Origin of the sequence: Arthrobacter sp. 18067 (genome assembly GCF_902706295.1) — a bacterium.
Classification (GTDB): domain Bacteria; phylum Actinomycetota; class Actinomycetes; order Actinomycetales; family Micrococcaceae; genus Arthrobacter.
This window is the reverse complement of sequence record NZ_CACSJJ010000006.1, coordinates 1-57,671: the sequence shown is the minus strand read 5'-3', so window position 1 is coordinate 57,671 and position 57,671 is coordinate 1. Positions and strand designations below refer to the sequence as shown.

54 protein-coding genes and 1 tRNA gene (1 of these 55 running past the window's edge) are annotated in these 57,671 nt (G+C 62.4%); 15 read left to right on the top strand and 40 right to left on the bottom strand.

The features are described 5' to 3' along the window. Both GVL04_RS07590 and clpS read right to left on the bottom strand, forming a co-directional pair. A protein-coding gene (locus GVL04_RS07590) for a DUF2017 domain-containing protein (protein WP_159702033.1) crosses the window boundary here: on the bottom strand, positions 1-530 show its 5' portion. 37 nt of this gene lie to the left of the window's left edge; the window shows 530 of its 567 coding nt (coding positions 1-530); its start codon is at positions 528-530; its stop codon lies beyond the left edge, outside the window. Beyond that, positions 523-885, bottom strand: coding sequence for an ATP-dependent Clp protease adapter ClpS (gene clpS, locus GVL04_RS07585; protein WP_024817261.1), 363 nt, complete (start codon positions 883-885; stop codon positions 523-525). The genes GVL04_RS07590 and clpS overlap by 8 nt, the downstream gene beginning before the upstream one ends. 37 nt (positions 886-922) lie before the next feature. On the opposite strand from clpS, the gene GVL04_RS07580 reads away from it, so the two are divergent. After that, positions 923-2,251 carry a nicotinate phosphoribosyltransferase gene (locus tag GVL04_RS07580; protein WP_159702030.1) on the top strand — a complete coding sequence of 443 codons (1,329 nt, stop codon included), beginning with the start codon at positions 923-925 and terminating at the stop codon, positions 2,249-2,251. Then, positions 2,251-2,877 carry an isochorismatase family protein gene (locus GVL04_RS07575; RefSeq protein WP_159702027.1) on the top strand — a complete coding sequence of 209 codons (627 nt, stop codon included), beginning with the start codon at positions 2,251-2,253 and terminating at the stop codon, positions 2,875-2,877. Before GVL04_RS07580 ends, GVL04_RS07575 begins: the two co-directional genes overlap by 1 nt. Before the next feature lie 71 nt (positions 2,878-2,948). Here the strand turns inward: GVL04_RS07575 and GVL04_RS07570 are convergent, their stop codons facing one another. From GVL04_RS07570 to GVL04_RS07535, 8 genes are all read right to left on the bottom strand, one after another. After that, on the bottom strand, positions 2,949-4,724 hold the full coding sequence (locus GVL04_RS07570; protein ID WP_159702024.1) for a DEAD/DEAH box helicase: 1,776 nt from the start codon (positions 4,722-4,724) through the stop codon (positions 2,949-2,951). A 112-nt stretch (positions 4,725-4,836) separates the two neighbouring features. Next, on the bottom strand, positions 4,837-5,175 hold the full coding sequence (locus GVL04_RS07565) for a DUF3039 domain-containing protein (protein WP_089595519.1): 339 nt from the start codon (positions 5,173-5,175) through the stop codon (positions 4,837-4,839). 8 nt (positions 5,176-5,183) lie between these two features. Continuing rightward, the gene (gene nagB, locus GVL04_RS07560) at positions 5,184-5,966 is read right to left on the bottom strand and encodes a glucosamine-6-phosphate deaminase (protein ID WP_159702380.1); all 783 of its coding nucleotides are present in this window, start codon (positions 5,964-5,966) and stop codon (positions 5,184-5,186) included. A gap of 86 nt (positions 5,967-6,052) precedes the next feature. Then, entirely contained in the window at positions 6,053-7,624 is a 1,572-nt protein-coding gene (locus tag GVL04_RS07555; protein ID WP_159702021.1) for a transporter, read from the bottom strand. After that, on the bottom strand, positions 7,606-8,496 hold the full coding sequence (locus GVL04_RS07550) for an ABC transporter ATP-binding protein (RefSeq protein WP_159702018.1): 891 nt from the start codon (positions 8,494-8,496) through the stop codon (positions 7,606-7,608). The genes GVL04_RS07555 and GVL04_RS07550 overlap by 19 nt, the downstream gene beginning before the upstream one ends. A gap of 40 nt (positions 8,497-8,536) precedes the next feature. Continuing rightward, on the bottom strand, positions 8,537-9,637 hold the full coding sequence (locus tag GVL04_RS07545; protein WP_159702015.1) for an NADH:flavin oxidoreductase/NADH oxidase: 1,101 nt from the start codon (positions 9,635-9,637) through the stop codon (positions 8,537-8,539). Then, positions 9,637-10,638: a tetratricopeptide repeat protein gene (locus tag GVL04_RS07540; protein ID WP_159702012.1), complete on the bottom strand. Its 1,002-nt coding sequence runs from the start codon at positions 10,636-10,638 to the stop codon at positions 9,637-9,639. Before GVL04_RS07540 ends, GVL04_RS07545 begins: the two co-directional genes overlap by 1 nt. 37 nt (positions 10,639-10,675) lie before the next feature. Next, positions 10,676-12,433 (bottom strand): hypothetical protein, encoded by a 1,758-nt coding sequence (locus GVL04_RS07535; protein ID WP_159702009.1) that lies wholly within the window; start codon positions 12,431-12,433, stop codon positions 10,676-10,678. Positions 12,434-12,635: 202 nt separating this feature from the next. On the opposite strand from GVL04_RS07535, the gene GVL04_RS07530 reads away from it, so the two are divergent. Further along, positions 12,636-13,928, top strand: a complete 1,293-nt coding sequence (locus GVL04_RS07530; RefSeq protein ID WP_159702006.1) for an AI-2E family transporter — start codon at positions 12,636-12,638, stop codon at positions 13,926-13,928. 51 nt (positions 13,929-13,979) lie between these two features. Here GVL04_RS07530 and GVL04_RS07525 read toward each other — a convergent pair whose 3' ends face one another. Then, positions 13,980-14,774 carry an alpha/beta hydrolase gene (locus GVL04_RS07525; RefSeq protein WP_159702003.1) on the bottom strand — a complete coding sequence of 265 codons (795 nt, stop codon included), beginning with the start codon at positions 14,772-14,774 and terminating at the stop codon, positions 13,980-13,982. Positions 14,775-14,791: 17 nt separating this feature from the next. After that, positions 14,792-15,136, bottom strand: a complete 345-nt coding sequence (locus GVL04_RS07520; protein ID WP_159702000.1) for an ATP/GTP-binding protein — start codon at positions 15,134-15,136, stop codon at positions 14,792-14,794. A gap of 57 nt (positions 15,137-15,193) precedes the next feature. Between GVL04_RS07520 and nucS the strand changes: the two genes are divergently transcribed. From nucS to GVL04_RS07505, 3 genes are all read left to right on the top strand, one after another. After that, positions 15,194-15,889, top strand: coding sequence for an endonuclease NucS (gene nucS / locus GVL04_RS07515; protein WP_159701997.1), 696 nt, complete (start codon positions 15,194-15,196; stop codon positions 15,887-15,889). A 45-nt stretch (positions 15,890-15,934) separates the two neighbouring features. Further along, complete coding sequence (nagA, locus tag GVL04_RS07510; RefSeq protein WP_159701994.1) at positions 15,935-17,182, top strand: N-acetylglucosamine-6-phosphate deacetylase; 1,248 nt, start codon at positions 15,935-15,937, stop codon at positions 17,180-17,182. Positions 17,183-17,448: 266 nt separating this feature from the next. Beyond that, a complete protein-coding gene (locus GVL04_RS07505) occupies positions 17,449-17,652 on the top strand; it encodes a cold-shock protein (protein WP_018776337.1) in 204 nt (67 codons plus the stop codon). A 164-nt stretch (positions 17,653-17,816) separates the two neighbouring features. Here GVL04_RS07505 and GVL04_RS07500 read toward each other — a convergent pair whose 3' ends face one another. From GVL04_RS07500 to argS, 25 genes are all read right to left on the bottom strand, one after another. Further along, complete coding sequence (locus tag GVL04_RS07500; RefSeq protein WP_159701991.1) at positions 17,817-20,333, bottom strand: DUF2156 domain-containing protein; 2,517 nt, start codon at positions 20,331-20,333, stop codon at positions 17,817-17,819. Then, on the bottom strand, positions 20,315-21,613 hold the full coding sequence (locus tag GVL04_RS07495; protein ID WP_159701988.1) for an alpha/beta hydrolase family protein: 1,299 nt from the start codon (positions 21,611-21,613) through the stop codon (positions 20,315-20,317). The genes GVL04_RS07500 and GVL04_RS07495 overlap by 19 nt, the downstream gene beginning before the upstream one ends. Before the next feature lie 5 nt (positions 21,614-21,618). Then, positions 21,619-22,050: a DUF2550 domain-containing protein gene (locus GVL04_RS07490; protein WP_159701985.1), complete on the bottom strand. Its 432-nt coding sequence runs from the start codon at positions 22,048-22,050 to the stop codon at positions 21,619-21,621. 10 nt (positions 22,051-22,060) lie between these two features. Further along, positions 22,061-22,345 carry a F0F1 ATP synthase subunit epsilon gene (locus GVL04_RS07485; RefSeq protein WP_014922172.1) on the bottom strand — a complete coding sequence of 95 codons (285 nt, stop codon included), beginning with the start codon at positions 22,343-22,345 and terminating at the stop codon, positions 22,061-22,063. Position 22,346: 1 nt separating this feature from the next. Then, the gene (gene atpD, locus GVL04_RS07480) at positions 22,347-23,798 is read right to left on the bottom strand and encodes a F0F1 ATP synthase subunit beta (RefSeq protein WP_159701982.1); all 1,452 of its coding nucleotides are present in this window, start codon (positions 23,796-23,798) and stop codon (positions 22,347-22,349) included. An 84-nt stretch (positions 23,799-23,882) separates the two neighbouring features. Beyond that, entirely contained in the window at positions 23,883-24,773 is an 891-nt protein-coding gene (locus GVL04_RS07475) for a F0F1 ATP synthase subunit gamma (protein WP_159701979.1), read from the bottom strand. Positions 24,774-24,849: 76 nt separating this feature from the next. Then, the gene (gene atpA, locus GVL04_RS07470) at positions 24,850-26,487 is read right to left on the bottom strand and encodes a F0F1 ATP synthase subunit alpha (RefSeq protein ID WP_159702377.1); all 1,638 of its coding nucleotides are present in this window, start codon (positions 26,485-26,487) and stop codon (positions 24,850-24,852) included. Between the two features lie 88 nt (positions 26,488-26,575). Beyond that, on the bottom strand, positions 26,576-27,403 hold the full coding sequence (locus tag GVL04_RS07465) for a F0F1 ATP synthase subunit delta (RefSeq protein WP_159701976.1): 828 nt from the start codon (positions 27,401-27,403) through the stop codon (positions 26,576-26,578). Continuing rightward, positions 27,403-27,960, bottom strand: a complete 558-nt coding sequence (locus GVL04_RS07460) for a F0F1 ATP synthase subunit B (protein ID WP_159701973.1) — start codon at positions 27,958-27,960, stop codon at positions 27,403-27,405. Before GVL04_RS07460 ends, GVL04_RS07465 begins: the two co-directional genes overlap by 1 nt. Before the next feature lie 56 nt (positions 27,961-28,016). Continuing rightward, entirely contained in the window at positions 28,017-28,220 is a 204-nt protein-coding gene (gene atpE, locus GVL04_RS07455; protein ID WP_009356484.1) for an ATP synthase F0 subunit C, read from the bottom strand. Between the two features lie 77 nt (positions 28,221-28,297). Next, positions 28,298-29,098: a F0F1 ATP synthase subunit A gene (gene atpB / locus GVL04_RS07450; protein WP_159701970.1), complete on the bottom strand. Its 801-nt coding sequence runs from the start codon at positions 29,096-29,098 to the stop codon at positions 28,298-28,300. A gap of 81 nt (positions 29,099-29,179) precedes the next feature. Then, on the bottom strand, positions 29,180-29,515 hold the full coding sequence (locus GVL04_RS07445) for a hypothetical protein (RefSeq protein ID WP_159701967.1): 336 nt from the start codon (positions 29,513-29,515) through the stop codon (positions 29,180-29,182). Further along, positions 29,502-29,993, bottom strand: a complete 492-nt coding sequence (locus tag GVL04_RS07440) for a hypothetical protein (RefSeq protein WP_159701964.1) — start codon at positions 29,991-29,993, stop codon at positions 29,502-29,504. The genes GVL04_RS07445 and GVL04_RS07440 overlap by 14 nt, the downstream gene beginning before the upstream one ends. 119 nt (positions 29,994-30,112) lie before the next feature. Further along, the gene (locus tag GVL04_RS07435; protein WP_159701961.1) at positions 30,113-31,225 is read right to left on the bottom strand and encodes an MraY family glycosyltransferase; all 1,113 of its coding nucleotides are present in this window, start codon (positions 31,223-31,225) and stop codon (positions 30,113-30,115) included. Positions 31,226-31,506: 281 nt separating this feature from the next. Next, positions 31,507-32,463 (bottom strand): glycosyltransferase, encoded by a 957-nt coding sequence (locus GVL04_RS07430; RefSeq protein ID WP_159701958.1) that lies wholly within the window; start codon positions 32,461-32,463, stop codon positions 31,507-31,509. After that, entirely contained in the window at positions 32,464-33,249 is a 786-nt protein-coding gene (locus GVL04_RS07425; RefSeq protein ID WP_159701955.1) for a WecB/TagA/CpsF family glycosyltransferase, read from the bottom strand. Next, positions 33,246-34,184: an L-threonylcarbamoyladenylate synthase gene (locus GVL04_RS07420; RefSeq protein ID WP_159701952.1), complete on the bottom strand. Its 939-nt coding sequence runs from the start codon at positions 34,182-34,184 to the stop codon at positions 33,246-33,248. Before GVL04_RS07420 ends, GVL04_RS07425 begins: the two co-directional genes overlap by 4 nt. Positions 34,185-34,196: 12 nt before the next feature. After that, positions 34,197-35,069, bottom strand: coding sequence for a peptide chain release factor N(5)-glutamine methyltransferase (prmC, locus tag GVL04_RS07415; protein ID WP_159701949.1), 873 nt, complete (start codon positions 35,067-35,069; stop codon positions 34,197-34,199). 32 nt (positions 35,070-35,101) lie between these two features. After that, positions 35,102-36,175, bottom strand: a complete 1,074-nt coding sequence (gene prfA / locus GVL04_RS07410) for a peptide chain release factor 1 (protein ID WP_014922181.1) — start codon at positions 36,173-36,175, stop codon at positions 35,102-35,104. 253 nt (positions 36,176-36,428) lie between these two features. Next, entirely contained in the window at positions 36,429-38,597 is a 2,169-nt protein-coding gene (gene rho / locus GVL04_RS07405) for a transcription termination factor Rho (protein ID WP_159701946.1), read from the bottom strand. 305 nt (positions 38,598-38,902) lie between these two features. Beyond that, positions 38,903-39,877: a homoserine kinase gene (gene thrB / locus GVL04_RS07400; protein ID WP_159701943.1), complete on the bottom strand. Its 975-nt coding sequence runs from the start codon at positions 39,875-39,877 to the stop codon at positions 38,903-38,905. 2 nt (positions 39,878-39,879) lie between these two features. Beyond that, positions 39,880-40,983 carry a threonine synthase gene (thrC, locus tag GVL04_RS07395; RefSeq protein ID WP_159701940.1) on the bottom strand — a complete coding sequence of 368 codons (1,104 nt, stop codon included), beginning with the start codon at positions 40,981-40,983 and terminating at the stop codon, positions 39,880-39,882. Continuing rightward, complete coding sequence (locus GVL04_RS07390; RefSeq protein ID WP_159701937.1) at positions 40,984-42,300, bottom strand: homoserine dehydrogenase; 1,317 nt, start codon at positions 42,298-42,300, stop codon at positions 40,984-40,986. It lies immediately after the preceding gene. Next, positions 42,293-43,765, bottom strand: a complete 1,473-nt coding sequence (lysA, locus tag GVL04_RS07385; RefSeq protein ID WP_159701934.1) for a diaminopimelate decarboxylase — start codon at positions 43,763-43,765, stop codon at positions 42,293-42,295. Before lysA ends, GVL04_RS07390 begins: the two co-directional genes overlap by 8 nt. Before the next feature lie 4 nt (positions 43,766-43,769). Further along, on the bottom strand, positions 43,770-45,434 hold the full coding sequence (argS, locus tag GVL04_RS07380; RefSeq protein WP_159701931.1) for an arginine--tRNA ligase: 1,665 nt from the start codon (positions 45,432-45,434) through the stop codon (positions 43,770-43,772). A 217-nt stretch (positions 45,435-45,651) separates the two neighbouring features. Between argS and GVL04_RS07375 the strand changes: the two genes are divergently transcribed. The 6 genes from GVL04_RS07375 to GVL04_RS07350 all read left to right on the top strand — a co-directional run bounded on the left by GVL04_RS07375 (position 45,652) and on the right by GVL04_RS07350 (position 50,295). Further along, entirely contained in the window at positions 45,652-46,143 is a 492-nt protein-coding gene (locus GVL04_RS07375; protein WP_159701928.1) for a hypothetical protein, read from the top strand. 4 nt (positions 46,144-46,147) lie between these two features. After that, entirely contained in the window at positions 46,148-47,020 is an 873-nt protein-coding gene (locus tag GVL04_RS07370) for an FAD:protein FMN transferase (protein WP_159701925.1), read from the top strand. Further along, positions 47,017-48,519, top strand: coding sequence for an FAD-dependent oxidoreductase (locus GVL04_RS07365; protein WP_159701922.1), 1,503 nt, complete (start codon positions 47,017-47,019; stop codon positions 48,517-48,519). The genes GVL04_RS07370 and GVL04_RS07365 overlap by 4 nt, the downstream gene beginning before the upstream one ends. A 120-nt stretch (positions 48,520-48,639) precedes the next feature. Continuing rightward, a tRNA-Arg gene (locus tag GVL04_RS07360) sits at positions 48,640-48,712 on the top strand. Between the two features lie 157 nt (positions 48,713-48,869). After that, a complete protein-coding gene (locus tag GVL04_RS07355) occupies positions 48,870-49,910 on the top strand; it encodes a M4 family metallopeptidase (RefSeq protein ID WP_235036211.1) in 1,041 nt (346 codons plus the stop codon). Between the two features lie 82 nt (positions 49,911-49,992). Next, positions 49,993-50,295, top strand: a complete 303-nt coding sequence (locus GVL04_RS07350) for a protealysin inhibitor emfourin (RefSeq protein WP_159701919.1) — start codon at positions 49,993-49,995, stop codon at positions 50,293-50,295. Between the two features lie 14 nt (positions 50,296-50,309). On the opposite strand, the gene GVL04_RS07345 is transcribed toward GVL04_RS07350, so the two are convergent. Then, a complete protein-coding gene (locus GVL04_RS07345) occupies positions 50,310-51,278 on the bottom strand; it encodes a GlxA family transcriptional regulator (protein ID WP_159701916.1) in 969 nt (322 codons plus the stop codon). 81 nt (positions 51,279-51,359) lie between these two features. Between GVL04_RS07345 and GVL04_RS24500 the strand changes: the two genes are divergently transcribed. From GVL04_RS24500 to hrpA, 3 genes are all read left to right on the top strand, one after another. Continuing rightward, the gene (locus GVL04_RS24500; protein ID WP_200846779.1) at positions 51,360-51,530 is read left to right on the top strand and encodes a hypothetical protein; all 171 of its coding nucleotides are present in this window, start codon (positions 51,360-51,362) and stop codon (positions 51,528-51,530) included. Positions 51,531-51,714: 184 nt separating this feature from the next. Then, the gene (locus GVL04_RS07340; protein WP_159701913.1) at positions 51,715-52,707 is read left to right on the top strand and encodes a YafY family protein; all 993 of its coding nucleotides are present in this window, start codon (positions 51,715-51,717) and stop codon (positions 52,705-52,707) included. A 13-nt stretch (positions 52,708-52,720) separates the two neighbouring features. Then, on the top strand, positions 52,721-56,665 hold the full coding sequence (hrpA, locus tag GVL04_RS07335; RefSeq protein WP_159701910.1) for an ATP-dependent RNA helicase HrpA: 3,945 nt from the start codon (positions 52,721-52,723) through the stop codon (positions 56,663-56,665). Positions 56,666-56,728: 63 nt separating this feature from the next. On the opposite strand, the gene GVL04_RS07330 is transcribed toward hrpA, so the two are convergent. After that, positions 56,729-57,157, bottom strand: a complete 429-nt coding sequence (locus tag GVL04_RS07330; protein WP_159701907.1) for an HIT family protein — start codon at positions 57,155-57,157, stop codon at positions 56,729-56,731. Beyond that, positions 57,154-57,671 (bottom strand): zinc-binding dehydrogenase (locus GVL04_RS07325; protein WP_159701904.1); only part of this gene is annotated, 518 nt, incomplete at its 5' end. The genes GVL04_RS07330 and GVL04_RS07325, both read right to left, overlap by 4 nt.

Genomic DNA, 57,671 nt, shown 5'->3' with positions numbered 1-57,671 from the left:
ACCAAGGACTCCTGAAGCCACGTGGTGAAGTTGTAAACCAAGGCCAGGTAACTCTCCACGTCCTCGGCCTGGCTCCAGTCCTGCATGCTATGGATGTGCTCGGCGTCCGCTTCGTCCCGGATGTCCAGGCGTTCAGCCAGGACCAGCCGGACATCGTTCAGGGCCATCGACCACCGCGTTGCATCCTCCGGCGTCAGGACGAGGTCGTCTTTGTCCAGTCCCAGGGCGGCAGCCTTCAGGGCCCCGATCTTGTTTTCCCGCACCGAGCGTTCGGTGAGTTGCCGGAACTCCAGGGACCCGCCGTCGTCGTCCTTCATGACGTTGGGCAAGAGCCTCAGGAGAGCGCGGTCGCTTGGCTGCTTGACGTCCATGTCCAGGCCGATGAGCGCCGCCAGGGGGTCTTCGTTCTCCCGCACGTCCTGCTCCAGCATGGAGATAACGTCGTCCAGTAATCCGCGCAGGAGATCGCGTTCGGCGGGTTCGAGGTATCCGGAGATGCCCTTGAGTCCGTACTTGAATGCCTTAGCCACGCTGCCGGCCGCCCTTTCCGGGTGTTTCATTGCCGCTTGCAGCCTTCTCCACCGTGGCCCACAGGCCAAAACCGTGCATGGCCACCGCGTGCTGTTCCACTTGTTCTTTGCTGCCGTGCGCCACAATCGAACGGCCCTTCTTGTGGACCTCCATCATGAGCTTGTGTGCTTTGGACTCGGAATAGCCGAAGTAACTCTGGAAAACAAAGCTGACGTAGCTCATGAGATTCACGGGATCATTCCAGATCACAAGGTTCCACGGGATATCAGGGGCTGTCAGGACATCGGTGGAGGATTGCTCCGCGGCTTTGGTCCGCTCATCGATGTCCGTGCCATACGCAACGCTAGGGCTCATCTGTCCATTCTATGGCGGCTCGCACTAGAGTGAATTCGTGAGTAGAGCCACCTCCTGGGACCATCCCGCAACTTCCTTGTACACAGACCACTATGAATTGACAATGCTTCAGGCCGCCCTGCACTCGGGTGCAGCGCATCGCCGGTCGGTGTTCGAAGCCTTCGCCAGGCGCTTGCCCGACGGCCGGCGCTATGGCGTGGTGGGCGGCACCGGACGCCTCTTGGAAGGCATTGCCGACTTCCGGTTCGGCGACGCCGAACTGGCATTCCTGGAACAGAACAAGGTGGTCAACCAAGAGACGCTGGACTTCCTTGCCGGCTACAAGTTCAGCGGCGACATCTGGGGCTACGCCGAAGGTGACGCCTACTTCCCCAACTCCCCCATCCTCATTGTGGAATCCACGTTTGCCGAGGCCTGCATCCTGGAAACCTTCATCCTGTCAGTCCTCAACCATGACAGCGCCATTGCATCCGCTGCCTCGCGGATGACCTCCGCGGCCGGCACCCGCCCCTGCATCGAGATGGGCTCGCGGCGCACCCAGGAGGAATCGGCGACGGCGGCAGCCCGCGCCGCCGTGATTGCCGGCTTCGCCAGCACCTCCAACCTGGAGGCCGGTCGCCGCTACGGCATCAAGACCGTCGGCACCGCCGCCCACTCCTTCACACTGCTCCACGACACCGAGCGCGAAGCGTTCGAAGCGCAGATCGCGGCCTTCGGACCCGGGACGTCGCTGCTGGTGGACACCTACGACGTCGAAACGGCCGTGCGTACCGCCGTCGAACTGGCCGGCGACAAACTCGGGGCAGTCCGCCTCGATTCCGGCGACCTGATTGCGCAGGCACAGTGGGTCCGCCAATTGCTCGATGACCTCGGCAACGTCAACACCCGCATCGTGGTGACCTCGGACCTCGACGAGTTCGCTATCGCGGCCCTGCAATCTGCCCCGGTGGACTCCTATGGCGTTGGAACATCGCTGGTCACCGGTTCCGGTGCCCCTACCGCCAGCATGGTCTACAAGCTGGTCAGCCGCACCAACGACGCCGGGGAATTCATCTCGGTGGCCAAGGCCGCCAAGAACAAGGCCAGTGTTGGTGGACGCAAATACGCCCTCCGCAAACTCAATGACCGCGGCCGCGCCACCCAGGAGGTCGTGGGCATCGGCCACCGTCCCGAAGACGACGGCAACGACCGCGCCCTGCTCCACCAGTTCGTGAAGAACGGCGAGGTATTGCCGGGCTGGACAGGGCCCGAAGGCGTGATCCGCGCCAAGGAGAGGCACGCCGCAACCATGGCCGAGCTTCCCGCCGTCGTCAATCGCCTGCAGCGCGGCGAGGCCGCCATTCCCACCGTCTACGAGGAGAACTGATGTCCCGCGCCCTGATCATCGTCGATGTCCAAAACGACTTCTGCGAGGGCGGCACCCTGGCCGTCGAAGGGGGTGCGGCGATCGCCGGAGCCATCACGGAATATGTAGACGCCAACCAGCAACACTTCGACCACATCGTGGCAACCCAGGACTGGCACATCGAACCGGGTGACCACTTTTCCGATGACCCCGACATGGTGGATTCCTGGCCCCCACACTGCCGAGCCCGGACCAAAGGCGCGGAGCTGCACGAGGACCTGGATCCCGAGTACATCCAGGCGTACTTCCGCAAGGGCCAATACACGGCGGCCTACTCCGGATTCGAGGGCGTCCTGGCCCCAGAGGACGACGTTCCGTCCGGAGACCTCAAGGCAGGTGCAGCCGTAGCTGAAGTCTTCGACGAAGACGCCATTGGCCTGGACGACTGGCTGCAAAGCCACGACGTCGAAGAGGTCGTCGTCGTAGGCCTAACGACGGACTACTGCGTCAGGTCGACAGCGCTCGACGCCGTGCAGGCCGGATACGGCACTACGGTCATTGCCGGACTTACCGCAGGAATTGCCGAAGACCTCGCCGGGGTGTTCGACGAAATGGAAGCTGCCGGCGTCGAAGTTGAACGCGACTGAGACAGCGGAATTGCAGCAAAGGGCGCCGCAACCGCGGCGCCCTTTGGCGTATCTGCTGGAGCTGGAACCGGCTATTTCCGGCCGATGAACCAGTCCTGGAGCTTGCGCAGGCGCGCCTGCAATTGCTCCTCGTTTGCCTGGGCAACTGCCGGGCCGCCACACACTTCACGCAGCTTGGTATGGACGACGCCATGCGGGGTGCCGGTACGGGCCGACCACGCGGCGACGTTCTTGGCCAGCTCATTCCGAAGATCCATGAGCATGCGGTGGTCAGGCACGGCAGGAGAAGCTGCAGCGGCCAAGGGCGACTGGCGCTTCTTGCGTGACTGCTGTTCGTGCTGGCGTTGGCGCAGCAGCGTGCCCACCTGCTCGGCGTCGAGGAGACCTGGAATGCCCAGGAAGTCCAGTTCTTCGTCGGAACCGATGTCCGCTCCCGTGCCGAATTCGCCGCCGTCGAACAGGACACGGTCGAAAGACGCCTGTGAGTCCAGCGCTTCGAATTTGCCCTTGGTGAGCTCGTCCGAGGCTTTGTCCTCGCGGTTGGCCTCCGCCATGAGGTTCTCTTCGGGGCTGAAAAGCCCGTCGTCGTCCTTCTCCGGGCGGTCCAGGGCATGGTCGCGTTCGGCTTCCATGGTGTTGGCCAGAATCATCAGTGGCGGAACGGACGGCAGGAACACCGATGCCGTTTCGCCCCTCTTGCGGGCGCGCACGAAGCGTCCTACGGCTTGGGCGAAGAACAGCGGCGTTGATGTTGACGTGGCATAGACGCCCACCGAGAGACGCGGAACGTCCACGCCTTCGGACACCATGCGGACAGCCACCATCCACCGTTGCTCGCCCGCGGAGAATTCCTCAATCTTGCTCGAGGCTTTGGAGTCATCCGAAAGAATCACTGTAGGCGATTGGCCCGTGATTTTCTTGAGCTGGCCCGCATAGGCGCGGGCGTCGTCGTGGTCCGTGGCGATGACCAGCCCACCGGCATCCGGTACTGTCCGCCGGACCTCGCCGAGGCGCTTGTCCGCCGCGGCCAGGACAGCGGGGATCCACTCGCCTGTGGGGTTCAATGCAGTGCGCCAAGCCTGGGACGTGATGTCCTTGGTCACGGCAGCTTCACCGAGTGAAGCCGCCATCTCGTCCCCGGCGCTGGTCCGCCAGCGCATCTGGCCTGAGTACGCCATGAAGAGGACGGGGCGAACCACGTGATCCCGCAAGGCGTTGCCGTAACCGTAGGTGTAATCGGCCTTCGACCGCCGGATACCGTCGCGGTCCTCGGCGTATTCGACGAACGGAATGGGCGAGGTATCCGAACGGAACGGGGTACCTGTCAGGGACAGGCGCCTCGCCGCGGGATCGAATGCCTCACGCAGGCCGTCTCCCCAGGACAGCGCTTCGCCGCCGTGGTGGATTTCGTCAAGGATGACCAAGGTGCGCGCCGCTTCAGTCTTCGCACGGTGCAGCATTGGCTTGCTGGCTACCTGCGCGTAGGTAACGGCCACTCCCACAAAACCGCGGCCGTGTTGGCCATCGGAGTTCTTGAAGTTGGGATCTATGGCGATCCCGACCTTGGCTGCGGCGTCTGCCCACTGCCTCTTCAAGTGGTCGGTGGGAGCAACGATGGTAATCCGGTTGACCACACCGCTGTCCAGCAGCGTGGTGGCGATACGCAGCGCGAAGGTGGTCTTACCGGCGCCCGGCGTTGCCACGGCGAGGAAGTCCTTCGGGTGGCGGGTCATGTAGAGGTCCAGGGCCTCCTGCTGCCAAGCGCGAAGCTTGGGCGCAGTGCCCCAAGCGGCCCGTTCAGGGTACGCCGGAGGCAGGGATGGGCCACCAAAAAGTGTCTCTGTCATGTTGACTCCCCCGGCCTGATGGCAACGACCAATAACCCCGACACATTGGGCACGCCGAAGCGCACAATGAAGCGGTGACGATCAGAAGGGACCTGTGTTCTCTTCCCACCCACTACTTGGAGTTGCCCGGGCCGCCGTTTTTTCCACCGTCGTTACCGGGGCGGAGGCCTTCGTAGATCTCCTTGCACTCCGGGCAGACCGGGAACTTCTGCGGATCGCGCCCCGGCGTCCAGACTTTGCCGCACAAGGCAATGACGGGCTCGCCGGTCAAAGCCGACTCCATGATCTTTTCCTTACGCACGTAGTGGGAAAACCGCTCACGGTCGCCGGGTTCCACTTCCTGGCGCGTTTCCTCGCGCTCAATGGTGGCAGTGGACGTTCCGGCTCCGGAAAGCTCGCGCATGGGGTCGTTTTCGAATGGATCCGGAGGAAGCGTAGTCATGCCAAACATCTTACCGTCTACAGCCCCTGCCACTCCGGCTTGTTGTCGTAGGTGTGCCGGTAGTAATCAGCCAGTTTCAGCGATGACGCGGCGGCTTCGTCCACCAGAATGGTGGCGTGGGGGTGCATCTGCAGCACGGAGGCTGCGCAAATGGCGGCTACCGGCCCCTCTACGAAGTCGCGCACAGCCTGCGCTTTTTGGGCACCCGTTGCGACCAGGACCACATGCCGGGCGTCCATGATGGTCCCCAGGCCCTGCGTCACCACGTGGTGGGGAACGTCATCAATGGTGTCGAAGAATCGGGCATTGTCCTTCCTGGTCTGCTCGATCAACGTCTTGATGCGCGTCCGGGACGCCAGGGAAGAACCCGGCTCGTTGAAGCCAATGTGTCCGTCGGTCCCGACGCCCAGGATCTGGAGATCCACGCCGCCCACGGCCTTGATGGCGTCCTCGTAGGCCTGGCATGCAGCCTCAAGGTCCTCGGCCGCACCGTCCGGTCCGTGGACATTCTCCGGCTTGATGTTCACGCGGTTGGTGAATTCGCGCCGGATCACCTCGCGGTAGGACTCCGGGTGACCGGCCTCAAGGCCTACGTACTCGTCCAAGGCGAAGCCGTGGGCTTCGCTGAAGTCCAGTCCCCCTGCGTCGTAACGGCGTGCCAGTTCGTCATAGACAGGCAGCGGAGAGGATCCTGTGGCCAAGCCCAGCACAGCATTCGGCTTGCGGCGCACCAAAGCTTCAATGGCATCGGCTGCAAGTGCACCGATCTGCTTGGTGCCAGGGAGAATGACAACTTCCATCGTCACGGCCTTTCTAAGTAGGGTCTACGAGCTATCTGACACAGACGTTATCCCATGTCCCATCTATGGGCATGGTTGTTACGGAGCTAGCGGTTCACGCTGAGTTGGGCGAACATTTCCGGACCCCGCGCGTCCAACCATTTTCCCCCGAGGCGGACGCCAACAACGAACAGGATGACGCCCAACAACGGACCGGCCACCAGGTTGATCCAGCCGGCTTGAGTACCCCCGCTGAAAGCCTGGACGGCCACCAATGCAAGTTCCGGCACCAACAGGAGGGCCAGGACGCCCATGCCCACAAACTGAACGGCCAAGGTCTGGGCGACGTTGCCGGGCGGTTTCTTGAAAGGGCTGTCGCCAGGCAGTGGTACGGCGATGTTGTAACGGGCCGAAATGACCGAGGACAGTCCCAGCCCGGTGAAAAGGGTTCCGATCGACAACCCCAGCAGGTTGGGCAGCCACTGCCAATCGCCGGTGACGAACAGCGGCCCTACGGTGAAGACCAACACTATCGGAAGCGATATGGCCAAGCAGGCCAAGGCACGGCCCAACCTGTCGTCGACCCCGCGAACCCCCGCGGCGAGGTGGAGGGCGAATGCGGTGTTGTCATAGGAGACATCAGCACAAATGGACCAGGCCATGACGAAAGCCGTCAAGGGCCCCAGGATCATGAGCAAGCCATAACCGCCACTCTGTGACCCGCTGAAAAAGAAGAGCACCGGGAACAAGGGAACAATCACCAAGGACGCGGCGTACCTGGGGTCCTTCAACCAGTAGATCAAGGCCCTGGCGGCAACGGCCCCGGCCGGCGTTCCGGGAAGCAGGCCGAACAGACCCAGTTTCCCGCCCTTCCGGGCAGATCCTCCGGAGTATGGCGGCGTCACAAGGGCCCGCTTCAGCAGCACATGCCAGCACAGGAGCAGACCGGCAATTGTCGCCACCGAGATGAGGAGTTTCAGCCCCGCTGCGGACACACTGCCTGAGTCAAGGTCACCACCCAGGGACCATGCCGCACCAAGGGGTGTCCACGACACTGTCCTGGCAAGCACTGGAAGGTAATCGGCACTGCCGCGGACGCCGTCCACAACTCCCAGCATGATGGGACCCAGCAAGACCAAGGGTATGAAGACGATGATGCTGCTGACATCCTTGAAGCGCCGCGACGCTGCCAAGCCGGCCGTCGCCGTCGTCACTACTTTGGACAACACTATGCACGTCAGTGCGCCCAGGACTGCCCCCAGTAAAGCACCGGCCACGGCCGGGACATTCCGCCACCAGGTTCCTACTGTCCCCAACGCTGCAATCAATGTGGCCAGGCCGGGGATGCCGATGAACCCTGCAAGTGCCAGGCCCGTCAGGAGTTGTTTGGGCGGAATGGCGAACGTGGTGAACCGCGCGGGGTCCAAGGTCATGTCCGCTGCGGAAGCGACGAGCGGGATGATGGCCCAGCCCAGGACGGTGGCTGCTCCACCCAATACCACCACGGTGTGGGCGATCTCCGGATCAGCCCACCGCAGCGCTATGAGGCCTCCAATCAGGAGCACCAGCAATCCCAAGGCGTAAAGCAGTCCCAAGGCCATGCCAACCAACTGCCACGGACTGCGCTTGAATCCGTTAAGCAGCAAACGCCACTTCAGGCTCAGAAGGTGCGCAACCATTCCAATCCCTCCGTCCGGTGTCCGCCGCCAACCAACTGAACGAAGCGCTCTTCCAGGGTTGAACCGTTGCGGACCTCATCAACCGGTCCCGCTGCCAGAACCCGGCCACCGGCCACAACCGCCACGTGGCTGCACATGCGCTGAACCAGGTCCATGACGTGGCTGGACACGATGACAGTACCTCCGGAGGACACATAGCCCTCCAGAATTCCACGGATATTGGCAGCCGAGACAGGGTCGACAGATTCGAATGGCTCATCAAGGACAAGGAGACGGGGTGCATGGATCAGCGCGGAGGCCAAGGCGATCTTCTTGGTCATGCCAGCGGAGTAATCAACCACCAACGAACCGGCATCGGCCTCAAGGTCCAGGGCAGCCAGCAACTCAGGAACCCGGGAACCAACAACCTCGCGGTCCATGCCGCGGAGAAGTCCGGAGTAGGTCACCAATTGCTCGCCCGTCAGCCTGTCAAAAAGGCGCACGCCATCTGGCAGGACGCCCATGAGCTTCTTGGCCTCCAGCGGCCGCGCCCATACATCGACGCCGTGGATCAAAGCCGTGCCGAAATCCGGTCGAAGAAGACCTGTAGCCATGGACAATGTTGTGGTCTTGCCGGCGCCGTTGGGGCCGACCATTCCGTAGAAAGAACCCGCAGGCACTTCGAGGCTCACGCCGTCCACCGCGATTTTGTCGCCAAAACGCTTGGCCAGGCCTCGGATGGACAGCGCGGCCAGGGGCGCACCCGCACTCGAACCCCCAGGGGGCGAGGCCGCAGCACCGGGCTGTGGCGGTGGTGCTGCCGGCTGTTGTTGCGGCGCGGAGGCTTGTGGCGGCGCGGACGTGGGCGTGGGTTCATGGCGTGATTCCGTCATGTGACCAGCCTAACCTCGCTCACGGGAGCCGAACCCGGTTCTAGAAGCCGTGGCGGGGGACGGCGCGTTGGTACTGCGGAACCCAGGGGATGTCGTGGCCCAGTTCGTAGGCTGCCCTCAGCCACCAGTGGGGATCGCGCAAGGCCGCCCGGGCCATGAACACCGCATCTGCCCTGCCATTGGCAACAATGTCCTCAGCCTGGGTTGCATTCGTCAGCAGCCCCACCGCTCCGGTGGGGACACCGGCGTCGCGCCTTACTTGTTCCGCAAACCCTGCCTGGTAGCCGGGCACGGCCCGGATCTTCTGGTGCGCAACGGCGCCGCCGCTGGAGACATCCACCAGGTCAACACCGCGCTCAGCCGCAGAACGGGCCAGCCGGACTGACGCCTCACCATCCACTCCCCCGTCAGCCCAATCGGAAGCCGAGATCCTCAGCAGGAGGGGCATGGAATCGGGAATGACATCCCGCACGGCATCCACCACGCTGAGCATGAGCTTGTTCCGCCCTTCCTCGTTTCCACCCCAGGTGTCGGTTCGAGTGTTGATGAGAGGGCTTTGGAACTGGTGCAGCAGATACCCGTGGGCGCCGTGAATCTCCACGGTGTCAAACCCCACGGCAACGGCGCGGGAGGCAGCTGCCGCAAAGTCAGCCACAACGCCCTGGATGTCTTCCTCGCTCATTGCTGCAGGCGCTGCATAGCCGTCGAACGGCAGGTTGGTCGGCCCGGCGGTGACCCATCCGCCGTCGGACGCCGGAACGGAACCAGAGCGGCCGGAAAACGGCCAATACGTTGAGGCCTTGCGCCCGGCATGGGCCAGCTGGGCCCCGATCTTGCAGTCCACGGCCCCATGCCGGTGGACGAAGTCAACAACGCGTTCCCAACCGGCAGCCTGCTCATCGGAATACAAGCCAGCGTCCAAGGGGCTGATTCGCCCAACGGGGTTTACCGCTGCGGCCTCGCTCATGATCAGCGCGGCACCGCCGGTCGCGAAAGAGCCCAGATGCATCAAGTGCCAGTCGTTGGGGACGCCTTCGCCGGTCCCAGGGAGGCAACTGTACTGGCACATCGGCGAGACCCACCCGCGGTGCGGGATGGTGAGTGATCGCAGCTGCAGAGGGGAGAACAGCGCGGACGGCACTAGAAGAGAACCCGCGCGAGTCCCTGGCGCGCCTTGGCCACCCTCTCGTCCTGGGTTCCAACAACTTCGAAAAGCTCAAGAAGCCGCACACGGGCAGTCTCGCGCTCCGGGCCGAAATTCCTGCCAATGAACGTGATGATGCGGTTGAAGGCGTCCTCGATGTGCCCACCGGACACGTCGAGGTCTGAAACACCCAGTTGCGCGTCGATATTGTCCGGTTGCTGGGCGGCAAGGTCCCGGAGGTTTTCTGCCTCGGGAGCAGAGAGGTTCTCCAACCTGGCCATCAGTTCAACCTGGGCCAGGCCGGCCTTGGCGTCAGCGTCAGCCGGCTGTTCAAGGAGTGCTTGCTTGTACGACGCTGCTGCTCCGGAGTAGTCACCGGCCTCGATCGCGTCAATGGCGGCCTGGTGCAGTGGCGGGAGGGGCTCTGGTTCGGCTTCTTCACCCTGGGCCGCAGCGTCACCGATGCTCCCCGCCACCCCGTTCGCGGCAGCTACTTTCAGGAGTTCCTCCACGAGGTCCCTGATCTGCGCGTCATCTGCGGGACCTTGAAAAAGGGGAACGGGCTGGCCCTTCACCACGGCAACGGCAGTGGGGACGGCCTGCACCTGGAAGGCCTGCGCCAATTGCGGGAAGGCGTCAACGTCGGCGGCCGCGAGAACCAGCCGTCCGCCGTAGCTTTCCACCACGCGTTCAGCGGCATCAAGGACTGCGGGAGATTCCGGCGCGTAACGCGACCAGAGAAGGAACAGAACCGGGATCTGGGCAGAGAGCTGCACCAGATCCTGGAAATTTGTTTCGGTGGCATCCACACGAAGTGGCGCCGTGCCGGCGTCGCCGCCGTTGGGTGTTCCACCGCTGTCCGTGCCGCCATCCGCCGTCGCGGCGGCCGGAGGCGCCGGGGGCGCGGCGGGACGGCGCAGAGACGAGAGGTCTACGGCGCCGCGAAGGTTGAGCTGGCTGGCAGCGGCTGGAGTGGGTCGGTATCCGGGCGAACTCATACCGTCCACTCTAGCCGCTGCCCTGCTGGGGTAATGCCTACTTGAAGCTGGCTCCCACCAGGCCACGGGTAGCCGCAACGAGCTTCATGGGATCAGCCGATCCTGCCGGTGGAATGTAGACGGCAACGGATTCTGCGAAGTTCAGGACCATGCCCGTGGTGGTTTCCTTGCCCCCGGCGAAGACGGCGGAATCGTCCTCAAGCAGGAGCTTGTCGCCTGCTGCCTTGGGCGTACCCTCGAAAGCGAAGTCCAGCCGTCCTACCACCAGCGCGCCGCCGTCAGCTGTTCGCAGCACGACGGTCTGGTTGGTCACGGGAGTGTGGGTGAACTTGAAGTTGGCGCTGGTCCCGTTCTTCACTGTGTCCGCCTGGTAGGCAAGGGCACCTGCGATGTACGGCGACGCCTGGCCGTCGGCCAGCTTGCTCCGGTTCGGGGAGTCAGGCGTGGTCAACATTTCGGCCAGGATGCCCAGCGCTTCGTTGCCGCTGTATGCCAAGCCAGTATTGTCGCCAGCCGGCACAGGTTCAGTTCCCTCGCGGGGAACCGGGAACGAAGGGAAGTTGGTGCCAGGCTGCAGCGGTGCACTGCCCCAGAGCTTGTAGTTTTCGCGGGGCGAAAGCTGGACCAGCGTCAGGACCTGCGGGACCACGTTGCCCTCACCCTGGGTCAGGGCGAAGACCGTACGGGGCCACTCGCGCTTGGTGCTGATGACACTGCTCTGAAGCTTCGTGGCCCGGACAGGCATACGCGCTTCGTAGGCGGACACGGCGGTGCGGATCTTGTAGTTCTGCGTACGGATCTGCAGTTCCATCTTGTCCACCCGGGGAGCCAGCTTGGCCGCATCCTTGGCGGCATCAGCGGCGTCGACGGTGCTTGCAACCTGTTCAAGGATCCGCTGCAACTGGGATTCCAGCAAGACGGGAGTACCGCCTTCACCTTCGGCAGGAGCTGCGGCAGAGGAAGTGGATGTTGCCGAAGGTGTTGTGGTTGCCTGTGCGGCCACAGCCGTGCCGCCGACCATGACGGCCGCAAGTGCCGCAGCAATTGCGGTAACCCGGAGGGCTGGACCTTCAGTTTCGGAACCACGCCGGCCACCGGCGTCACCCGACGGCGACTGGACGGGCAAGGTAGTGGTTTCCCCGCCGTCGCGGGGGCCGTCATCCTGGCCGTCCTTGCGGCGGTTGCTGAGGGCCTTGGCGACGAACGGCAGGGCCGCTCCTGCGAGGATGATGATGATGCCCAGAACAATCAGCGGCACAGCCCAGGGGGTGGTGGCGTTGTTCGGGAAAGTCATGGAAATCGACGACGGCGCGGGTTTGGTTCCGTCGCTGGCTACCAGAAGGGACCACTCGCCATCGGCAGGAGGGTTCCAGGTGTAGTCCAGGTCGCCGCTGGCGTCCTCAGTACTGACCCACAGATCGGATCCAGCCGGTGAGGGCGCGGTGGCTTCACCATCGGCAGAGGTCACTTCAAGTGACTTCTGGTCTGCCGACACGCCCGTCAGCGTAGTGTGGGCAGTTTCACCCACCCAGGCTTCGACGTCGTCCGGGCGTCCCGTAGCAACCATGAAGTTGCCTTCACCCTGGATCTTGATCTTCACCGGCCCGTCATGGAGGGCGATCAACTTTTGGTCGATCACGGTCAGCGGGGCAGCTTTGGTATCGCTGGGAACCGAGGCGGTCACAGTCTCAGCGGGGGCCCAGAAAGTCTGCTGGCCAATGCCGGCCAGCATCGTCAGCAGGCCCAGCAGCACCAGCACGGCTGCAGTCTTCAAACGCACAGGATCACCTATCATCAGCGGTCGTTGAACTTCAAGGGTAACCGTTTTGTTATCAGAGAGTCAGATCGAGGTGATCTCGCCAACATCGGGAAAACCCCGCCATCGCGCCGCCGAGGCGCCATTCCACGCTCCTGATAGTGTGGCGATGATCATGATATCCGGCCCGTTCTGCGCCTGAATCAGCCCTTTACCTCTAATGAAAAGGCAGCAAAACCGCGTGAAAGACCACTTGGAGCCCCGCCCCGCCGATGAGCCCGGGTCTAGTGCGGTGGATGCCCCGTCAGACGGCACCGCCGCAACGGTTCCTGTACGTACCGGACGCCTTGCCGCCCTTGGCCGGAGGTTGAGGCAGCCCATTCCGGGAGCCCGTACCCGTGTCCGCTTCGAAATGCCCCCGGAAGACGAAACAGATGAGTCATCTGCAGGCCTCCGGCCTGAAGATGACCATGGCTTCGGCGCCCCGGGCCCGCGCATGTCATCCCAGCACCCCCTCTACGTCGGCTTCATGGGTACAGCCGGTGTCGGTATTGCCCTTGCAGTGTTTTATATCGCCAGCAACACCACCCAGCTCATCCTGTGGATCATTGCCGCACTTTTTATTGCCCTCGGGCTCGATCCCGTGGTCCGCTGGCTCGAGTCCCGCAAGGTCCCCCGGCCGGCCGGCATCCTGATCTCCGTCTCGGCCCTTGTCCTGGCGGTAGCAGGGTTCTTCGCAACTTTGATTCCCACCATTGTTGAACAGGTATCGGAAATCGTGCGCCAAGCTCCGGACTGGATCCGCGGCTTCCTCGACTCGGACTTCTTCCGCAACGCAGACAGCCAGTTTGGCGTGCGGGACCGGATTACCACCGAACTGGACAAGTTCGTCAAGGATCCCGAGGCCATGGGCGGGATCTTCGGCGGCGTGGTCGGTTTCGGCTCTACGGTGGCCAATGGCCTGTTCGGGTCACTGATCGTGCTGGTCCTGAGCCTCTACTTCCTGGCGGCGTTGCCTTCCATGAAGAAATGGGCCTACCGCCTCGCTCCCCGATCCCGCCGGCCCCGTGTGGAGGCCCTCTCCGAAGCGATCACCGATTCCGTCGGTAACTACGTCATAGGCCAGGTCTGCGTCGCGCTCCTGAATGCAATCTTTGCTTTCATCCTGATGACCATCCTGGGTATCCCGTTCAGCGTTCTACTGGCGTTCGTCGTCGCCTTGCTGGCGTTCATTCCGCTGGTGGGGGGCCTGATTGCCGCGGTGGTGGTCATCCTGGTTGCCCTCACCGCCGGCTGGCAGACCGCCGTGATCTACGCGATTGCCTACTTCGCCTACCTGCAATTCGAGGCGTACTTCATCTCCCCGCGCATTATGCAGCGCGCGGTGGCGGTCCCGGGTGCCGTAGCGGTGATCTCGGTGATCGCAGGCGGCAGTCTCCTCGGAGTACTGGGCGCGCTGATCGCCATTCCTACAGCGGCCGCCATCATGCTGCTGATCAAGGAAGTCTTCATCATGCGCCAGGACCGGCACTGACCGTCTGGGTTTCTCGTTTCGCGCCGCCCGAACCAGCCGTTCGCGGACGGGCTAGCCGTTTGCGACCGACCCCGCCCACTCACGGGGCAGGCCGTCAACACCGGCACCTGCGGGAGTGACGTCGTCGACGATTTCATCCAGGACCCGCGCCGCGTACTTCTCGCCCACCCACAGGTGTTTGGCGCCGTCGACGCCGACAAGCCGCGCCTGTGGTACCAGGCTGAAGCGCTGGGCTGCTTCGGCAGGCTGCAGGTAGTCGTCGTGTTCCGGTACCAGGACTGTCAGCGGCTTCGCGGACGCGGCCCACTCCTTGAGGTGCACGTCCGTGGCACGGTGCAGCGGCGGAGACAGCAGTACGGCACCCTCGACCTCCGAGGCCACCGGTTCCACAGCGCCGTACATCAAGGCGAGTTCAGTGCCGAAGGACCAGCCCACCAGCCAGCGGTTCGGCAGTCCGCGGTCCACGGCGAACCGCACGGCGGCCTCGACGTCGTAACGCTCGCCGATGCCTTCCTCGAACTGGCCCTCACTGGTCCCGCGCGGAGACTGCGTACCGCGCGTGTTGAACCTGAGCACGGCGACTCCGGCCAGCGCAGGAAGCCTGTACGACGCCTTGCGGTAGACATGCGAATCCATGAACCCCCCATGTGTTGGCAGAGGGTGGAGGGTGATCAGGGTAGCGGTGATTTCTCCCGATTCCGGCAGAGCAAGCTCCCCCAGCAGCACCTTGCCGTCCTCGGTGGTGAACTCCACATTCTCGCGGCGGGCGGGAAGGACCGTGGAAGCACGGATCTCCGAAGGCGCATCCTGCGGGGTGAACACGAACGAGGCGGGGTCGAAAGTCATGTTCCAAGCCTAGCGAATCAGCGGTATCGGTACGTCCGGCCGGTCCAGCAGTTGGTGTGCCAGTGCCTTCGTTCGGCCAGCCCTGCGGCCTGTCCGAACAGGTGGCTGTCAGACCACACCACCAGATGGGCGATACCCGGGACGATGGCGGTGGAGCAGCCAGGACAGATGTACTGTTTTTCCGCCTTTTTGGCCGTCATGGTCCGGACCATCCAGTCGCCGTCCGGCGCGCTCTCACGCCGGGCAATCCCACCCCTGGCCCTTTCGAGGTCAAGCTCGGGCGCCGGTTCCGTCCATTTACCGCCGGCGCTGCCGGAGCGTGTGCTGGACGCGTTGCGGCGAGGGCGGTTGGAGCGGGGCATGCTTCCATTCTGCCTCAGCCACTCTGTTGTAGATGGTGAGACGGTAATGTGGGGCGGGTGCGACTCGTCATAGCCCGTTGTTCTGTTGATTACGTTGGCCGCCTTAAGGCCCATCTTCCCCTCGCCACCCGGCTGCTGCTGGTCAAGGCTGATGGCTCGGTGCTGGTGCATTCGGACGGCGGCTCCTACAAGCCGCTGAACTGGATGAGCCCCCCGGCCACGCTCCGGGTGACCACACCGGAGGAGACCGAAGTGGAGGAAGGCGTGGTGGAACAGTGGACGGTCCAGTCCGCGAAGACCGATGACCGCCTCATCATCAATATCTACGAGCAACTGCACGACACGTCACACGATCTCGGTACCGATCCCGGACTGATCAAGGACGGCGTGGAAGCAGACCTGCAACGGCTCCTTGCAGAGCAGATCGAAACCCTTGGAACCGGCTATTCCCTTATCCGGCGCGAATACTTCACAGCCATCGGCCCGGTGGACATCCTGGCCAGGGATGCCAACGGCGCCACCGTGGCTGTCGAGCTGAAACGCCGTGGCGACATCGACGGCGTCGAGCAGCTTACGCGCTACTTGGAACTGCTCAACCGTGATCCCTTGCTGGCGCCGGTGCGTGGCATTTTCGCAGCCCAGCAGATCAAGCCGCAGGCGAAGGTGCTGGCCAACGATCGCGGCATCGACTGCGTCACGCTGGATTATGACGCCATGCGCGGCGTGGATGACAGCGAGTCGCGGCTCTTCTGAGCCCTTCCCCAAACGCGTGTGCCGCAGGCCACTAGAATCAAAATCATGACTGCCGCACAGCATTTCCCCAGTTCTTCCGCGCCCAGCCACCAGATCCTCAAAGGAACCCTGGTCAGCGACGGCGAGGTGGTGGACGACGGTCTTGTGGCCATCGATGGCGACCGGATCGCCTATGCCGGTCCGGCCGACGGTTTTGATGCCCAGGACTTCGAGGGCTTCCAAAGTGCCGTCCGCCTGGGGGTGCCCAGTGGCAGTTACCTCATCCCGGGTCTGGTGGACGTTCACTGCCATGGCGGCAACGGCGGCGACTTCCCTGGCGGGGAAGAAACTTCGGCCCGCAAGGCTGTCGACTTCCTCCACCGCTCGGGGACCACAACGTTTTTGGCCAGCATGGTCACCGCTCCCCGGGAAGACCTCCTCCGCGGCATTGAGCTCTACGTGAAGCTCGCCGACGAAGGATTGGTAGCTGGAATCCACCTTGAAGGCCCGTTCCTTTCCCACGCCCGCTGTGGAGCCCAGAACCCGGACTTCCTGCTGGAGCCGGACCTCGAGCTGATGGACGAGCTTGTAGGCGCCGCGGCCGGCAAGCTCGCCACCATGACCTACGCCCCGGAGCTTCCGGGCGCCGCTGCATTGGTGGATCTCATGACCTCCCACGGCGTCACACCCTCCCTGGGGCACACGGACTGCGACGACGCAACGGCGGCCGCGTCGCTGGCCGCCGCCCGTGAGGGACTTGAGTCGGCAGGGTTCGACGGCGTCAGTTCGCTTCCTACCGTCACTCACCTCTTCAATGGGATGCCTCCGATGCATCACCGCGCACCGGGCCCCGTCGCGGCCTGCCTCCGGATGGCACAGGAGGGCAAAGCCGTTGTGGAGCTCATCGCCGACGGCACCCACCTGGATCCGAGCACAGTTGCCACCGTCTTCCAGCTTGTAGGAGCCGCCAACATCGTCCTGGTGACGGATTCCATGGCCGCTGCCGGCCTGTCCGACGGAAGCTACATGCTCGGCCCCTCCCCTGTGACGGTCAGCGACGGTGTGGCCACTCTTGATGCGACCGGCTCCATCGCGGGAGGCACCGCCACCCTCCTGGAGGTCGTCCGCAAAACCGTGGCGGCCGGCGTCGCACTTCCCGATGCCGTTTGTTCGGCAACAGCAGTACCGGCAGCGGTACTGGGACTTTCCGATGAGATCGGCGGGCTTCGCCGCGGCTTGCGTGCCGACGTCGTTGTGACAAACGAGGACCTGGAACTAACCGGCGTCATGCGCAACGGCCAGTGGTTGTCCTAGCCTGAATTTGAAAGGGCCTGCGTTACCTTCTTTTTACCGAAAATTTTCCCGAATTGCCCAAAAGACCGTTGACCTCCGGCAGGGCACATGAAAGTGTTGTAGCAGTCTTTGTGTAGGTGGTTTTCATGCTCGCAAGACGAGTTGCGAGCGTGAAGCTCCTGCGAAACCAGCCGGGTCCAACCCGGACGGAATCAATGGTCTTCTCGCGGAGTAACAAAGCCGGTACGAGGTGTATCGGACTGATGTTCCACAATGAGGAGAAATACATGGCACTGGGAACCGTCAAGTGGTTCAACGCTGAAAAGGGCTTCGGCTTCATCACCCCGGATGACTCGGATGGGGACGTTTTTGTTCACTACTCCGAGATCCAGACCGGTGGCTTCAAGACCCTCGACGAGAACCAGCGCGTTCAGTTCGAGATCGGTCAGGGCGCCAAAGGCCCCCAGGCAACCGGCGTTACGGTCGTCTAGCCTTAACCGTTGAATTCTGCTTGTTGCAGTTTCAACAAACACGTTGACCCCGGCTTTTGGCCGGGGTCAACGTGTTTAAGGGAGGTTATGTCTGATATTTCGACAACAACTGTTACTAACCATGAAGAAAGTCGAAAACCCAGTTGTGAATGGGCGTTGACTATTCAAGCAACCAAGGTCCGGAGCAGCCGCGCCGAATGCCGTACCGACAATCCAGGAAGATAGGCACGGCTGAGTGCGCGTCCCATTGCAGGAAGGTGCAGGGGGTCTTGGTAATACATGTACAACGTTCGGTACTCCGGTTGGAATCTTGACTTAAAAGAAGCCAGGGACCTGAATCCATAAACCGGTTCCAAGGCTTGCCCCACGGCGTCAAGAATTCCGGCCAGGCCTTCGGCCCGTTGTTCGATTTCGCCCCTCTCCCGGGCCAGGGGAGAGCCTGATAGGGAGATGACCTCCACGGAGCTGCGCAGGTGCAGGATGGCCGAGGCAATCAGGAATTCCATGACTCCCGGGAACGTGTCGCCACGCCGTCTCATGAAGTCCAACGTCCAGCTGACAACCTGCCCCTCTTCATAGACCGGCAACCAACTGGTGACTCCATACACAAACCCCGCATCATCCACGGCGACGCAGCAGAGGACGTCGTCGTCCTCCAATTCGTCCAGGCCGCCAAGGGTGAAACCCATCTCAGGGATCTTCTTTTGGGCTGCCCACTCCTCCGAGACCTCCGTGACCTGGGAGCGCACGCCGTGGGACAGCTCAGAGTAGCGGCCCCAGCTGGCCGTTATTCCCAATTTCGTGGCGCGGTTCAGCGATGTCCTGACGTTCTGCCACTCCTTGCCGCGAAATTCCAGGTCCCTGATCCGGAGGCGGGTTTCCTGTGCAACAGCTACTCTGCGGAACCCGCGCGCCTGCAGAATGGGCCACAGCTCACCGGTGCAGGAGTAGAAGCACGGGATCAGCGCCTGCTGGGAGCAGTACTCGAGGAAGCCCGTGGCAGTGTCCAAGTGGTGTCTGCTGGAGCCAAACGGGCCAGCCAACGTCAACGCCACGTGTCCGTGCTGTTGGTAGGCCACTCCCCCGGTTGCTCCTGCGTTGAACCAATACTTGTTGGGTTCCCAGAGCGCCATCCAGGACAAGGAATCGCCGCCTGACCTGACCAAGGCGCGCGCCCTCTCGCGGGCCTGGTGGTCGAGCCCTCCGGAGTGGTGTCCACGGATGAGCAGGATCCATACGCCCACCAAAGCCACCAACCAGAAGACCGTGCCGGAGTAGGAGAAAAGGAACACCTCCACAACATCACGTTCGGCGAAGACTTTTCGGTAAACGCCCGGAAGCGGAACTGGGAGGTACTGCCTGGCCAGCTCAGCAGCCAACCCCAGCAAACCGCCGTCGCGGTCCATACCGCCGGATGCCAGCCACACCGCGATGTATGCGAGGCTGAGCCCTGCCCCGGTCATACCCACCAGCCAGAAGATCCTATGCCGGAGGCGATCCGAAGACTCCACCCGAAAGTGACCACGGTAGGCAAAAAGAAGCACAGCAAGTATCAAGGGCACCAGGACAAGGGGTATGAGGTGTACCACCGCCGAGTTCAGCATGGGCACCTGCGGACGTCCCTGAGGTTTGGGCATGCCGGCAAAGAGGCCAAGGTAGATCGCCGACAACGCCACCACCACCAGCTGGACACCGATCGCGATTCCCAAAGCCAGCCTGCGTCCACGCCTCATACCGTCGGCACAAATGAGGAGCAGAACTACAGGCACCACTGCCAGCGCCAAACCGAACGGGCCCGTGTAGCCTTGGCGACCCACTTCCAAACAGGCAACGTCAATGGTTCCCCCGCAAGTGCTCTCCAATTGGCTGAGCGTGGGTAAAGGGTTCAGGATGACGTCCCGAAGCAGGGCCAGGGGCCCGGACGGGCTCTTCGCGGCAGCAGTCACGATGGGTCCCACGGCGAAGATTGCCATCGTCAGAGACAGGAGGTTCCGCACTTCCCTGCCCGTGGACCGATGCAGATGAAGATGTCCCTGGCTGCTTTGCATCCACCACCCCGCGGCCAAGCCAATCAGCGCACCAAGGAATCCCACCACTGTCTCGGCGTGGCCAACGTACAACACCAGGAGCAAAGAGACCGAAAGGGCAACTGTGCGCAATCGCCGCTGCCACAGTGTGGGAAGCAGTGCACTGGCAGCCAAGGCAGTGGCCAAAACTGCACCATAGGGGCCGATCAGCCGGGTATCTGCCATCCGGGAGAGCCAGCCGTCATCGGAGTGCTGTGCCACCTGGGTGACCAAAAGGAACGCTGACACGCAGGCGAACTGGCTGCCCAGGAAGACACCGGCCGTTTTGAGCGAACCCAGCTGCCGCTCAGCAAGGCCCAAGAGGAACAGGAACATCACAATGGCCGTGGCATAAGCCAGCGGATTGGTGGTGAAGAACAGCGATGTCCAGATGGACCACCATTCGCCGGATTTCAAGCCATCCAAGGATACGCCGGCTAAGGAAAGCCACGGCTCCGGCGGACCGGACAGAAAGCTGCCCGACACCAAGGACGCGGCCACGAACAGAACCAGTACCAGCAAGGTGAACGGGGTGGCCCGCACGTGCCTGCCCGCCTGCAGCAGTGCCGGCTTGATCACACCTTTGAAGGCAAGACTCAACGCGTCAACCCCCACCGTGCAGCCAGGAAGCCCAGGCCACCGGGCATTCCCCTCACCACAGCGTCCCAGGAGTGCCCGGCATGCTGGATGGAGTGTTCTTCGGTTTGGAAGCCTGCATTCCTCGCGGCATTGGCGAGCTCATGCATGTAGTCGGTGAACTCGTGGTCGGTTTCACCTGCCGTGAGGTAGACACCGCTTCCCGTGAAATTGCTTTGCTGCATCAGCACCAAAGGTGTCCTGGACTCGAAAGCCTCAACATCGCCGTCGAACGAGTCTTGAATGGTTTTGTTTCGGTCCTTGGCCAACGCAGGTTCGCGCTCTGCCGAGAATGCGAGGATCGAGGGGAAAATCTCCGGGTGGGCTGTGCCCATCTGCATGGCGCACGTGCCTCCGAACGAAAAGCCGCCCACCGCCCACTGCCCGGGGTCGTTGGAAACATCCAGCGTGGACTTGATCCATGCAGGAACATCCTGGGAGAGATAGGTATCCACTGGGGCAATCCGACTGTCCATGCACATGGTGTTGGCGCTGCCTGAGCCATTCGGATCCACCACCACCGTCACCGGGGCGAGGCCATTGTGTGCTTCGGCAAAGCGGTCGAGTTGTAAGCGGAGCTGGCCGCCGGTCAGCCAGTCGGCAGGCCCGCCTGGCTGACCGGAGAACAGCACAAGAACGGGCAGGCTCGGACGGAGCTCCCTCTGATAGGCAGGGGGAAGGTAGATGTACGCTTCCCGTGCCGTGAAACCAGAGATCGTTCCGGGAATGTCAGCTCTGCGCAGGATTCCGTTTCCGGGCATGGACTCCGGTGCTTTCCACGCTTCGAGGGCTGGAGGGGGCTTGCCGTCCGCGCTCCGTTTAAGGCTGTCCTCCAACGGTTGGATCCGGGCTACCGCGGTTCCAAGTAAGTCGGCTACAGAGTTGTTCAGGCCAAAGTACAGATTAACCTGGACCACACTGAGAAGGAGGACGCCAATCATCGCCAGCACGCTGAGTGAGCGCCCCTTGGCGGAGTTACGTGGAAAGCGTGCGGCGCAAAGGAGGATGGCTGCCACGGCCGGCACAGACCAAGCCAACGTCTCAAAGGGCAGGTTTTCCGAGAATGTGGCCATGAGATCCACCAGGATCCAATGAACCAGCGCCACAATGCCAGCGGAAACCGCCAGCGAGGCCACAACGACCAGTGGCCATGAACGTCGACGTCGCCAGAGGAGGTACGCCCCACCGGCAGCACCGCAAGCGATGCTGAACCAGAGGAACGGACCACCAACCAGGCTGACGTCGGAAAGAAAATCCATAACGCCTAGCGCCAGGTGCCGACGCCGATGACGGGACCGGCCTCCAGCCAGGAAGACAGCCCAGCATAGGCATCGAAGTTCATGGCAAGCATGAACTTCTTACCTTCGTACTGCAACTCAACCACCACCACGCCGGGCTGCACCCGGACAAGTTCATCTTCCGTGGGTTTGCGGCGGCCCAGCAGTTCGAGCGAGCTGCGCGTAAATCTATGCTTGGGGATCACGCTCAGGGACATCAAGCGGAACCACTCCAGCTCATTGTCCTGATAACGACAAACCCCCATCTGCCAGCTGTTTCCAGCCGTGCAAATGGAGGCGTCTACCGTGCCCAGGGCACGCCGCAGGTTGAAGCGGCGCACCCCGAACAGGCACAGTGCAATGATCAGCAACGAGAACGCTGTTGCCAGTGCGATGAACGGAATAAGGGAATCGTCCATCAAGGTCGTGCTATCGGATCCCCGCTGTAGCCGCTTCGCCCAATTTGGCGTTGTCAGCAACAATGACCACACGATCGTTGTCGACGGAGAAGAATCCACCGTCCACAACTACCGCAATGCGATCACCGGAAACCGGCTGGATTGCCAGCTCGCCTGCGGCCATGATGGCCAGAAGGGGCGAGTGGCCCGGCAGGATTCCGATTTCACCATCACTGGTGCGGGCCTTCACCATCTTGGCCGCGCCGGACCACACAAAGTGGTCCGCTGCGACAATCTCAACCTCGAGCTCAGCCATACTACTTGGTCTGTTCCTGGATCTTGGCCCACTGACGCTCGACGTCATCCAGGCCGCCGACGTTGAAGAACGCCTGCTCTGCGATGTGGTCGAGCTCGCCGTCGCAGATGGCCGTGAAGCCTTCCACGGTGTCCTTGATGGACACGGTGGAGCCCTCGACGCCGGTGAACTGCTTGGCGGTGTAGGTGTTCTGGGAGAGGAACTGCTGGATACGACGTGCGCGGGACACGACGATCTTGTCCTCTTCAGACAGTTCGTCAACACCGAGGATGGCGATGATGTCCTGGAGTTCCTTGTTCTTCTGCAGGATCTGCTTAACACGGACAGCCGTGTTGTAGTGGTCCTTGCCGATGTACTGGGGATCCAGAATACGGGAGGTCGACGTCAGCGGGTCAACGGCCGGGTACAGACCACGGGATGCGATTTCACGGGAAAGCTCCGTGGTCGCGTCGAGGTGTGCGAAGGTCGTGGCCGGAGCCGGGTCGGTGTAGTCATCAGCCGGCACGTAGATGGCCTGCATCGACGTGATGGAGTGACCCTTGGTGGACGTGATGCGCTCCTGGAGCAGACCCATCTCGTCAGCAAGGTTCGGCTGGTAGCCCACAGCGGACGGCATACGGCCGAGCAGCGTGGAAACTTCCGAGCCTGCCTGCGTGAAGCGGAAGATGTTGTCGATGAAGAGCAGCACGTCCTGGTTCTGGACATCGCGGAAGTACTCCGCCATGGTCAGAGCGGACAGGGCCACGCGAAGACGCGTTCCCGGCGGCTCGTCCATCTGGCCGAACACAAGGGCGGTGTCCTTGAGGACGCCTGCCTCTTCCATTTCAACCCAGAGGTCGTTACCTTCACGGGTACGCTCGCCAACACCGGCGAATACGGAAGTACCACCGAAGTTGCGGGCAACACGGGTGATCATTTCCTGGATCAGAACGGTCTTGCCAACGCCGGCGCCGCCGAACAGGCCGATCTTTCCACCCTTGATGTACGGGGTGAGAAGGTCGATGACCTTGATGCCGGTCTCGAGCATCTCCGTGGAGCCCTCGAGGGACGCGAAGGCCGGAGCCTTGCGGTGGATCGGCCAATAGGCGTCGGCCTTGATCTCCGACTCGTCAACATCCAGCGGCTTGCCGAGGACGTTGAAGATGTGGCCCTTGACGCCATCGCCGACGGGCACGGAGATCGGAGCGCCGGAGTCCCGCACAGTGGTGCCGCGGACGAGTCCGTCGGTTGCCTGCAGGGAGATGGCGCGAACGAGGTTGTCACCCAAGTGCTGGGAGGTCTCGAACGTGATGGTCTTCGTCTGGCCGTTGAGAGTGATCTCAGTGGTCAGAGCGTTGTAAATCGAGGGGATTGCGTCAGCCGGGAATTCGACGTCGACAACCGGACCAATAACACGGGCAATGCGGCCGGTGGCACCGGCCGTTGCTACGTGTTCGGTAGCAGTGGCAGTCATCTCTCTCACTTCACTCAGTAGATGGCGTGGGGTTAAGTTTATCTGTTTGTTGCAGGTGCGGCTTCGAGCCGAATCCGCTGCAGGCTAGGACGCGAGGGCGTCGGCGCCGGCAACGATTTCGGAAAGCTCCTGCGTAATCTCGGCCTGGCGGGCCGTGTTGCGAAGGCGCGTGTACTTCTTGATCAAATCCGTAGCGTTGTCACCGGCCGACTTCATGGCACGCTGGCGGGCGGCGAGCTCGGAAGCAGCGGCCTGCAGCATGGCTGCGAAGATGCGGGACTCGATGTAACGCGGAAGCAGTGCGTCAAGCACCTGCTCTGTTTCCGGTTCAAACTCGTACAACGGCAACAGCTCGGATTCCGAGGCTGCTTCCTCTTCGACGACCTCCAGCGGGAGCAAACGGATAACCGTGGGCTCCTGCGTCACCATCGACTTGAAGCGGGTGTAGACGACGTGGATTTCATCCACGCCACCCTCTTCGAAGTCAGTGGAGAAGTCTTCAAGTAGTGCAGCTCCGACTTCCCGTGCGGTTTCGAATTCCGGTGCGTCCGTGCCACCAGTCCATACGCGGGTGTATGACCGGTTGCGGAAATCGAAGTACGCCTGCGCCTTGCGGCCAACCAGGTACGCCTTGACTTCCTTGCCTTCTGCGTGAAGAAGCTCGGTGAGACCTTCAGCCTGCTTGAGCACACTCGCGGAGTACGATCCTGCAAGGCCACGGTCCGATGTAATGATCAGGACTGCGGCGCGGCGGATCTGCTCCGGCTCGGTGGTCAGCGGGTGGTCGATTTCGCTCTGAGTTGCGACAGCAGAAACGGCGCGGGTAATCGCGTTCGCGTAGGGCAGTGAAGCTGCTACGCGGGCGCGGGCCTTACCGATGCGCGAGGTAGCGATCAGTTCCATCGCCTTGAAGATCTTGCGCATCGACGTCGTCGAGCTGATCTTCTGACGGTAGACCCGAATCTGGGCTCCCATACTTATCCTTTCCTAAGTTCCCGATGTGCTGCCCTGCCGGGGCCCTTGCGGGCCCCGGCAGGGCAGGTGATCGAAACTAGCGCTTCTGCTTGACGATCTTTTCCTGGTCGACGTCGCCGCCGGAGATCGCTGCGTGCTCTTCGTGGCCGGCGCCAACCAAGTGGTTGTCGCCTTCGCCGAAGAAGCCCTTCTTGAAGGAAATGATCGCTTCCTTCAAGGCTGCAGCGGTGTCGTCATCCAGGACGTTGGTCTGAGCCAGCGTGGTCAGGATGGAGGACTTGTGCGTGAGGTGCTCCAGGAACTCGGACTCGAAGCGGCTGATGTCCTCAACCGGAACGTCGTCCAGGTAACCCTTGGTACCGGCCCAGATGGACACAACCTGGTTCTCAACCGGGAACGGTGAGTACTGGCCCTGCTTCAGCAGTTCCATCAGGCGTGCACCACGGGTCAGCTGCTGGCGGGAAGCAGCGTCAAGGTCAGAGGCGAACATGGCGAATGCCTGCATGTCGCGGTACTGGGCCAGGTCCAGCTTCAAAGTACCGGAGACCTTCTTCATGGACTTGACCTGTGCAGCGCCACCAACGCGGGAGACGGACACACCAACGTCAACAGCAGGCCGCTGGTTGGCGTTGAAGAGGTCCGACTGGAGGAAGATCTGGCCATCGGTAATGGAGATCACGTTGGTCGGGATGTAGGCAGAGACGTCGTTTGCCTTGGTTTCGACGATCGGAAGACCGGTCATCGAACCTGCACCGAGCTCGTCGGAGAGCTTGGCACAACGCTCCAGCAGACGGGAGTGCAAGTAGAAGACGTCGCCCGGGTAAGCTTCGCGTCCCGGCGGACGGCGCAGCAGCAGGGATACGGCGCGGTAGGCTTCGGCCTGCTTGGACAGGTCATCAAAGATCACCAGTACGTGCTTGCCGCCGTACATCCAGTGCTGACCGATGGCCGAGCCTGCGTACGGTGCAAGGTACTTGAAGCCAGCGGGGTCCGATGCCGGGGACGCCACAATGGTGGTGTACTCCAGCGCGCCGTGATCCTCGAGGGTCTGGCGGACGGCTGCGATGGTGGAAGCCTTCTGGCCGACACCAACGTAGACGCAGCGAACCTGCTTGGTGACATCTCCGGAAGCCCAGTTGGCCTTCTGGTTGATGATGGTGTCCACGGCGATGGCGGTCTTGCCAGTCTGGCGGTCACCAATGATCAGCTGACGCTGGCCGCGGCCGATCGGGATCATGGCGTCGATAGCCTTGAGGCCGGTCTGCATCGGTTCGTGAACCGACTTGCGTTCGGTAACGCCCGGAGCCTGGAGTTCCAGTGCACGGGTGCCTTCGGCCTTGATCTCGCCGAGGTCGTCGATCGGCTGGCCCAGCGGGTCAACAACGCGACCCAGGAAGGCATCGCCAACCGGAACGGACAGGATCTCACCGGTACGGTGAACTTCCTGGCCTTCTTCAATACCGGTGAAGTCACCGAGGATAATGACACCGATCTCGCGGACGTCAAGGTTCTGGGCCAGGCCCAGCGTGCCGTCTTCGAAGCGAAGCAACTCGTTCGCCATGACCGAGGGAAGACCCTCAACACGGGCGATGCCGTCACTTGCGGCGGTCACACGACCAACCTCTACGCGTTCTGCGTTACCGGGTTCGTAGGACGCCGCGAACTCGTTCAACGCATTACGGACGTCGTCGGCGTTGATGGTCAATTCGGCCATCTGCAGTCCCTGCTCTCCTGTTTTCGTGATCATCGTTGCTCACGATGACCGGGTTTTATATCAGTTAAGTTGTGCTGTGTCTTCTTCGCTAGCCAGCGAGCTGACGGCGGAGTTCGCTCAAGCGGGCGACAACCGAAGCGTCGAGCACTTCGTCACCGACCTGGACGCGGATTCCACCAATCAGGGCGGGGTCAACGTTGAGGTTGACCTTCAGTTCGCGGCCGTACAGGGCATCAAGCCCGGCCTGCAGACGGCTGGCCTGCGTTTCCGTCAACGGACGGGTAACGCTGACAGTTGCAATCCAGCGCTGCTGGCGCTTGGCTGCAAGCTTGGCGAAAGACTCGACGAGCTTGCTTGGCTTAACACCGCGCGGCTGCGTAACTGCCTGGCTGATGAGAACCTTTGCTTCCTCGCTGCTGCCAGGAACAAGTTTCTCGGCCAGTGCAATCTTTGCCGCAGGGGATGCCTGCGGCTCAGACAGAGCACGTTGTACTTCGTGGCTGGAAGCTACGGCCTGGTTGAAGGCAAACAGATCGTTTTCCAGCTCTTCCAGCCCCGTGATACCGGAGGCAGAAACAGCCGACTTGTTTTCAGCTACGGCAATGACAACCGTGGCGGCAAGCGTCTCGAGTGCATCGCCGATATCGCGTGCCGATGCCCAGCGTGAGCTGGCCAGTCCGCCCGCAATTTCAGCAGCATCAGCGGAGACTTTCCCGCCAACCAGCTGCTTGACCAGCGCCGACTTTTCGTCTCCAGTACGGGACGGGTCAGTCAGGGCGCGGCGCAAGCCAGCCGAGCTGTCCACCGTTCCCAGGATTCCGAAGAGGTCCTTAGCCAACTGCAGCGAGGCGAAAGGAAGCTTGGCTTCCAACTGCGCCAGTGCTGTGGTCAGCGATTCGCTCGATATACCTGCCATTACTTAGCTGCACCTGCGCTCTGGGTCTCCAGATCTGCAAGGAAGCGGTCCACAACGCGTGCGGCGCGCTGGTCGTCGGTGAGTGCTTCACCAACGATGCGGCCGGCCAGCGTGGTGGCCAGGGTGCCAACCTCGGAACGAAGCGAGACAACAGCCGCCTGGCGCTCCGATTCGATGGCAGCGTGTGCCTGCTCGGTGATGCGTGCAGACTCTGCTGCTGCCTTGGCCTTCAGGTCCGCAAGGATCTGGGCGCCCTCGGCACGTGCTTCTTCGCGGATGCGGTTGGCTTCGGCGCGGGCGTCGGTGAGCTGCTGCTTGTACTCTTCAAGAGCTGCAGAAGCTTCCGCCTGGGCCGCTTCGGCCTTTGCAATGCCACCTTCAATTGCTTCGGCGCGCTCTGCGAAGGTCTTCTCGAACATCGGGACAATGAACTTGACCACGATGTACAGGAGGACCGCAAAGCCGACGAGGACGACGCCCATTTCCCAGACATTGGGAACGAGAGGGTTTGCGGCCTCTTTGCCTTCAGTGGCGGCTGAGATGATCAGCTGATTCATATTTCACCCGTCCTATCTACTCGGTTGCGGAATTCGCTTCGTTCTTAATCCGAAGACTAGAGAACGAACGCGAAGACGAGTCCGAGGATGGCGAGAGCTTCGGTCAGTGCCAGACCAAGGAACGCGATCGGCTGCAGCACGCGCTGAGCTTCCGGCTGACGAGCAACACCGTTGATGTAAGCCGCGAATACGAGACCCACACCGATACCACCGCCGATTGCGGACAGACCGTAACCTACGAGGTTGAGATTGCCTTCCATTTTTTTCCTTTCAAGATGCCACCCATGTGGCAGGTTGTTTGGTTTACTTCAATCCCCATCAGGGGAAGATTTTGTGCCTAGTGGCTGTCGGCGTGCAGGGCGCCTTCGATGTAGATCGCGGTCAGCAGCGTGAACACGTAGGCCTGCAGGGCCATGATCAGTGCCTCGAGCATGTACATGGCGATAGCGCCGACGAGGACCAGGACCGAGGTGCCCTTCAAAAGGACGTTTTCCTGCATGACCAAGTACTCGATGCCGGAACCGGCGAGCATGACGATCAAGTGGCCGGCCAACATGGTCGCGAACAGACGGAGGCTGTGCGTGACGGGACGGACCAGGAAGTTGGAGATGATTTCGATCGGTACCACGATCGGGAGGATGTACCACGGAACACCTGAAGGAACGATGGCGAGCTTGAAGTACTTCAGGCCGTTCTTCTTGACGCCAATGGCAATCCAGGTGAAGTACACGATGCCGGCCAGCACATAAGCTCCACCGACGTGGGAGAAGCTCGGGAGCTGAATGACGGGAATCGCGCCATAGATGTTGTTCACCAGAATGAAGAAGAACAAGCTGAACAGCAGCGGGACGTACTTGATGAAGTCCTTGCCGCCGATGATGTCCTTGGCGATGCTGTTGCGGACGAAGCCATAGGCCATTTCGCCTGCGAACTGCAGCTTGCCGGGAACCAGCTGCTGCTTACGTGCAGCGAGGATGAAGAATGTAGCGATAATGACGACCGAAAGGATCACCAGCAGCATCTGCTTGGAGAATCCGTCGTGCGCACCCCAAGGCAGGATTGCCGGCAGGTGCATTTCGTCGATTCCGGGTGGGGTGAATGACCCCGAATCCTGGGCGGGGAGCGCAAGCGCGATCAACGCGTTTCCTCTCTGCTGTGTCCATCATTGGGCATTGGTTGGAATCCGGGTGCGTTGGACGCATCCGTGTTCCATGTGAAATTATTTGGCATTACTGTCCCCGTCCGTGGACGGACCGCTGTCTGCGTTGCTCTCACCAGAAGAGGAGCTTTGCCTGGTGAGGCCGTGCATATGGGAAAGATAGAACCCTCCTGCGGCTCCCAGCAGAGCGCCAAGGAGCACAATCCAGCGGGTCCCCCACAGATTATCCAGACCCCAGCCTATCAAACTCCAGACAATGATCCCGCCAATGATGTAGCTGAAGACGGCGATGCCGGCGTTGTATCCACCGTCGCTTCCGGCTTCTGCAGATTCAGTGCGATGGGCAGGTTGCTGAGCACCGGCAGCCGGGCGTGAATAACGCTTACGCGGAGACATCCGGGCCACCCTTCGGCTCTGCAGGATCGTTGTAGATCTGAAGGCGGGCTTTGCTGAAACCGTAAATCTCTGCGGCTTGCCAAAGGACTACGGACACGACTGCACCGATGACAAACCAACGGCTGTGCAGCCAATCGGGAGTACCTACCGCAAAAAGGACCACGGCGAATCCCACGACCTTGACGAAGTACGTCGCTACGAAAAGTCCAACGGCCCCAGAGGGATTGTTGCGACCAACGAAGTGGCCGATCAAGAGACTGATCGCGAAGAAGACCACGACGAGTCCGCCGCCGAAAGCAGCTGATAGGGCGCCCTGGCCACCGTTCATTGTTGCCGCCACAATACTCGTGACGACCAAGCCGACCAGAGAAGCAGCGGAACTCAAGAAGAGCAATCGGAGCCAGAGGTTAGACGTCTCACCGGAAACTCCAACACCACGTTTACCGGACGGGCGTCCGGTTTCGGCGTTGGATGTCATGGGGAAACCAATCCTCGTGGCACAGGTGCCATATTCTCAAAGTGGGGTTACGGGCGAGTGACTGTCCGCAGAAAGAATTCTACATGAGATAGAACTGTGACCATAACCGGCTGTCACAACTACTCCCCCGGACGCGTCGAGTTCCTTGTGAAGTAGGGCCACGCCGTCACGGCGGCCATAATGAGCGCTGCCGCGATGATAACGATGAGCACAATTTGCCATGGGAAGACAGCGAAGGCGACACCGCCGAAAGCCAGGATGCACGTCCAGACATACAGCATCACGACGGCGGTGCGGTGCGAGTAACCGAGGTCCACCAGCTTGTGGTGGAGATGCCCGCGGTCTGCCGACCACGGCGACTGTCCCCTGGCCGTCCGACGGACAACGGCCATCCCCAAGTCAAGAAGGGGTAGGGATAGCACGGCGAAGGGCAACAGAATCGGAACGATTGTAGGTATACCGTTGGCGCGGTCGTAGAGGCCGGAACCGATCTGGCCCGTTGCCACCACACCGGCGGAGGCCATGAGCAGGCCAATAAGCATGGCCCCGGAGTCGCCCATGAAGATTTTGGCAGGGAACCAGTTATGCGGCAGGAACCCGATGCAGCTTCCCACAAGGATGGCCATCAGGAGTGTCGCGAGGTCTGAGTTGTCGGTGGACGGATTGTTCCGGTGAACCCAGTACGCCGTGAGGAAGAAGGCTCCACCACCAATGATCGCAACTCCTGCCGCCAGCCCGTCCAGGCCGTCAATGAAGTTGACGGCATTCATGGTGGTAACAATCAGACCAGCCGTGAGCACAATCTGAAGGATTTCAGACTCAAGGAATATCGGTTCCGGGATGAACGGAACCACCGACATCCGCACGCCCCAGATTGCCACGATGAGAGCAGCCGCGCCCTGTCCCAACAGCTTGATCCACCATCGGATGTCCAGGATGTCGTCGGCTACCCCAACGGCGACAATCACGATGGCGCCGGCCAGGATCCCCCACGGAGCATCGTTGTGCCTGAAGATGTCCTTCACGAAGAAGGAATTGCTGGCAACCACCAAAGCGACGAAGAAGCCGGTAAAGATGCCCAATCCCCCGAGTTTGGAAATCAATGCCGAATGCATGTCCCTGCTGCGGATCGGACGGTACAGGCGCAGTTTATTTCCGGCTACGCGGGCACCCCACGTTCCCGCGTAGGACACCACCGCAGCCGTGAGTGCCATCAGCAGATACATGATCATGATGCGGCTCCCGGGAGCGGCCCGCCCGCTGTTCCGGAAACGGTGACCAGCAGACGCAGCCGGTGCGTCGCGTGTAAGCCGGTGGTTTCCGGGCACCTTGAGGTGTGGAATTCTGTCTTTGGATAAATGGAACTACTCCGTCGCCATGCCTGCACCGGCTGTGCCGAATGTTGCGGGATTTCTGTGGACTCTAGTCACGATACTAATGCCAACGGCCGTGACCACCCTGTGACGCAGCCGCAAAGCCCCGCCTGTTGAGCAGGGGCTAAGCTGCGAAGTGGTCAGCTCGCCGGCTCTTGGACGTTCCGCAATGCGTAGATTCCCTCAAGCACCTTCTCATTGGAACGCGGAGCTTTCAGGCTGTGGCGCATGCCCTTGAAGAGCCCGTCAAGCAGCACTTTGCGGTTGGGCGATGCCGCGATGGTGCGGGTCCAATTACGCAGTGAGGCGCCGGTGAAGAGTATCTTCTCCCACGGTGCGAGTGCGCCGGAACGGGTGTACACCCAGAGCTTGTTCCGCACTTCGTAGTAAAAGCGCGGTCCCGGGTCCGCGCCGGCGTCGCCAAAAACCTTTGTGTGATGATTCGCCACCGATGCGTCAGTGGTCAGGGCCGTCCCCCGGCGCGAGACCCTGGCGGTGTACTCGAGATCGTCATTCCAGATGAAGTAGTCCGCAATAGGCAGGCCATACTTCCGGATCTCTTCGGCACGGATCAGCACCGACACAAAGGAAGCGCTGCGGATCTGCGTCGCACCCACACGGGCAGCAGCGCTCCGTGCTTTCTCACTGGCACCCATCCGGGGCCGCATGCGGTTCATAGGGTGGTCCCGGCCATCGGTCCAGACGACGCGGCTTGCGATGAACGCCGGAACATCTCCTGTTTCCTGCATGTAAGCGTCGGAAGCATCCAGGGCTTCGCCCAGCGCCCCCGGCTGGGGTTCGGTGTCGTCGTCCATGATCCAGACGTGGTCCGCGCCATGATCCAGCAGGGCGCGCTCCATGCCGACCACAAACCCACCGGCGCCGCCAACGTTTGTGTTCAAGGTGACCACGTCAATGGACAGCGGTCCCTTATAGTCCCGCAGGAATTCTGCAGTTCCGTCCGTGGAAGCGTTGTCCACGACGACGACGGCCTCAGGCACCCGGGTGCCTGAGGCGATGCCGGCCAAAGTCGTTTGGAGAAGTTCATGCCGGTTATAGGTCACCACGACAGCGACCACGACAACTTGGGACGTCATTTACTTGCCTTTGGTCTTGGATGGTTGAAAACGGCGCCGAATCAGCAGGCCGGCCAGCTTCCAGGGTTCAACGAAAACTCTGTAGGCAACCCGACCCGGATGAAGAACCAGGCGCCAGGCCCATTCAAGCCCCAAACGTCCGAGCCAGCGCGGAGCCAGCTTCTGGATGCCCGCGACTTGCTCGATGGCCCCGCCAACGGCGCAATAAACAGCAGGCGGCAGTAGTCCAAGACGGCGATTCAAGACATGTTCCTGAAGCGGCATGCCCAGCCCAAGCAATACCAGTTGTGGCTGGAACGCGCTGAGCCAGCCCACCACGGCTTCTTCAAGGGCATCGTCCCAGCCTTCGCCGGGCATGCCGTCTACCGTGGCTCCGGGAATGATGGACCGCAAGCGTGCAACCGCTTTGGTATTTGCCTCACGTCCAGCGCCGATCACAGCAACCCGGTGCAACCCGGGAACCTTGCCGAGTTCCGGGATCCAGTCCATTGAACCCAGGCGGTACGCCATGGCCCCTTCGCTCAACGGTGGACCCTGCCGCTTGCGAGCAAGACCCCACAGGAGCGTCGCCGGGGCCCCGTCCAAGAGGACTATCGAGCCTTCCTCATAGAGCGCACGAACGTCCGGACATGAATGAAACAGCGTGATGCTGTGCAGGTTATGCCCGAGCACAGTGTTCGTCGTCCCGGCCACGATGAGTCCGCCCATCGCATCAATGAGTTCATCGACGCGCAAGGGAGTGGCGTCGACGTCAAGGACGGGGACGCGCTGGCGTTCCGGAATCATTCGGACTTGGCTTCTCGTGGCGCCCGCGGTGCCACATCGTCGTCAGGGGTCGACCCGCCGTCCGGTGTCGATGCCTCGACGCCGGCGGCTTCGGTCACGTCAGCAGCCTTGTCACCAGCTGTGGTGGCCTCCTCGACAGGTTCGGCCTCCGAAGTTGCGTCACCAAAAACTGCTGTTGCGTCACCCGACGCCGCTGCTCCTTCAGCCGTTTCTGCAACAGCCTCCTCTTCGGGGACGGTCTCATCTGCTGGAGCCGGCGCCTCTACGGGCACCGTTTCGCCGAAGCCGAGGATCGTCGGAACGATGGTGCGGAGTCTCTCCAGCGAGATGGCTCCTTGGCGCACTACGCGGAACGGGGAAGCAGTTGCGTCCACAATCGTGGACGGCAGCGCGGCAGTGCCCTCCACCGGCCGGAATCCACCCTCCAGGTAGACCTCAACGGACTCGGCCAGTTGCATGCGCGCTTCCGAAGCGGTCTGGGCTGCTTCCTGCCCCGTGCGGTTGGCCGACGATACGGCCAGCGGCCCCGTGAGCCCGAGGAGCTCCAAAGCAATCTCGTCGTCGGGCATACGGAGTGCAACGGTGCCCTTGGTATCGCCCAGATCCCAGTCCAGGGACGGCTGCGCATGGAGGATCAGGGTCAGCCCGCCCGGCCAAAATGCCTGTGCCAGCGCCCGGGCATCGGCCGGCACGTCGGTGGCCAGGCCGTCCAAGGCATTGATCCTGGGAATCAGGACCGGCGGAGGCATCTGCCGGCTGCGTCCCTTGGAGGCCAGCAACATGGTCACGGCCAAGGGAGAGAAGGCGTCGGCGGCAATGCCGTACACAGTGTCCGTCGGCAGCACGATGCACTTCTTTTCACTGATGGCTCGCTGGGCGTGCTGAAGTCCCTCAGCCCGTAGGTCATCGGAAGTGCAATTGTAGGTTGTGGTCACAGCGCTATTCTTTCACTCATCAGGGGCGGTGCTTGCCAGCACCGCGCTGGTTGCACGTTCCTTGCCGTTCAGGTCGAAGTGCGTCGTAACGTCGATCCAACGTCCCGTACGTTGCAGCATTCCGGAGATCCAGCCCGCTTGGACTTCTGCGTGTTCCATCACGAAGTAGCCCCCTGGCTTCAGGAGCCGGGCCGCGGAGGCCGCCGCCGCCGTCGGGAGTTCCATCCCGTCCGCTCCCCCACCGTACAGTGCTTCGGGAGGATCGTGGAGCGCAACTTCAGGTTCTGTGGGTATCGCTTCCGCGGGGATGTACGGCGGGTTGGAAACCACGACGTCGAAAGTTCCGTTGTGTTCGGGCAGCGCATCCCGGAGGTCACCTTGAACAAGGATGACACCGAGTGGCTCAAGGTTCTTCGCAGCCCAGGCATGCGCAAAGGTACTGAATTCCACGGCGTGGACTTCAGCGCCGGGCACCTCGTGGGCAATCGAACCGGCAATGGCACCTGATCCGGTGCCCAGATCCACCACTTTGGGGTTCGATATTCCTGCAACATGGTCAATGACCAGTTGGACCACTGACTCCGTTTCCGGACGGGGTATAAAGACGCCCGGACCCACGCGTAATTCCAAGTAACGGAAATATGCGACGCCGGTGATGTGCTGGAGGGGGACGCGGCCGGCCCTCTCCTGGACGAGCTCTTCGTAGCCCGCGGGCGCGGGAGCATCACCCAACAGCATGGCCCGCAGGCGTCCGAGCCCCACACCCAGGAGGTGTTCGGCGAGCAATTCTGCGTCCACGCGCGGTGTGGGGACGCCGGCGTCGGCGAGAACTGCAGTGGCCTCGCGAACAGCGTCCGCGAGGCTCTGGCCTTGGTAAAACGTCATGGATCTACTCTGCTGTTGGTATGAGGCAGGTGCTATTCGCCGATGGCGTCCAGGCGCGCCTGCTCGTCCGCTTCAATCGCCGATTGGATGACGGGCTCAAGGTCGCCGTTCATGACGGCATCAAGGTTGTAGGCCTTGTATCCGGTGCGGTGGTCCGCAATGCGGTTTTCCGGGAAGTTGTACGTACGAATGCGTTCCGAACGGTCCATGGTGCGGATCTGCGACTTGCGCTGTTCCGAGTTGGCGGCGTCGATTTGTTCCTGCTGGTGGGCCAGGAGGCGGGCACGGAGCACGCGCATGCCGGCTTCGCGGTTCTGCAGCTGCGATTTTTCATTCTGCATGGCCACCACGATGCCCGTGGGCAAGTGGGTAATACGGACGGCGGAGTCGGTGGTGTTCACGGACTGGCCACCCGGACCTGATGAACGGTAGACGTCGATCTTGAGGTCATTCTGGTTAATCTCAAGTTCTTCGGGCTCGTCCACTTCGGGGAGCACCAACACGCCGGCAGCCGAGGTGTGGATCCGGCCCTGGGATTCGGTCACGGGAACGCGCTGCACACGGTGCACGCCACCCTCAAACTTCAAACGCGCAAAAACACCCTGCGCGGGATCGTTCGAGTTGCCCTTGATGGCGACGGCAACGTCCTTGTAGCCACCAAGATCGGACTCGGTGGCTGAAATCATTTCGGTCTTCCAGCCACGTGACTCGGCATAGCGCATGTACATGCGCAGGAGGTCACCGGCGAACAAAGCGGCTTCGTCGCCACCTTCGCCACCCTTGACCTCAAGGATGACGTTACGGGCATCGTCCGGGTCGCGAGGAATCAGCAAACGGCGCAACCGCTCCTGTGCCGCCGGAATCTGCTCTTCCAATTGCACAACTTCGGCAGCGAATTCGGGATCTTCGTCAGCCATTTCCTTGGCAGCTTCCAGATCATCATTGAGCCCGCGCCACTTGTTGTACGCCTCCACAATGCCCTGAAGCTGAGCAGACCGCCGCCCCAACTTCCGGGCCGCAGACTGATCGGCATAAACGGCAGGATCACTCAGCTGCGCCTGGATAGCAGCATGCTCATCAAGCAATCCCTGTACGGACTCAAACATTTTCAAACCTCTTTCGACTCGCAGACAAGTCTAGTTGCGACGATTGGTGTATTAACGACCAACCGCTCAAATAAGCCGGCCAGCGAAGGTGACGGCAACGCCCAAGGTGACCTGACCGCCGTCGAGTAATTTTGCCGGCCCGGGAGTGGCATCGGGCCTGTCGTAGCGTTGCTGCCGACGTACGCAGTACGTCAGCAGCAACGCGAAGGGGCGGGGCCGGCAAAATTACTTGACGGCCCCACCCCACTTAACGCTATTTGTCGTTGTCCGACTTCGCTCCGAGCGTCGTCTTCTGTACCTGCATGAGGAACTCGACGTTGCTCTGCGTCTCCCGGATCTTGTTGGTCAGCAGCTCAAGGCTCTGCTGCTGCTCCAGGCCGGAAAGGACGCGGCGCAGCTTCCACATGATCTTGACTTCTTCAGGCGAGAGCAGGTTCTCCTCGCGGCGCGTGCCGGACGCGTTGACGTCCACGGCCGGGAAGATGCGCTTGTCTGCCAGCTGGCGGGACAGGCGAAGCTCCATGTTGCCGGTGCCCTTGAACTCTTCGAAGATGACTTCGTCCATCTTGGAACCGGTCTCAACGAGGGCCGTTGCCAGGATTGTCAGCGAGCCGCCGTTTTCGATGTTGCGGGCTGCACCAAAGAACCGCTTGGGCGGGTAAAGGGCTGCGGAGTCCACGCCACCGGACAGGATGCGGCCGGAAGCCGGTGCTGCCAGGTTGTAGGCGCGGCCCAGACGCGTCATGGAGTCCAGGAGGACCACCACGTCCATTCCCATTTCCACAAGGCGCTTGGCGCGTTCGATGGAAAGTTCGGCAACCGTGGTGTGGTCGTCAGCGGGACGGTCGAAGGTGGAGGCGATGACCTCACCCTTGACGGTGCGCTGCATGTCCGTGACTTCTTCGGGACGTTCGTCAACCAGCACCATCATGAGGTGGACCTCAGGGTTGTTGGTGGTGATTGCGTTCGCGATGGACTGCAGGATGAGCGTCTTACCGGCCTTCGGCGGCGAGACGATCAGGCCACGCTGGCCCTTGCCGATCGGAGCCACGAGGTCGATGACACGCGGACCGATCTTCTTGGGGTCCGTCTCGAGGCGAAGGCGCTCGGACGGGTACAGCGGTACAAGCTTGGCGAACTCGACGCGGTCCTTGAGTTCTTCCGGCGTCTTGCCGTTGACGGAAGTGACGCGGACCAACGCGTTGAACTTCTGGCGTGCGGACTGCTGGCTGCGGTCTTCGCCATCACGAGGGGCACGGATGGCACCGACCACGGCGTCGCCCTTGCGAAGGTTGTACTTCTTGACCTGTGCCAGGGAGACGTAGACGTCGTTCGCACCGGGAAGGTAACCGGACGTACGGATGAACGCGTAGTTCTCCAGAACGTCCAGAATTCCGGCTACGGGAAGCAGGACGTCGTCCTCGGTGACCTCGACGTCGTCGACGTCCGGGCCCTGCGCACGGCCACGACGACGCTCGTTGCGGTCACGGAAGCGGTCGCTGCGGGTGTTTCCGTCACGGCTGTCCTGACCCCCCCGACGGTCGCTCCGGTCGTTCTGGTCGTTGCGGTCGCGACGGTTACGGCGATTGCGGCGGTTGCCGGTGTCCTCGCCGTCGTTGTTGTCTTCACGGCGTCCGCGGGTGTTGTCGCGGCGTTCGCGCTGGTCGCCCGAATCGGCTTGTTCGCGCTGTTCCGTGCGATCGGCACGCTGCTCGGTGCGGTCCGCACGCTGCTCACGCTGTTCCGTGCGCTCAGCACGCTGCTCACGCTGCTCGGTGCGGTCGGCACGCTGCTCACGCTGCTCGGTGCGCTCAGCACGCTGCTCGGCGGCCGGTGCTTCTGCCGCCTCAGCAGGAGCTGCGGCAGCCTCGCCACGACGGCGGTTGCGAGTACGCGGCTGGCGACGCTCGGTGCCGGACTCGGCATCTTCGGCCGATGCAGGAGCTTCAGCCACCGGGGCAGTTGCGGTTTCAACAGGTGCAGCGGCCGTTTCGGCAGCGGCTACGACACCATCGCTGGTAGCGCGGCGGCTGCGGCCACGACCACGACCGCGGGGAGCTTCCTGGGCCGGAGCCTCGGACGCGGCCTCGGCTGCGGCACCATTATCGGCGGCTTTGGCCTTGGTCGCCACAGCTGCCTTGGTCTGCGCCGCCGGGGCTTCCTTGGCCACAGCCGTGGCTCCCTTAGCCTTGGCGGGTGCCTTGGTAGTGGAGGTGCCGGCGCGGTGGGCGGAAATGGCGGTGACCAAATCCCCCTTGCGCATACGCGATCCCCCGGAGATGCCCAGCTGGCTCGCGAGAGCCTGAAGCTGGGCGAGCTTAAGGCCTGCAAGGCCGCTGCTCTTGGTGGTTGCTGCCGTTGACGGCTCAGCAGCAGAAGATGATGTGTCCACAGCTGAAGCCAGCTCAGTGGTTTCTGTCACGAAGGATCCTTCCCCCTCGACGGCGTCCAGAGCGAGAGCTGGACGCGATGATTTGTTCTGGGCTGCAGTTCAGATCTGCAGCCGGTGATTTCGGCCGTGCCTGATGGATTGTGGCCAACAGGGCCGGTTACTGATCGTCATCACTGGATCCGGTGACCCGGACAGCCGGCTGAAAGTTCAGGGAACAGAGAGAATTCTCGGCACCTGAGACAGGCCGGAAAGAGACGACACCACCAACGTTGGCACAGTTGACGAAAGGTACGGCGAAACCACCGAGATCCAAAATCAGGGAACTGCCCGCGGCTTTACCGGCGGTGCACTTCCACTCTAGCACCTTGAACGTCCACAGCCAGCGTCATCACGCGCCAGCCAATGTCGGGTGTGTTGGCCGCTGTGTAGGACCCGATGAAGTCAGCAACCGTCGCGGCTTCGCTTTCCCCGTTGGCAAGCACCATCACGGTGGGGCCGGCACCGGAAACAACTGCCGCATGCCCTGCGGACCGAAGCGCTGCGATGAGGTCGGCGCTCGGCCGCATGGCCTGTGCACGGTAGCTCTGATGAAGGTAGTCCTCGGTAGCAGGCAGCAGGAAAGCCGGTTGCGCTGTGAGTGCGTGGATCAGTAAGGCTGCGCGTCCGGAATTCATTGCTGCCGCGTGATGGCCAACGGATGCCGGCAGTAGACCGCGCGCAGTTTCCGTTGACAACTCAAAGTCTGGTACCGCTACTACCGGGATGACCGAAGGCACGACGTCGGCGCGCGTGCTGCTGTACTGCTCGCTGTCCTGCCAGGACAGCGCCAGTCCGCCGAAAATCGCAGGTGCGACGTTGTCCGGATGGCCTTCGAGCTCGCTTGTCAGCTGCAGTATCCAGTCACGGTCCTGCCGTGACTCCTCCGGCACCAACGCATTGGCGGCAGTCACAGCAGCAACCACGGCCGATGCTGAAGAGCCGAGGCCACGACCATGCGGGTTGACGTTGTCCGCGGAAATTTTCAGGCCTGAGCGCTGGTAGCCGAGGCGGTCCAGCGCGAGGTCGATCGCGCGCACCACCAGATGGCTGGCATCGCGCGGGAGGGTTTCTGCGCCCTCACCGGAGAGCTCGAACTCCAGCTCTCCGGTGCTCAGCGTTTCCACCGTCAAGGTGTCGTAAATGGACAGGGCCAAGCCGAGGCTGTCGTAGCCGGGGCCCAGGTTGGCACTCGTACCGGGGACCTTGACGGTCAGCCGCTGGCCTGCCGCGACGAGTGCACGATCGGTCGCGGTGGGCTGCGTTGATTCCACTCTTAGTTTTCTTCCAGTCCCAGTTCCGCGGCAACGGTGACGACGTCGTTTGGCACCTTGACGGGCTGGACATCGCTGCCGTCCTCGGTACGGAGGGCCCACTGGGGGTCCTTAAGTCCGTGCCCGGTAACGGTGATCACGATCGTCTTGCCCGCCGGCACCTCGCCTGCGGCGTGCTTCTTGATCAACCCAGCGACGCCGGCAGCCGAGCCGGGCTCGACGAAAACGCCTTCCTTCGCAGACAGCCAGCGGTGGGCGGCCAGGATCTCGTCATCGGTGACAGCTTCGATGAGTCCGCCTGATTCGTCGCGCGCTGCAACGGCGGTGTCCCAGGACGCCGGGTTGCCGATGCGAATGGCAGTGGCAATGGTGTCCGGCTCGGTGATGGGGTGTCCGGCGACGAACGGCGCAGCACCTGCAGCCTGGAAGCCCCACATGATGGGCGTCTTTGTGGACACGGCAGGAAGCGTTCCATTGGCGGTCTCGAAGGGCGCGGAGTACTCCTTGTAGCCCTTCCAGTACGCACTGATGTTGCCGGCGTTGCCGACGGGCAGTACGTGGATGTCCGGGGCATCGCCCAGCGAGTCCACCACTTCGAACGCGCCGGTCTTCTGCCCCTGGATGCGCGCGGGGTTGACGGAGTTGACCAGGAAGACCGGGTAGGCCTCGCCAAGCTTGCGCGCGATGTCCAGGCAGTTGTCGAAGTTGCCGTCCACTTGGAGCAACGTGGCGCCGTGCGCAATTGCCTGGCTCAGCTTGCCCATGGAGATCTTGCCCTCAGGAACCAGCACGGCGCACTTGAGGCCAGCTGCCGTGGCGTAGGCCGCAGCGGAGGCGGACGTGTTGCCCGTGGAGGCGCACACTACGGCCTTTGCGCCGGCTTCCACAGCCGCCGTCATGGCCATGGTCATGCCACGGTCCTTGAAGGAACCCGTGGGATTCATTCCTTCAACCTTGAGGTAGACCTCCGAGCCGGTCAGTTCGGAGAGCTTCTGCGCGTGGACGAGCGGGGTGCCGCCCTCGCCGAGGGTAATGACCTTCGTGGCTTCCGTTACAGGCAAACGATCAGCGTATTCGCGGATTACTCCGCGCCATTGGTGAGCCACTTAGACCCCTTCTACCCGCAGTACGGATGTCACAGAATTGATGACGTCCAGGCCCTTGACGGCCTCGACGGTTGCTGCGAGTGCAGCTTCGGACGCACGGTGCGTCACGATCTTCAGCTCAGCCGATTCAACGTTCGACTCAGAGTCGCGGTGGATCGTTTGACGCATGATCTCGATCGAGACACCGTTTTCCGCAAAGATGTGCGCGATCCGCGCCAAAACGCCGGCCTGGTCAGCTACGTCCAAGCCGATGTAGTAGCTGGTGTCGGAGGCGTCGATGGTCAAGGCCGGGACATACCCCGTGGTGGTTTCCGTGCGGCCCGGGCCTCCCAGGACCAGGCGCCGCGCTGCGGAGACGAGATCGCCCATGACGGCAGAGGCCGTCGGCGTTCCGCCTGCGCCTTGGCCGTAGAACATCAGCTCACCGGCGTTCTCCGCTTCAATGAAGACGGCGTTGAACGCACCACGTACTGCGGCCAGCGGGTGTTCGCGCGGCAGGAGGGTGGGGTGGACGCGCACCGAAATGCCGCTGCTGTTCTCTGATGAGTCGATCTTCTCGGCAATCGCGAGCAGCTTGATGACAAATCCGGCTTCCTTGGCGGAAGCGATGTCCGCAGCGGAGACCTTGGTGATGCCTTCGCAGTAAACATCGTCCAGGGAGAAACGGGTGTGGAAGGACAGCGACGCGAGGATGGCGGCCTTCGCCGCGGCATCATGTCCTTCGACGTCGGCCGTTGGGTCTGCTTCGGCGTATCCAAGGCGCTGGGCTTCGGCCAAGGCGTCGGAGAACTGTGCACCGGTGGTGTCCATCTGGTCAAGGATGAAGTTGGTGGTGCCGTTGACGATGCCCAGGACGCGAGTGATGCGGTCGCCGGACAGGCTGTCGCGAATGGGGCGCAGGATGGGGATGGCGCCGGCTACCGCGGCCTCATAAGACAACTGGACGCCGGCTTTGTCGGCCTCTTCATACAGGGTGGGGCCGTCCTGAGCGAGCAGTGCCTTATTGCCCGTGACAACGCACGCGCCGTTCTGGATGGCCGTCAGGATCAGCGACCGGGCTGGCTCTATGCCACCCATAAGTTCGATGACCAGATCTGCATCCTTGACGAGGGTATCGGCGTCCGTGGTGAAAAGTTCACGAGGCAATTCGACATCACGCGGGGTGTCGATGTTGCGGACGGCGATGCCGGACAGCTCAAGGCGGGCGCCGCTGCGGGCGGCAAGGGTCTCGGCGTCGTCAATCAGGATCCGCGCGACCTGGGCCCCAACGTTGCCACAGCCCAGCAGGGCCACCTTCAAGGTTCGCACTTCAGACATTCGGCACTCCCATGTCGCGGTTCAAGAGATCTTCTTCGGTTTCCCCGCGGACAATCAGCCGGGCAGCTCCGTCGCGTACAGCGACAACGCCAGGCCGGGCCAGGTAGTTGTAATTGCTGGAGAGGGCCCAGCAGTAGGCGCCGGTACCCGGTACTGCGAGCAAATCACCGGCTGCCACGTCCGCGGGCAGATATACATCTCTAACAACTATGTCGCCGCTCTCGCAATGTTTGCCCACTACGCGGGACAGCTGCGGAGCCGCTGAGGAGTCACGGGATGCCAAAATCGCCGAATAATCCGCGTCGTACAGCACCGGACGGGCGTTGTCGCTCATACCGCCGTCCACCGACACATAGCGGCGCGGATACGTAACGTTCTTCAGGTCCTCCGCACCCTCAGGGGCGTCGACTCGGACGGTCTTGAGGGTGCCGACTTCGTACAGGGTGAACGTGGTGCTGCCTACGATGGCGCGTCCGGGCTCGATGGAGATGCGCGGCGGCGTGATGTCCAGCTCAGCGCATTTTGAACGCACGACGGCGGCCATCGCCTGCGCGATCTCGGCCGGCGGGCGGGGGGTGTCCACCGGCGTATAGGCGATTCCGTAGCCACCACCGAGGTCCAGTTCCGGCAGGAGAATTGAGTACTTGGCCTGCATGGCCGCAAGGAAGCCCAGGAGCTTCTCTGCTGCCACGGCGAATCCGTCCGGCTCAAAGATCTGCGAGCCGATGTGGCAGTGCAGGCCGAGCAACTCGATGCTGGCGTACGAGGTGGCAACTGCCACAGCTTCCTCAGCTGCCGAGAGACCGGCCTCCTCGGTGGAGTCTCCTGCCATGGACAGACCAAACTTCTGGTCCTCGTGGGCAGTGGCAATGAACTCATGGGTGTGCGCATGCACGCCGGGGGTCAGTCGCAGCATGACCTTGGCAACTTCGCCGCGGCTGGACGCTATCTTGGCAACACGCTCGAGCTCGTCGAGGCTGTCCACCACGATCCTGCCAAGCTTCATGTCCAAGGCACGGTTGATCTCGGCGTCCGACTTATTATTGCCGTGCAGCCCAAGGTTTGAGCCTTCGATTCCTGCTCGTGCAGCGACAGCGAGTTCGCCGCCGGAACACGTATCAAGGCGGAGGCCCTCTTCTGCTACCCAGCTGGCCACAGCGGTGCAGAGGAAGGACTTTCCTGCATAGTAGACATCCACTCCCCCGCAGATGTCCGCAAAGGCGGCGTCGAAGGCGTCCTTGAATGCGCGGGCCCGGGAGCGGAAGTCCGATTCACTCATGACGAACAGCGGAGTTCCGAACTGTTCTTTGAGCTCACTGACGGCAATGCCGTCAATGGTGACCTCGCCGGCGTCGTTCTTCTCAACCCCGGCCGCCCACATCGGCGCCTGCAGGGCATTGAGGTCTTCAGGGACGGCCAACCATTCAGGAGCCAGCGGTGAAGCGTGCGCAGCGTCTGTGTTCATAGCCCTACATCCGTTCCGGCGCCGAGACGCCCAGCAGTTCGAGTCCGTTGGCAAGCACTTGGCTGGTGGCGTCATTGAGCCACAGCCGGGTGCGGTTGACGTCCAGGACGGGATCGTCGCCCTGCGGGGAAACGCGGCAGGCGTCGTACCAGCGGTGGTAGGCGCCGGCGATGACCTCGAGGTGCCGGGCGACGCGGTGCGGCTCGCGCAGTTCGGCCGCCTTTGCCACGATGGACGGGTAGCTACCCAGGTAGGAGAGCAGCTCGTTTTCCGTGGCGTGGTCAAGAAGCGACGCGTCGAAGGCATCCTGCCCATCAATTTGGCGCTCGACGCCGGCCTCGGCAGCGTTGCGTGCCGTGCCGCGGGACCGGGCATGGGCGTACTGCACGTAGAAAACGGGGTTCTCATTGCTGTGCTTCTTCAGCAGTTCAGGATCCAGCGTCAACGGCGAGTCGGCCGGGAAACGGGCCAGCGAGTACCGGACGGCGTCTTTGCCGAGCCAGGAAATGAGGTCCTTGAGCTCGATGATGTTGCCCGCGCGCTTGGACAGCTTTGCGCCATTCACGGACACGAGCTGGCCGATGAGGACCTCGATGTTGACTTCGGGATCATCACCCGCGCAGGCCGCAATGGCTTTCAGGCGGTTGATGTACCCGTGGTGGTCGGCACCGAGCAGGTAGATCTTTTCGGTGAATCCGCGGTCCTTTTTGGAGAGGTAGTACGCGGCGTCAGCAGCGAAGTAGGTAGGTTCGCCGTTGGCGCGGATCATCACACGGTCTTTGTCGTCGCCGAAGTCGGTGGTCCGCAACCAGACGGCACCGCCGTCGTCAAAGACGTGCCCCTGCTCCCGAAGTCGCGCAACGGCCGATTCGATCGCACCGGCGTCGTGCAGTTCCTTTTCCGAGAAGAAGACGTCAAACTCAACACCGAAGTCTGCCAGCGTGGTCTTGATGTCCCCCATCTGCGCCTCGTAGGCCGCGGCCCGGATCACGGGGAGGGCCGCTTCGTCCGTCAGTTCGCGGATGCCAGGGTGGGCCTTCAGGACCTCGTCGCCCAGTTCCCGGATGTATTCGCCCGGGTAGCCGCCCTCCGGAACGCCCCGGCCGTGCAGGCGGGAAAGCACCGAGTTGGCAAAGACGTTCATTTGCGAGCCGGCGTCATTGATGTAGTACTCAGCGGTGACGTCAGCTCCCGAGGCACGCAACACACGGGCAATGGCGTCGCCCAGGGCAGCCCAGCGCGTGTGTCCGATATGCAGCGGACCAGTGGGGTTCGCGGAAACGAATTCCATGTTGACCACGCGGCCCGCGAGCGCCTGGTTGGTGCCATAGCCCGCACCGGCCTCAACAATGGCCTTGGCCAAGGCACCGGCCGTGGCAGCATCCACGGTGATGTTCAGGAAACCTGGACCGGCGATTTCCACCCCGGTAACACCGGGAATGCCCTGCAGATGGTTGCTGAGGATACCGGCGAATTCGCGGGGATTCATACCGGCCTGCTTGGAGAGCTGCAGGGCGATGTTGGTGGCCCAATCTCCATGATCCCGGTTCTTGGGTCGCTCCACTCGCACGGCGTCAGGCACGGCAGATTCCGTCAAGGCGATTTCGCCGCTAGAGACGGCGTCCTTAAGGCAGGCGGATATGGCAGCAGAGAGTTCTTCGGGAGTCACGCATCTAGCCTACCGGGGGCCCGCAAAGTCGCGGAATTGAGGGTCGCTTATGTGGATAGTTTGGTCACAGCCAGCGCACAGGATCGGCTGGCGGGTGGCACAGACTGAACCATTACGCTGAATTCAACGTTGTGAAGACGTAGGAGGTGGCCTCGTCGGTCATCCCGGGAAACCCAGTCCATTGAGCATTTCTTGTCCAGTTGAAACGAGCAGAACCATGACTACGCCACTCCGCAAGAGCCTCTACGCCGGCGTTGCCGGCCTTTCACTCATCGGTGCAGTGGCCGCCTGCGCCCCATCTGCGCAGTCGCCGTCCACGGAGTCCACGCCGGCCGGCGAGAACGGTGGCCAGGCGAGCACATCCAGCCCCACCACTTCATCCACCGCGTCCGGTTCCACCGCCGCGGCCACCACCACGTACAAGGACGGAACCTACAGCGCCGACGGCACGTATACCTCCCCCAACGGTCAGGAGACCGTGGGCGTGGAACTCACCCTCGCGGGTGACACTGTGTCCGCTGTGAACATCACGGTCCACCCGTCCAACCCGAACACCAAGAAGTTCCAGGGCGAGTTCGCCGGTGGTATTTCTGCGCAAATAGTCGGCAAGAGCATCGATGAGCTCAACGTCTCCAAGGTGGCGGGTTCCTCCCTCACCTCCGGCGGATTCAACGACGCCGTGGAGCAGATCAAGTCCCAGGCCAAGTAGCACCATGCCGTATCCGGACTGGAGCAACTTCAGTTTCGAAGGCATCGGCACGCATTGGGAGATTTCGACGCCGGAGCCGCTGGCACCCGCGGTGCGGAACAAGCTGTTGGAAACAGTGGGTGATTATGACCGGACGTATTCGCGGTTCAGGGCAGATTCCTTGGTGTCCAGTCTCTCCCGTGGACCGGGCAGGATCACATTGCCCGGGCATGCCAAAGGCCTTCAGGAGGTTTATGCCTCCCTGTATCGGCTCAGTGATGGTGCCATGACCCCGCTCATCGGCAGCAGCCTCGAACGGCTTGGCTACGATCCCGGATACACGTTGGCTCCGTCCGGAAGCCCCCAGCCTCCGCCCCGCTGGGAAGACGTCCTTGAGTGGACAGGTGAGGCCTTGACGGCCAAGGAGCCGGTGGTCCTGGATATTGGAGCCGCCGGAAAGGGGCAGCTGGTGGACCTCCTGGGCGAGGTCCTTCGCTCAACGGACCACGCTGAGTTCCTGGTGGACGGCAGCGGCGACATGTTGCACGCGGGAACGGATCCTGTGATAGTCGCTTTGGAACACCCCTACAACCCCGGTCAGGCCATCGGCACCGTTGAACTCCACAATTCCGCGCTCTGTGCCTCGGCTTCCAACCGTCGGGCCTGGGGTGATGGACTGCACCACGTCCTGGATGGGACCACTGGCAAGCCCATTCAGACCACGGTGGCTACGTGGACCATGGCTGCGAGCGCACTATTGGCCGATGCGTTGGCCACGGCACTGTTCATGCTGGAACCTGCCCGGTTGCAGGATGAGTTCGATTTCTCCTGGCTCAGGGTTTCCTCCAGTGGTGCCGCCACGTTTTCGAACCGTTTCGAGGGGAGACTGTTCACATGATTGCCGCTAAGTCCCGGGTGGACACCTGGTTGGGTCGCTTCACGATGTACCGCTTGATTCTGTGGGTACTGGGTGTGCTGGTGGCCTACAGCATGCTCCTTAATATCCTGGGATGGCTGACCTTCGGTCTCCCGGAGATGCTGGTGCACCTTGCACTCTGCCTGGGGGTGACCTACGCATCCAACCGGTTGCTCGCGTTGGTCTTCCGGGTTAAACCGCACACGGAGTCCTCGCTGATTACGGGGTTGCTGCTCTATTTCCTGTTCTGGCCGACGTTCGGGCTGACCGACATGACGGGTGTAGCACTGGCCTGCGTGTTGGCAAGCGTGTCCAAGTACGCACTGGCTTTCCGCGGGCGGCACATCTTCAACCCAGCGGCGACCGGGGCATTCATCACGGGCCTGACCGGGTTGAACATCGCCACGTGGTGGGCCGCCACCCCGGCAATGCTCTGGCTCTTGGTCCCCGGCGTGCTGATTGTCCTCTACCGCACACGGAAATTGCTGATGGCCGCGGTTTTCCTGGTGGCGTCCACCACCATCATTACGGTGGAGCTCTTGAGCCGCAGCATGACGTTCGGGCAGGCGTTGTGGCAATCGCTGGCCCAGCGCCCCTTGCTGTTCTTCGTGGGTTTCATGCTCTCTGAGCCGCTTACCCTGCCTCCCCGCCGCTGGCAGCAGTTGGCGCTTGCCGGCGTCGTGGGTGTTGTCTTCGCGGTTCCCTACAACTTCGGCTTCGTTGCCAACTCCCCCGAGCTGGCCCTGCTGCTCGGCAACCTTCTGGCCTTCTTCCTGGGCCAGCGGGGCGGCGTTGAGCTGACGTTCAAGGGTTCGCGTGCCCTCACTCCGGGCAGTACGGAGTTCAGGTTTGAGCCGCAGCGACCTGTGCGGTTTGCGGCCGGGCAGTTCATGGAGCTCAATTTGCCGCATTCCGGTTCCGACGGCAAAGGCCGCCGGCGTGTCTTCAGCATCACCAGCGCGCCCGGTTCGCCTGAGGTGACTTTCGGAGTTGGTACGGCAGAGCCGCTGTCTACGGCAAAAAAGGCGTTGATGGCTTTGAAGCCCGGTGACAAGCTCTCTGCAACTGCCGTGGGCGGAGACTTTCTCTTGCCGCACGACGCCGGGAAGCCGGTCCTGCTGATCGCTGCAGGAATCGGCATCACACCTTTCTTGTCGCACCTGGCGTCCGACGCCCTGGCGCGCGACACCGTGGTGGTGTATCTGGCCAAGGGCCGTGATGAGTTGGCCTGCGTGGAGCAGTTGGAAGCGTCAGGAGCGAAGGTCATCGCCCGTCTCGCGGACGGGTCAATTCCCCCGGAGTTCATGCTCGACGCCGGCGCTTCCAGAATCGATGCTGCGCGCCTGGCGGAGTTGGTTCCGGACATCGCGGACCGGGAAGTGTTTGTCTCGGGCTCCCCGGCGAGCGTTGACTCCTTGCGCGCTGCGGCCAGAAGCGCGGGAGCACGCCGGGTGCATGTCGACTCGTTCGCCGGGTACTGACCGGGTCCGGATTGGCAGGCCTCTGAGCTGGGCCTGGCACTGCGGCGCCGGGTTTTCATTTGCGGTGCAGTGGCTGCTAAGCTCTAGGACGTCCCACCGGCAACGGAGGGAACCCTGGATGCCCTCGTAGCTCAGGGGATAGAGCGTCTGCCTCCGGAGCAGAAGGCCGTAGGTTCGAATCCTATCGAGGGCACAACGAATACCCCGCCAGTCCTGCTGGCGGGGTATTTTTGTCTGCCGGTGCCGCGCTATCAGTTCGGGGCTTGCCGGGCGGGCACCGCAATATTGTCTGCAGCTGCTTTTAGGCTGAATCCAGTTGGACTTACCGATAGCCAAAGGGGTTTGCCGTGATGTGCTCGATCGTCCCTCCGTACATGCTTCGCAAGATAGCCGCCCAGAACGAGCCACGGCTGCGGGCCGTCGCCAGGGCAGCCAAAGAGTCGCTGCTGCATATCAAGAACCTGCAGGCCATCCGCACAGCCCCCGTTCCGCCGGCGCCGCCCAGTGCCCGCCAAGCCAAGCCCGGCCCTCCGAAGCGGACCATATTCGATGCCGAATCCTCGGAGACCCTACCGGGGCGGGTTGTCCGGAAGGAGGGCGCCGGACCCGTCGGGGACGTTGCAGCCGATGAGGCCTATGAGGGCCTCGGCAGCACACACCGCCTGTACGGCGAGATTTTCGGCAGGGACTCAATCGACGGCGCGGGCCTGGCCTTGGACGCGACCGTCCATTACGGAAAGCTCTACGACAACGCCTTCTGGGATGGATCCCAGATGGTCTTTGGCGATGGTGACGGCCAGATCTTTCAGCGCTTCACCAAATCCGTCAGTGTCATAGGCCATGAACTGGCTCATGGCGTCACGCAGTACACGGCCAATCTGGCATACCGCAACCAGGCCGGCGCGCTCAACGAATCCATGTCGGACGTGTTCGGCGTCCTTGTGGAGCAGTACCTGAAGCAGGAGTCGACAGGGCAGGCCAGCTGGCTGATCGGCGAAGGCCTCTTCACAGACCAGGTGCAAGGTGCCGCCCTGCGTTCCATGAAGGCACCCGGGACCGCTTATGACGACGACGTATTGGGCAAGGATCCCCAACCGGACTCCATGGATACGTACGTGCGGACCAGCGCTGACAACGGTGGAGTGCACATCAACTCCGGCATCCCGAACAAGGCTTTCTACGTCGTTGCCTCGGAGCTCGGCGGCAATGCGTGGGAGGCGCCGGGCCAGATTTGGTACGGCACATTGACGAGCGGTTCACTCCCCGCCACGTGCACGTTTGGGAAGTTTGCCAAGTCCACTGTGGCCACCGCCGAGGAACTCTTCGGTTCCGGTTCAGCTGAACATGACGCCGTCCTCAAGGCGTGGGAGACTGTAAAGGTCAAGGTTTAGTCACAGGGCGGGACCGGACAGTGCTGGTTTGTGGTCCCGCCGGCTGGCTGGCCATGGAACGTCGAACGAGAAGCAGCCGGTCATGAAGATCACCGTCCAACGCAGCGGGGGAATCGCCGCGATGACACGCGTCTGGAGCGTGGAGGCTGTCTCCCCCGACGAGAAGGAACGATGGGTTCCGATTGTTGAGGCCTGCCCGTGGGACGAAGCGAAAAGCCAGGCCCGTGCAGCCAACGAACCCGACCGGTTCATGTACTCCATCAGGGCGGGGCAACGCCGCGCCACCCTCCCCGACCGCGCCGTCACTGGCCCATGGCAGGAACTGGTGGAATGCGCCAAGGCTGAGGGCTCGGAGTCCCGCGGTCGCCTCGGGAGCCGACGCTAACGACCCCGGGCCGCTCAGATGGCCTCAGCCAGCTGGCCCCTGAACGCACGCCGGTAACTCTGCGGACTGGTATCCAGCACCTTGGTGAAATGGTGGCGGAGCAGCACCGAATGCCCGAACCCTGCTTCCCTGGCGATTTCGTCAATGTTCAGTTCGGTGGTCTCCAATAGCTCCTGCGCCCTCAAGACCCGTTGCGAATTGAGCCACGCGGCAGGAGTCGTCCCGGTTTCTGCCCTGAAGCGGCGTGCAAAGGTCCTGGGAGACATGTGGAGACGTGCGGCGAGTTCATTCACACTGTGTTCCTCGTCGAGGTGTTCCACCATCCAACGCAGGAGTTCCTCCATGGGCGCTGAACCACAGCGGGGCATGGGCCGGTCGATGAACTGGGCCTGGCCGCCGTCGCGATGCGGCGGAACCACCATGTCGCGGGCGATTGCGGCAGCGACATTGGCCCCCAGTTCAACTCGCACAAGGTGGAGGCACGCATCGATACCTGCTGCGGTGCCTGCGCTGGTGATGATGGTCCCGTCCTGCACATAGAGGACGTTCTCGTCAACGATGATGTCCGGATAGCGACTGGCCAGGTCCTGGGAATAGTGCCAGTGGGTGGTGCAGCGGCGCCCGTCCAGGAGTCCGGCACGGGCCAGTGCATACGCGCCGGAGCAGATGGACATAACCCACGCTCCACGCGCATGGGCTGCCCGCAAGGCATCCATGACAGATTCGGGGACCTCTTGGTCCCGGCCGAAAGGCGTCATGATGACGAGGTCCGCATCGGCCGCTGCCTCGAGGCCCAAACTTACATGCAGTGACAGGCCGGACTTCATCCGGATGTCGCCCGGTTCCGGGGCTACCACCCGGAAATCGAAGGCCGGTACCCCGGCGTCACGGTCCGATCTATCGATGCCGAAGACCTCGAAGGCCGTGCCGAATTCGAAGATCGAGAAGTTGGGGACAACGATCACCGCCACTGATTTCAACATATCTCCATTGTGGCAGAAAATTATCTAAATGGGGCATTTCTGCCACTGTTTCTTGGCCTCCCACAGGAGCAGGCTGGAGGCATGGAAATCTTCGGAATCATCCTCTTCATCGTCCTCATCACCGCCGTCGCCGCCACCATCTCTGCCCTGTTGAAGGATGGTCGCGGACATAACCCGCCCGTCAGTTCCAAGGAACCGTGGAGCGCTTTTGACGCTCCCAGCAGCCCGTACTGGAATCCGCGCATCTACTAGGGCATGCCGGGCACCTGCGAAATCCGTTCCACTCCAAGATCGAGTCACACCACATCCCACCGACGCCCGTCCGTTCACGGAATTCTGCAGGATTCCCCCAACGGCGGGCGTCCTTACGTGTCCCTTTCCGCGACCCAAAGCCGGGGACGTCCACTCACGGCGCGCATGGACTAGATTCACTTCCATGATCCAAACCTCCGCCCGCCTTCTCCAGCTGCTGTCACTGTTGCAAGTGCGTCGGGAATGGACGGGGCCGGCCCTGGCCGACCGAATGGGTGTGACCGAGAGGACCGTGCGGCGCGATATCGACAAGCTGCGCAACCTGGGATATCCCATTCACGCCTCCCCCGGCATTGCCGGCGGCTACCAACTCGGTGCCGGCGCCCAGCTGCCGCCCTTGCTCCTGGATGACAATGAGGCCCTCGCTGTCGCCCTGGGCCTGAACTCAGTCGCTGCCGGGCCCGTTGCCGGCATCGGTGAGGCCTCCGTTCGAGCCCTGGCAAAGCTCGAACAAGTGCTGCCGTCCCGGCTTCGTCCGAAGTTTGCCATGCTGAAGGCTGCCGTCACCACCTTGCCCAGCAATGCGGCGACGGTCGATCCCCAACAATTGACCGTAGTCTCGGCCGCGATATCGGATCGACGGCAGATTTCCTTTGAATACGTCAAGTCCGACGGGGAATCCGCACGCCGCCTCGTGGAGCCTTACAGACTGGTGGACACGGGCCGCCGCTGGTATCTGGTCGCTTGGGATGTGGAGCGGGAAGACTGGCGTACCTTCCGTGCGGACCGCTTCGCTTCCCTGCCGTCCGAACGCAAGAAGTACAGTCCACGGCCGCTGCCGGCGGAGGACCTGGCGGCCTACGTACAGCAGTCGATCACCCGATCACCCTACAGATTCGATGTCGTGGTGCGGCTCCGCGCGCCACTCGCCGAGGTGGCCGCCGTCGTCAGTTCCCAATACGCGACGTTGACGGCTGACGGCGCGGCGGCCACGATACTGAGGTCCGGATGGGACAACCTGGCCGCACCGGCTGCGTACCTGGCCGCACTGGACATGGACTTTGAGATCCTCGAACCCGAAGAATTCACGTCCTACGCCCTTGAACTCTCGCACCGGCTGAGTGCCGCGGCCGGGACTGTGACGGGCACAGCGGACGTGGGACCCCAGCCACAGTAGACTGGCAGCAGCCATGACACTTCATATTTCCTACCCCGCAGAGCTGCCCGTCTCCGAGCGCCGCGAGGATCTGATGGCGGCCATCGCCGCAAACCAGGTGACCATCATTGCCGGTGAGACCGGCTCGGGTAAGACCACCCAGATCCCCAAAATGTGCCTCGAGCTTGGCCTTGGAGACAAGGGCCTGATCGGGCACACCCAGCCGCGCCGACTGGCAGCCCGCACGGTGGCCGAACGCATCGCGTCAGAACTCGACGTCGGGATCGGCCAGGAAGTCGGCTTCCAGGTCCGCTTCACCGGTGAGGTGAGCGCGTCCACCAAGATCAAACTGATGACCGACGGCATCCTCCTCGCCGAGATCCAGCGGGACAAGCTGCTGCGGAAGTACAGCACCATCATCATCGATGAGGCCCATGAGCGCAGCCTCAACATCGACTTCATCCTGGGCTACCTCAAACGCATCCTCCCCCAGCGGCCGGACCTCAAGGTCATCATCACCTCGGCCACCATCGATCCCCAACGCTTTGCCAAGCACTTCGGAAACGACGAAGAGCCCGCGCCCATCATTGAAGTTTCCGGACGCACTTACCCGGTGGAGATCCGTTACCGTCCGCTGTCCCAGCCAGCCGGCGCGGACGAAGAAAGTTCGGACGACGAACTCGAAGAAGACCGTGATCCCCTGGATGCTGTCTGCGACGCCGTAGACGAACTCGCCAAGGAAGCTCCGGGCGATATCCTCATTTTCTTCTCCGGCGAACGCGAAATCCGTGACGCGGCGGAGGCCATCAATGGCCGCATCCAGACCAACCGCCGCCTGGCGGGGACCGAAGTGCTGCCACTGTTTGCCCGCCTAAGCCTCCAGGAGCAGCACAGGGTCTTCAACCCTGGTGGCAAGCGACGCATCATCCTCGCTACCAACGTGGCGGAGACATCCCTGACCGTCCCGGGCATCAAGTACGTGATAGACACCGGAACGGCCCGCATCTCCCGCTACTCGCACCGGACCAAGGTCCAGCGCCTTCCCATAGAGCGCGTGTCCCAGGCCTCGGCCAACCAGCGCTCCGGTCGTTGCGGCCGTGTGTCCGAAGGCATCGCGATCCGCTTGTACTCCGAGGAAGACTTCGAGTCGCGTCCCCAGTTCACCGACCCGGAAATCCTCCGAACCAACCTTGCTGCCGTCATCCTGCAAATGACGGCCATGGGCGTCGCCCGCGGACCCAAGGATGTGGAGAACTTTCCCTTTGTGGAACCCCCGGATTCCAGGGCCATTAACGACGGCGTCACTCTCCTGCGCGAACTCGGTGCCTTGAGTTCGCCCAAGGCGGCAGACGCCGGCAGTAACGGTCGCAGCGGCAGCGGGCTGACCGCCGTCGGGCAGAAGCTTGCCCAGCTGCCTGTGGATCCGCGGCTTGGCCGGATGATCGTGGAAGCCGGCAAGCGCGGCTGCGTCCGGGAAGTCATGATCCTCGCGGCAGCCCTCACCATTCAGGATCCGCGCGAACGGCCAACTGACAAGCAGCAGCTCGCTTCGGAGAAGCACGCGCGGTTCCGCGATGAGATCTCGGACTTTACGGGCTTCCTCAACCTGTGGAACTACATCCAGGAAAAGCAGCGCGAACTGTCTTCCACGCAGTTCCGCAAGCTGTGCCGCAATGAGTTCATCAATTACTTGAGGGTCCGCGAGTGGCAGGACCTGTTCACGCAGCTCAGGCAACTGGCCAAGCCCTTGGGCATCGCGTTGGACAACAAGCGCGAGGCCGATCCCGTAGGGAACTATGAGGGCATCCACATCAGCCTGCTGTCCGGGTTATTGAGCCACATTGGCCTCCTCGATGAGCGCAAGCGTGAATATGCGGGGGCCCGCGGCAGCCGCTTCGCCATCTTCCCCGGCTCAGCCCTGTTCAAGAAGTCTCCTGCGTTTGTCATGGCTGCGGAGTTGGTGGAGACGAGCCGCCTTTGGGCGCGTGTCGCCGCGAAGTTCGATCCCCTGTGGGCCGAGCAGGTAGCCCCGGACCTGGTGAAGCGTTCCTACAGCGAACCCCATTGGTCTTCCCGGCAGGGCGCCGTCATGGCCCATGAGAAAGTCACGCTGTACGGCGTGCCGATCATTCCCAACCGGCGGGTCAATTACGGGCGCGTCGATCCCGAGCTCTCCCGTGAGCTGTTCATCCGCCACGCCCTGGTGGAAGGCGAATGGAAGACGCACCACAAGTTCTTCCACCGCAACCGTGCCTTGCTCCAGGAGATCGAGGAACTCGAGACCCGCATGCGCCGGCGCGACATCCTTGTGGACGACCAGACGCTGTTCGAGTTCTACGATGCACGCGTTGGCCCGGACGTTGTCTCCGAGAGGCACTTCGACAAGTGGTGGAAGGATGCCCGCCACGCGGATCCCAACCTCCTGGACTTCGACCAATCGCTGTTGATGAGCGAAGACGCCGAGGCACTGGACGACTCCGCATATCCGAAGACCTGGCTGCACAAGGGCTTTGAACTCCCCCTGAGTTACGAGTTCCATCCCGTGGCGCCGGGATCGGCACCCAACCCATCCGATGGTGTCACCGCCGAGGTTCCTGTGTTGTTCCTCAACCAACTCGATGATGCCCCCTTCCGTTGGCAGATTCCGGGGCAACGTGCAGAGCTGGTGACGGCCCTCATCAAATCGTTGCCTAAGCAGGTACGGAAGAACTTCGTCCCTGCCCCTGATGTGGCCCGGCAGGCCACGGCCGCCCTGGAGGCAGACTTCGACCCCGCCGCAGACGACCTCGAAGCGTCATTGGAACTCGTACTCCGCCGGCTCCGTGGGCACGTCATTCCGCCCGGCTCATGGAATTGGGATGCAGTACCGTCCCACCTGCGCGTGAGTTTCAAAGTGGTCGACAGCAAAGGCAAGGTGCTGGACGAAGGCAAGGACCTCGCCGAACTCCAGGAGAAGCTGGCTCCTGCCACACGCCGCGCCATAGCGGAGTCGCTCGGCGCCACTCCCGCAACGACGTCGCGCGCCAAGGGTGGCAAGGGAACCGGCAGCGCCAACAGCCAACCGTCGACGGCGGCCGTTACCAACGCAACAGCTGGCAACGGAGCGGTGGCGGAACGCAGCGGAATCACCGAATGGGACTTCGGCACCGTGGAGCGTCAGGTCACACGCACCGTGAAGGGCCATGACGTCACTGGCTTCCCTGCTGTCGTTGATGAAGGCAAGTCGGTCGCGCTCCGGGTATTCCAGACCAAGGCTGAACAGGAATCCGCCATGCGCGGTGGCGTCATCCGTCTCCTTGCGCTGCGAATTCCGCCTCCGGACCGTTACGTGTTGGAGCACCTGAGCAACATGGAAAAACTGACCTTCAGTCAGAACCCGCACGGGTCCGTCAGCGCCCTGATCGCGGACTGCGCACTTGCCGCCATCGATAAGTTGACGCCGCAGGACTTGCCGTGGGACAGGCCGTCGTTCGATGCCCTGTATGAAGTAGTCCGGGCAGAACTGATTGATACCGTCTTCACGGTGACTGCCGTCGTCGAACGCGTTTTGGCCAGTACGCGCCGCATCCAGAAAGAGCTCAAGTCCAACGCCAGCCTGCCGCTGATCAGTGCCCTCAATGACATGAAAAGCCAGCTGGAACAACTGGTTTTCCCCGGCTTCGTGGCACAGACGGGCTACGCGCAACTCAGCCAGCTGCCCCGGTACTTGCAGGCAATCGAGAAGCGGCTGGAAAAACTGCCGGGCAACGTCCAGCGTGATGGCCTGAACATGGCGATCGTACAGGCGCTGGAGGATGACTACGACGACGCTGTTTCGGCGCTGCTTCCCGGACGCAGGGCAGGCGCGGAGTTAACCCGCGTGCGCTGGATGGTGGAGGAACTGCGGGTGAGCCTGTTCGCGGTGGAGCTGGGCACAGCCTATTCGGTGTCGGAAAAGCGCATACGTACGGTGCTCAACCAGGCCCTCGCCCCTGTCTAGCGGCAGACAAAGGAAGACCCGGCGGCGCTGATTAAGCACCGCCGGGTTAACTCGTCCCGGAGGTCAGTCTTCGGGGACAGCATCTCCATGTCCGGCCGTCCGGAGAGCGGCACGAAGCTTCACTGCAGTGGCATCCATAACCGCAGGGTCCGGGTTGTGGTCTACGTTGTGGACCTCAAAGTCCGCAGTGGAGTAGGCCGGCCACACATGCACGTGCAAGTGCTCCACCTCGAAACCTTCCATGAGGACGCCAACGCGCTTGGCGTCGAAGAGCTTCTCCTGGACCTTGCCGATGCTCTGGGCGACGTCCATGACTTTGGCCAGGAGTTCAGGGCTGGCATGCGTCCACGAGTCCACCTCTTCGCGCGGCACTACCAAGGTGTGTCCGTGTGTGAGCGGGGCGATGGTCAGGAAAGCGACCACGTCCTCGTCCTTCCAGACAAAGCGGCCCGGGATCTCGCCATTGATGATCTTGGTGAACAGTGTGCTCATGCGTCTGCCCTTTCGGATGGGTCCTGGAGTGTTGAAGTGTCCAGCACGAAACGGTACTTTACATCGCCGGCCACCATACGGTCGTAGGCTTCGTTCAGCTGGTCGGCCCGCACAATTTCGATGTCGCTGGCAACACCGTGTTCCGCACAGAAGTCCAGCATTTCCTGAGTTTCCTCAATGCCTCCGATCAACGAACCCGCGTAGGCGAGTCGGCGGCGGATGAGCAGGCCCGGGCTGACCGGCGGCATGTCGTCGGCAGGAAGGCCCAGCTGGAAGAGTGCACCATCCAGCCGAAGCGTCCGGAAGTAGGGGTTGAGGTCGTGCGGCGCGGCGACAGTATCAATGATGACGTCGATGCTCCGGTTGGCGGCCTCCATGGCGTCGGCATCCTTGGAGAGAACCACGTGGTCGGCACCGAGTTCCCTGGCGGCGTCGAACTTGGATTCGGAGGTAGTGAACACAGTGACTTCCGCCCCCATGGCCTTGGCGATCTTGACGGCCATGTGCCCCAGCC

Excerpts from the sequence above, each read along its gene's own strand:
- clpS (WP_024817261.1), bottom strand. The coding sequence starts at position 885 with ATGAGCCCTAGCGTTGCGTATGGCACGGACATCGATGAGCGGACCAAA.
- GVL04_RS07575 (WP_159702027.1), top strand. The coding sequence starts at position 2,251 with ATGTCCCGCGCCCTGATCATCGTCGATGTCCAAAACGACTTCTGCGAG.
- GVL04_RS07570 (WP_159702024.1), bottom strand. The coding sequence starts at position 4,724 with ATGACAGAGACACTTTTTGGTGGCCCATCCCTGCCTCCGGCGTACCCT.
- GVL04_RS07565 (WP_089595519.1), bottom strand. The coding sequence starts at position 5,175 with ATGTTTGGCATGACTACGCTTCCTCCGGATCCATTCGAAAACGACCCC.
- nagB (WP_159702380.1), bottom strand. The coding sequence starts at position 5,966 with ATGGAAGTTGTCATTCTCCCTGGCACCAAGCAGATCGGTGCACTTGCA.
- GVL04_RS07555 (WP_159702021.1), bottom strand. The coding sequence starts at position 7,624 with ATGGTTGCGCACCTTCTGAGCCTGAAGTGGCGTTTGCTGCTTAACGGA.
- GVL04_RS07550 (WP_159702018.1), bottom strand. The coding sequence starts at position 8,496 with ATGACGGAATCACGCCATGAACCCACGCCCACGTCCGCGCCGCCACAA.
- GVL04_RS07540 (WP_159702012.1), bottom strand. The coding sequence starts at position 10,638 with ATGAGTTCGCCCGGATACCGACCCACTCCAGCCGCTGCCAGCCAGCTC.
- GVL04_RS07535 (WP_159702009.1), bottom strand. The coding sequence starts at position 12,433 with ATGATAGGTGATCCTGTGCGTTTGAAGACTGCAGCCGTGCTGGTGCTG.
- GVL04_RS07525 (WP_159702003.1), bottom strand. The coding sequence starts at position 14,774 with ATGACTTTCGACCCCGCCTCGTTCGTGTTCACCCCGCAGGATGCGCCT.
- GVL04_RS07520 (WP_159702000.1), bottom strand. The coding sequence starts at position 15,136 with ATGCCCCGCTCCAACCGCCCTCGCCGCAACGCGTCCAGCACACGCTCC.
- nagA (WP_159701994.1), top strand. The coding sequence starts at position 15,935 with ATGACTGCCGCACAGCATTTCCCCAGTTCTTCCGCGCCCAGCCACCAG.
- GVL04_RS07505 (WP_018776337.1), top strand. The coding sequence starts at position 17,449 with ATGGCACTGGGAACCGTCAAGTGGTTCAACGCTGAAAAGGGCTTCGGC.
- GVL04_RS07495 (WP_159701988.1), bottom strand. The coding sequence starts at position 21,613 with ATGGATTTTCTTTCCGACGTCAGCCTGGTTGGTGGTCCGTTCCTCTGG.
- GVL04_RS07490 (WP_159701985.1), bottom strand. The coding sequence starts at position 22,050 with ATGGACGATTCCCTTATTCCGTTCATCGCACTGGCAACAGCGTTCTCG.
- GVL04_RS07485 (WP_014922172.1), bottom strand. The coding sequence starts at position 22,345 with ATGGCTGAGCTCGAGGTTGAGATTGTCGCAGCGGACCACTTTGTGTGG.
- atpD (WP_159701982.1), bottom strand. The coding sequence starts at position 23,798 with ATGACTGCCACTGCTACCGAACACGTAGCAACGGCCGGTGCCACCGGC.
- GVL04_RS07475 (WP_159701979.1), bottom strand. The coding sequence starts at position 24,773 with ATGGGAGCCCAGATTCGGGTCTACCGTCAGAAGATCAGCTCGACGACG.
- atpA (WP_159702377.1), bottom strand. The coding sequence starts at position 26,487 with ATGGCCGAATTGACCATCAACGCCGACGACGTCCGTAATGCGTTGAAC.
- GVL04_RS07465 (WP_159701976.1), bottom strand. The coding sequence starts at position 27,403 with ATGGCAGGTATATCGAGCGAATCGCTGACCACAGCACTGGCGCAGTTG.
- GVL04_RS07460 (WP_159701973.1), bottom strand. The coding sequence starts at position 27,960 with ATGAATCAGCTGATCATCTCAGCCGCCACTGAAGGCAAAGAGGCCGCA.
- atpE (WP_009356484.1), bottom strand. The coding sequence starts at position 28,220 with ATGGAAGGCAATCTCAACCTCGTAGGTTACGGTCTGTCCGCAATCGGC.
- GVL04_RS07445 (WP_159701967.1), bottom strand. The coding sequence starts at position 29,515 with ATGTCTCCGCGTAAGCGTTATTCACGCCCGGCTGCCGGTGCTCAGCAA.
- GVL04_RS07440 (WP_159701964.1), bottom strand. The coding sequence starts at position 29,993 with ATGACATCCAACGCCGAAACCGGACGCCCGTCCGGTAAACGTGGTGTT.
- GVL04_RS07435 (WP_159701961.1), bottom strand. The coding sequence starts at position 31,225 with ATGATCATGTATCTGCTGATGGCACTCACGGCTGCGGTGGTGTCCTAC.
- GVL04_RS07430 (WP_159701958.1), bottom strand. The coding sequence starts at position 32,463 with ATGACGTCCCAAGTTGTCGTGGTCGCTGTCGTGGTGACCTATAACCGG.
- GVL04_RS07425 (WP_159701955.1), bottom strand. The coding sequence starts at position 33,249 with ATGATTCCGGAACGCCAGCGCGTCCCCGTCCTTGACGTCGACGCCACT.
- prmC (WP_159701949.1), bottom strand. The coding sequence starts at position 35,069 with ATGACGTTTTACCAAGGCCAGAGCCTCGCGGACGCTGTTCGCGAGGCC.
- prfA (WP_014922181.1), bottom strand. The coding sequence starts at position 36,175 with ATGTTTGAGTCCGTACAGGGATTGCTTGATGAGCATGCTGCTATCCAG.
- GVL04_RS07390 (WP_159701937.1), bottom strand. The coding sequence starts at position 42,300 with ATGTCTGAAGTGCGAACCTTGAAGGTGGCCCTGCTGGGCTGTGGCAAC.
- lysA (WP_159701934.1), bottom strand. The coding sequence starts at position 43,765 with ATGAACACAGACGCTGCGCACGCTTCACCGCTGGCTCCTGAATGGTTG.
- GVL04_RS07375 (WP_159701928.1), top strand. The coding sequence starts at position 45,652 with ATGACTACGCCACTCCGCAAGAGCCTCTACGCCGGCGTTGCCGGCCTT.
- GVL04_RS07370 (WP_159701925.1), top strand. The coding sequence starts at position 46,148 with ATGCCGTATCCGGACTGGAGCAACTTCAGTTTCGAAGGCATCGGCACG.
- GVL04_RS07365 (WP_159701922.1), top strand. The coding sequence starts at position 47,017 with ATGATTGCCGCTAAGTCCCGGGTGGACACCTGGTTGGGTCGCTTCACG.
- GVL04_RS07355 (WP_235036211.1), top strand. The coding sequence starts at position 48,870 with ATGTGCTCGATCGTCCCTCCGTACATGCTTCGCAAGATAGCCGCCCAG.
- GVL04_RS07350 (WP_159701919.1), top strand. The coding sequence starts at position 49,993 with ATGAAGATCACCGTCCAACGCAGCGGGGGAATCGCCGCGATGACACGC.
- GVL04_RS07345 (WP_159701916.1), bottom strand. The coding sequence starts at position 51,278 with ATGTTGAAATCAGTGGCGGTGATCGTTGTCCCCAACTTCTCGATCTTC.
- GVL04_RS24500 (WP_200846779.1), top strand. The coding sequence starts at position 51,360 with ATGGAAATCTTCGGAATCATCCTCTTCATCGTCCTCATCACCGCCGTC.
- GVL04_RS07340 (WP_159701913.1), top strand. The coding sequence starts at position 51,715 with ATGATCCAAACCTCCGCCCGCCTTCTCCAGCTGCTGTCACTGTTGCAA.
- hrpA (WP_159701910.1), top strand. The coding sequence starts at position 52,721 with ATGACACTTCATATTTCCTACCCCGCAGAGCTGCCCGTCTCCGAGCGC.
- GVL04_RS07330 (WP_159701907.1), bottom strand. The coding sequence starts at position 57,157 with ATGAGCACACTGTTCACCAAGATCATCAATGGCGAGATCCCGGGCCGC.